Origin of the sequence: Rhodosalinus sediminis (assembly GCF_003385555.1) — a bacterium.
Lineage (GTDB): Bacteria > Pseudomonadota > Alphaproteobacteria > Rhodobacterales > Rhodobacteraceae > Rhodosalinus > Rhodosalinus sediminis.
Window position 1 is genome coordinate 1 of sequence record NZ_QOHR01000018.1, and the last position, 55,752, is coordinate 55,752.

At 72.8% G+C, this 55,752-nt stretch carries 50 protein-coding genes, 1 tRNA gene and 3 pseudogenes (1 of these 54 only partly in view); 15 read left to right on the plus strand and 39 right to left on the minus strand.

The window, feature by feature from the left end; all coding sequences use genetic code 11:
* Positions 1-876: divergent polysaccharide deacetylase family protein (locus DRV84_RS11565; RefSeq protein WP_192881419.1), on the plus strand; the 876-nt coding region annotated here is incomplete at its 5' end.
* Between the two features lie 494 nt (positions 877-1,370).
* On the opposite strand, the gene trpE is transcribed toward DRV84_RS11565, so the two are convergent.
* The 5 genes from trpE to fabI all read right to left on the minus strand — a co-directional run bounded on the left by trpE (position 1,371) and on the right by fabI (position 7,351).
* Positions 1,371-2,876, minus strand: coding sequence for an anthranilate synthase component I (gene trpE / locus DRV84_RS11570; protein WP_115980818.1), 1,506 nt, complete (start codon positions 2,874-2,876; stop codon positions 1,371-1,373).
* Between the two features lie 4 nt (positions 2,877-2,880).
* On the minus strand, positions 2,881-4,725 hold the full coding sequence (locus tag DRV84_RS11575; protein ID WP_115980821.1) for a peptidylprolyl isomerase: 1,845 nt from the start codon (positions 4,723-4,725) through the stop codon (positions 2,881-2,883).
* Positions 4,726-4,755: 30 nt separating this feature from the next.
* Positions 4,756-5,955: an aminotransferase gene (locus tag DRV84_RS11580; protein ID WP_115980824.1), complete on the minus strand. Its 1,200-nt coding sequence runs from the start codon at positions 5,953-5,955 to the stop codon at positions 4,756-4,758.
* A 72-nt stretch (positions 5,956-6,027) separates the two neighbouring features.
* Positions 6,028-6,531, minus strand: a complete 504-nt coding sequence (gpt, locus tag DRV84_RS11585) for a xanthine phosphoribosyltransferase (RefSeq protein ID WP_115980827.1) — start codon at positions 6,529-6,531, stop codon at positions 6,028-6,030.
* Positions 6,532-6,544: 13 nt separating this feature from the next.
* The gene (gene fabI / locus DRV84_RS11590; RefSeq protein ID WP_115980829.1) at positions 6,545-7,351 is read right to left on the minus strand and encodes an enoyl-ACP reductase FabI; all 807 of its coding nucleotides are present in this window, start codon (positions 7,349-7,351) and stop codon (positions 6,545-6,547) included.
* 108 nt (positions 7,352-7,459) lie between these two features.
* On the opposite strand from fabI, the gene pdxH reads away from it, so the two are divergent.
* From pdxH to DRV84_RS11610, 4 genes are all read left to right on the plus strand, one after another.
* Positions 7,460-8,065, plus strand: coding sequence for a pyridoxamine 5'-phosphate oxidase (gene pdxH / locus DRV84_RS11595; RefSeq protein ID WP_115980832.1), 606 nt, complete (start codon positions 7,460-7,462; stop codon positions 8,063-8,065).
* Between the two features lie 53 nt (positions 8,066-8,118).
* Entirely contained in the window at positions 8,119-8,607 is a 489-nt protein-coding gene (locus tag DRV84_RS11600; RefSeq protein WP_115980835.1) for a DUF192 domain-containing protein, read from the plus strand.
* Between the two features lie 40 nt (positions 8,608-8,647).
* Positions 8,648-8,724, plus strand: a tRNA-Pro gene (locus DRV84_RS11605).
* A 362-nt stretch (positions 8,725-9,086) separates the two neighbouring features.
* Positions 9,087-12,734 carry a vitamin B12-dependent ribonucleotide reductase gene (locus DRV84_RS11610; RefSeq protein ID WP_115980838.1) on the plus strand — a complete coding sequence of 1,216 codons (3,648 nt, stop codon included), beginning with the start codon at positions 9,087-9,089 and terminating at the stop codon, positions 12,732-12,734.
* Between the two features lie 136 nt (positions 12,735-12,870).
* On the opposite strand, the pseudogene DRV84_RS16175 reads toward DRV84_RS11610, so the two are convergent.
* A pseudogene (locus DRV84_RS16175) lies at positions 12,871-13,721 on the minus strand (formate/nitrite transporter family protein).
* Between the two features lie 167 nt (positions 13,722-13,888).
* Between DRV84_RS16175 and DRV84_RS11625 the strand changes: the two are divergent.
* The gene (locus DRV84_RS11625; RefSeq protein ID WP_115980846.1) at positions 13,889-14,263 is read left to right on the plus strand and encodes a hypothetical protein; all 375 of its coding nucleotides are present in this window, start codon (positions 13,889-13,891) and stop codon (positions 14,261-14,263) included.
* A gap of 2 nt (positions 14,264-14,265) precedes the next feature.
* Here the strand turns inward: DRV84_RS11625 and DRV84_RS15640 are convergent, their stop codons facing one another.
* Entirely contained in the window at positions 14,266-14,973 is a 708-nt protein-coding gene (locus DRV84_RS15640) for an AI-2E family transporter (protein ID WP_158547802.1), read from the minus strand.
* A gap of 405 nt (positions 14,974-15,378) precedes the next feature.
* Between DRV84_RS15640 and ligD the strand changes: the two genes are divergently transcribed.
* Together ligD and DRV84_RS11640 are read left to right on the plus strand one after the other, a co-directional pair.
* On the plus strand, positions 15,379-17,868 hold the full coding sequence (gene ligD, locus DRV84_RS11635) for a DNA ligase D (RefSeq protein ID WP_115980849.1): 2,490 nt from the start codon (positions 15,379-15,381) through the stop codon (positions 17,866-17,868).
* A 63-nt stretch (positions 17,869-17,931) separates the two neighbouring features.
* The gene (locus tag DRV84_RS11640; protein WP_115980852.1) at positions 17,932-18,234 is read left to right on the plus strand and encodes a hypothetical protein; all 303 of its coding nucleotides are present in this window, start codon (positions 17,932-17,934) and stop codon (positions 18,232-18,234) included.
* Positions 18,235-18,276: 42 nt separating this feature from the next.
* On the opposite strand, the gene DRV84_RS11645 is transcribed toward DRV84_RS11640, so the two are convergent.
* From DRV84_RS11645 to DRV84_RS11655, 3 genes are read right to left on the minus strand one after another with little or no spacing between them, the layout of a single operon-like run.
* Positions 18,277-18,642: a DUF3618 domain-containing protein gene (locus DRV84_RS11645; RefSeq protein WP_115980854.1), complete on the minus strand. Its 366-nt coding sequence runs from the start codon at positions 18,640-18,642 to the stop codon at positions 18,277-18,279.
* Position 18,643: 1 nt separating this feature from the next.
* Complete coding sequence (locus tag DRV84_RS11650) at positions 18,644-19,057, minus strand: phage holin family protein (RefSeq protein WP_115980857.1); 414 nt, start codon at positions 19,055-19,057, stop codon at positions 18,644-18,646.
* Positions 19,054-19,311, minus strand: coding sequence for a hypothetical protein (locus tag DRV84_RS11655; protein WP_115980859.1), 258 nt, complete (start codon positions 19,309-19,311; stop codon positions 19,054-19,056). Before DRV84_RS11655 ends, DRV84_RS11650 begins: the two co-directional genes overlap by 4 nt.
* Positions 19,312-19,466: 155 nt before the next feature.
* On the opposite strand from DRV84_RS11655, the gene DRV84_RS11660 reads away from it, so the two are divergent.
* Entirely contained in the window at positions 19,467-20,393 is a 927-nt protein-coding gene (locus DRV84_RS11660; RefSeq protein ID WP_115980862.1) for a YtxH domain-containing protein, read from the plus strand.
* A 116-nt stretch (positions 20,394-20,509) separates the two neighbouring features.
* Here the strand turns inward: DRV84_RS11660 and DRV84_RS11665 are convergent, their stop codons facing one another.
* Both DRV84_RS11665 and DRV84_RS11670 read right to left on the minus strand, forming a co-directional pair.
* Complete coding sequence (locus DRV84_RS11665) at positions 20,510-21,169, minus strand: potassium channel family protein (RefSeq protein ID WP_115980865.1); 660 nt, start codon at positions 21,167-21,169, stop codon at positions 20,510-20,512.
* 25 nt (positions 21,170-21,194) lie between these two features.
* Positions 21,195-22,649 (minus strand): potassium transporter TrkG, encoded by a 1,455-nt coding sequence (locus DRV84_RS11670; RefSeq protein ID WP_115980868.1) that lies wholly within the window; start codon positions 22,647-22,649, stop codon positions 21,195-21,197.
* Between the two features lie 117 nt (positions 22,650-22,766).
* Here DRV84_RS11670 and DRV84_RS11675 point away from each other — a divergent pair, with 117 nt between their 5' ends.
* Positions 22,767-23,798, plus strand: coding sequence for a sodium:calcium antiporter (locus tag DRV84_RS11675; RefSeq protein WP_115980871.1), 1,032 nt, complete (start codon positions 22,767-22,769; stop codon positions 23,796-23,798).
* 3 nt (positions 23,799-23,801) lie between these two features.
* Here the strand turns inward: DRV84_RS11675 and DRV84_RS11680 are convergent, their stop codons facing one another.
* From DRV84_RS11680 to DRV84_RS11730, 11 genes are all read right to left on the minus strand, one after another.
* Positions 23,802-26,045, minus strand: coding sequence for a xanthine dehydrogenase family protein molybdopterin-binding subunit (locus DRV84_RS11680; RefSeq protein ID WP_115980873.1), 2,244 nt, complete (start codon positions 26,043-26,045; stop codon positions 23,802-23,804).
* Between the two features lie 3 nt (positions 26,046-26,048).
* Positions 26,049-26,510, minus strand: coding sequence for a (2Fe-2S)-binding protein (locus DRV84_RS11685; RefSeq protein ID WP_115980876.1), 462 nt, complete (start codon positions 26,508-26,510; stop codon positions 26,049-26,051).
* Between the two features lie 68 nt (positions 26,511-26,578).
* Positions 26,579-27,199, minus strand: coding sequence for a YitT family protein (locus tag DRV84_RS11690; RefSeq protein ID WP_115980879.1), 621 nt, complete (start codon positions 27,197-27,199; stop codon positions 26,579-26,581).
* Between the two features lie 232 nt (positions 27,200-27,431).
* Entirely contained in the window at positions 27,432-28,646 is a 1,215-nt protein-coding gene (locus DRV84_RS11695; protein ID WP_115980882.1) for an NADP-dependent isocitrate dehydrogenase, read from the minus strand.
* 94 nt (positions 28,647-28,740) lie between these two features.
* Positions 28,741-29,961, minus strand: coding sequence for an MFS transporter (locus tag DRV84_RS11700; protein ID WP_115980885.1), 1,221 nt, complete (start codon positions 29,959-29,961; stop codon positions 28,741-28,743).
* A gap of 58 nt (positions 29,962-30,019) precedes the next feature.
* On the minus strand, positions 30,020-30,361 hold the full coding sequence (locus tag DRV84_RS11705; RefSeq protein WP_115980887.1) for a potassium channel family protein: 342 nt from the start codon (positions 30,359-30,361) through the stop codon (positions 30,020-30,022).
* The gene (locus DRV84_RS11710) at positions 30,358-30,996 is read right to left on the minus strand and encodes a DsbA family oxidoreductase (protein ID WP_115980890.1); all 639 of its coding nucleotides are present in this window, start codon (positions 30,994-30,996) and stop codon (positions 30,358-30,360) included. Before DRV84_RS11710 ends, DRV84_RS11705 begins: the two co-directional genes overlap by 4 nt.
* Positions 30,983-32,512 carry a class I adenylate-forming enzyme family protein gene (locus tag DRV84_RS11715; RefSeq protein ID WP_115980948.1) on the minus strand — a complete coding sequence of 510 codons (1,530 nt, stop codon included), beginning with the start codon at positions 32,510-32,512 and terminating at the stop codon, positions 30,983-30,985. Before DRV84_RS11715 ends, DRV84_RS11710 begins: the two co-directional genes overlap by 14 nt.
* A gap of 107 nt (positions 32,513-32,619) precedes the next feature.
* Positions 32,620-33,228, minus strand: coding sequence for a CsbD family protein (locus DRV84_RS11720; RefSeq protein ID WP_115980893.1), 609 nt, complete (start codon positions 33,226-33,228; stop codon positions 32,620-32,622).
* A 49-nt stretch (positions 33,229-33,277) separates the two neighbouring features.
* A complete protein-coding gene (locus tag DRV84_RS11725; RefSeq protein ID WP_115980896.1) occupies positions 33,278-33,397 on the minus strand; it encodes an entericidin EcnA/B family protein in 120 nt (39 codons plus the stop codon).
* Complete coding sequence (locus tag DRV84_RS11730; protein WP_115980898.1) at positions 33,394-35,220, minus strand: extracellular solute-binding protein; 1,827 nt, start codon at positions 35,218-35,220, stop codon at positions 33,394-33,396. Before DRV84_RS11730 ends, DRV84_RS11725 begins: the two co-directional genes overlap by 4 nt.
* A 278-nt stretch (positions 35,221-35,498) precedes the next feature.
* Here DRV84_RS11730 and DRV84_RS11735 point away from each other — a divergent pair, with 278 nt between their 5' ends.
* Together DRV84_RS11735 and DRV84_RS11740 are read left to right on the plus strand one after the other, a co-directional pair.
* Positions 35,499-36,272 (plus strand): 3-hydroxybutyrate dehydrogenase, encoded by a 774-nt coding sequence (locus DRV84_RS11735; RefSeq protein ID WP_115980901.1) that lies wholly within the window; start codon positions 35,499-35,501, stop codon positions 36,270-36,272.
* Between the two features lie 93 nt (positions 36,273-36,365).
* The gene (locus DRV84_RS11740; RefSeq protein ID WP_115980904.1) at positions 36,366-37,406 is read left to right on the plus strand and encodes a patatin-like phospholipase family protein; all 1,041 of its coding nucleotides are present in this window, start codon (positions 36,366-36,368) and stop codon (positions 37,404-37,406) included.
* Between the two features lie 4 nt (positions 37,407-37,410).
* On the opposite strand, the gene DRV84_RS11745 is transcribed toward DRV84_RS11740, so the two are convergent.
* Entirely contained in the window at positions 37,411-38,145 is a 735-nt protein-coding gene (locus tag DRV84_RS11745; protein WP_115980907.1) for a DUF502 domain-containing protein, read from the minus strand.
* A 54-nt stretch (positions 38,146-38,199) separates the two neighbouring features.
* Positions 38,200-39,144 carry a pseudouridine-5'-phosphate glycosidase gene (locus DRV84_RS11750; RefSeq protein ID WP_115980910.1) on the minus strand — a complete coding sequence of 315 codons (945 nt, stop codon included), beginning with the start codon at positions 39,142-39,144 and terminating at the stop codon, positions 38,200-38,202.
* Positions 39,145-39,401: 257 nt separating this feature from the next.
* On the opposite strand from DRV84_RS11750, the gene rpsB reads away from it, so the two are divergent.
* Together rpsB and tsf are read left to right on the plus strand one after the other, a co-directional pair.
* Positions 39,402-40,193, plus strand: a complete 792-nt coding sequence (rpsB, locus tag DRV84_RS11755; protein WP_115980912.1) for a 30S ribosomal protein S2 — start codon at positions 39,402-39,404, stop codon at positions 40,191-40,193.
* Between the two features lie 106 nt (positions 40,194-40,299).
* Positions 40,300-41,175 (plus strand): translation elongation factor Ts, encoded by an 876-nt coding sequence (gene tsf / locus DRV84_RS11760; RefSeq protein ID WP_115980915.1) that lies wholly within the window; start codon positions 40,300-40,302, stop codon positions 41,173-41,175.
* A gap of 391 nt (positions 41,176-41,566) precedes the next feature.
* On the opposite strand, the gene aroQ is transcribed toward tsf, so the two are convergent.
* The 14 genes and pseudogenes from aroQ to DRV84_RS11825 all read right to left on the minus strand — a co-directional run bounded on the left by aroQ (position 41,567) and on the right by DRV84_RS11825 (position 54,942).
* The gene (aroQ, locus tag DRV84_RS11765) at positions 41,567-42,028 is read right to left on the minus strand and encodes a type II 3-dehydroquinate dehydratase (RefSeq protein ID WP_115980917.1); all 462 of its coding nucleotides are present in this window, start codon (positions 42,026-42,028) and stop codon (positions 41,567-41,569) included.
* A 154-nt stretch (positions 42,029-42,182) separates the two neighbouring features.
* Positions 42,183-43,457, minus strand: coding sequence for an NAD(P)/FAD-dependent oxidoreductase (locus DRV84_RS11770; protein ID WP_115980950.1), 1,275 nt, complete (start codon positions 43,455-43,457; stop codon positions 42,183-42,185).
* A gap of 76 nt (positions 43,458-43,533) precedes the next feature.
* Positions 43,534-44,223 (minus strand): phosphate regulon transcriptional regulator PhoB, encoded by a 690-nt coding sequence (phoB, locus tag DRV84_RS11775; protein ID WP_115980920.1) that lies wholly within the window; start codon positions 44,221-44,223, stop codon positions 43,534-43,536.
* Between the two features lie 4 nt (positions 44,224-44,227).
* Positions 44,228-44,965 (minus strand): phosphate signaling complex protein PhoU, encoded by a 738-nt coding sequence (phoU, locus tag DRV84_RS11780; protein WP_115980922.1) that lies wholly within the window; start codon positions 44,963-44,965, stop codon positions 44,228-44,230.
* A gap of 8 nt (positions 44,966-44,973) precedes the next feature.
* The gene (pstB, locus tag DRV84_RS11785) at positions 44,974-45,732 is read right to left on the minus strand and encodes a phosphate ABC transporter ATP-binding protein PstB (RefSeq protein WP_239995065.1); all 759 of its coding nucleotides are present in this window, start codon (positions 45,730-45,732) and stop codon (positions 44,974-44,976) included.
* A 58-nt stretch (positions 45,733-45,790) separates the two neighbouring features.
* Positions 45,791-46,594: pseudogene (gene pstA, locus DRV84_RS16260) on the minus strand (phosphate ABC transporter permease PstA); the annotation flags it as partial.
* A gap of 507 nt (positions 46,595-47,101) precedes the next feature.
* Positions 47,102-47,581: pseudogene (locus DRV84_RS16265) on the minus strand (DUF3333 domain-containing protein); the annotation flags it as partial.
* Positions 47,582-47,591: 10 nt separating this feature from the next.
* A complete protein-coding gene (pstC, locus tag DRV84_RS11795) occupies positions 47,592-48,968 on the minus strand; it encodes a phosphate ABC transporter permease subunit PstC (protein WP_115980953.1) in 1,377 nt (458 codons plus the stop codon).
* Between the two features lie 91 nt (positions 48,969-49,059).
* Complete coding sequence (locus DRV84_RS11800; protein WP_115980930.1) at positions 49,060-50,046, minus strand: substrate-binding domain-containing protein; 987 nt, start codon at positions 50,044-50,046, stop codon at positions 49,060-49,062.
* A gap of 392 nt (positions 50,047-50,438) precedes the next feature.
* Positions 50,439-51,497, minus strand: a complete 1,059-nt coding sequence (locus DRV84_RS11805) for a sensor histidine kinase (protein ID WP_115980932.1) — start codon at positions 51,495-51,497, stop codon at positions 50,439-50,441.
* An 82-nt stretch (positions 51,498-51,579) separates the two neighbouring features.
* Positions 51,580-52,776 (minus strand): trans-sulfuration enzyme family protein, encoded by a 1,197-nt coding sequence (locus DRV84_RS11810; RefSeq protein WP_115980934.1) that lies wholly within the window; start codon positions 52,774-52,776, stop codon positions 51,580-51,582.
* Positions 52,777-52,890: 114 nt separating this feature from the next.
* Positions 52,891-53,412: a gamma carbonic anhydrase family protein gene (locus DRV84_RS11815; protein ID WP_115980936.1), complete on the minus strand. Its 522-nt coding sequence runs from the start codon at positions 53,410-53,412 to the stop codon at positions 52,891-52,893.
* The gene (gmk, locus tag DRV84_RS11820) at positions 53,409-54,050 is read right to left on the minus strand and encodes a guanylate kinase (protein ID WP_115980938.1); all 642 of its coding nucleotides are present in this window, start codon (positions 54,048-54,050) and stop codon (positions 53,409-53,411) included. Before gmk ends, DRV84_RS11815 begins: the two co-directional genes overlap by 4 nt.
* Before the next feature lie 4 nt (positions 54,051-54,054).
* The gene (locus DRV84_RS11825) at positions 54,055-54,942 is read right to left on the minus strand and encodes a YicC/YloC family endoribonuclease (protein ID WP_115980940.1); all 888 of its coding nucleotides are present in this window, start codon (positions 54,940-54,942) and stop codon (positions 54,055-54,057) included.
* A 264-nt stretch (positions 54,943-55,206) separates the two neighbouring features.
* On the opposite strand from DRV84_RS11825, the gene DRV84_RS11830 reads away from it, so the two are divergent.
* On the plus strand, positions 55,207-55,752 hold the 5' portion of the coding sequence (locus DRV84_RS11830; protein ID WP_115980942.1) for a PAS domain-containing protein. It continues 84 nt past the right edge of the window; the window shows 546 of its 630 coding nt (coding positions 1-546); its start codon is at positions 55,207-55,209; its stop codon lies beyond the right edge, outside the window.

Genomic DNA, 55,752 nt, shown 5'->3' on the forward strand with positions numbered 1-55,752 from the left:
GCGGCGCCCCCCGCCCCGGCGGCCGATCCCGCGCCCGACGCGCCGGAGGCGCCCGCCGACGGCGGCACGCGGCAGGCCGACGTCCCCGGCCGCGGAGCCGGCGATCTCGCGCAGCTCGCGCCGGAGATCCCCACCGACCGTCTGCCGCGCGTCGGCACGGAGGCCGCCCAGTCCGGGCCGGAGGCGGAGGTGCCCGGCGCGCCGCTGCCGCCGATCCGGCGCTACGCCGCGGAGGCCGACCTGCCCGCGGGCGCGCCGCGGCTTGCGATCGTGCTCGTCGATGACGGGACGCTCACCTTCGGCGCCGAGGCGGTGGCGAGCCTCCCCGTCCCGGTGAGCGTGGCGATCGACCCCGCGCGCGAGGGCGCGGCGGCCGCGATGGCGGCCTACCGCACGCGCGGGGTCGAGGTGCTCGCCGCGCCGGATCTGCCCGACGGCGCCGCCCCGCGCGACGCGGAGATCGCGGCGGGCGCATGGTTCGCCACCCTGCCCGAGGCGGTCGCCGTGATCGAAGGGCGCGCGGGCGCCCTTCAACAGGACCGCGCGCTCGCCGAGCAGATCGCCGGCATCCTCGCCGACGAGGGGCGCGGGCTCGTCCTGCACCGTCAGGGCCTCGACACCGGGCTCGCGCTCGCCGCGCGGGCGGGCGTGCCCGCCGCGCCGCTCTTCCGCCGCTTCGGGGAGGCGGGCGAGACGGCGGCGATCCGCCGACAGCTCGAACGCGCCGTGCTCCGCGCGCGGAGCGAGGGCGCGGCGATCGTCGCCGGGCCGCTCCGGGCCGACGTGCTGCCCGTGCTGGTGAGCTGGGGGCTGGCCACGCGCGACGCGGGGATCGCGCTCGCGCCCGCCTCGGCGGTGCTGCTGGGCGAGGAGTAGGCCGGGCCGAGGGCCGCGCGCCGAGGCGGCGCGCCGGGGCCTCGCGGGATCGGGACGGCGCCGGTCCTGAAGCCTGCGGCGCGTGCGGGCGTCGGGCCTCGGCGGGAGTGACACGGTCGGATTGCCACAGGGGATGCGGCAGCTTGCACGCCGCGCGCGTGCGCCGGGCCTTTCGCGACAGCGACACGGGCCGATTGCCGCCCGGAGCGGGGCGGTATGCGCGGCGCTACGGCGGTGGTGGGGCATCTTTTCAGTCGTCAGCGGCGAAGGACCGGTCATCCGCGCGAAAGCGGGCGGCGCGCCTCTGCGGGCGCGACACAGCCCGATCGCCGCATGAGACGCGGAAGCACGCGCGGCTCTATGGCGTCTTTCAGGCGTCAGCGGGGGAGGACCGACCATCCGCGTCGCACGAACCGTGGAAGGGCGCCGGCCCCGGTTTCGTTTGCCGTCGCGCCGCGCTTTCCAGTCGTCGCGGCGCTCCGCCCCCGCCGTCCTCAGCCGTCGGTGTCGAAGCGCGCGGCCTCCTCGGCGGCGCGGCGGATCGCGCGGCTCTTGTTGACGGTCTCCTGCCACTCGGCCTCGGGGTCGGAATCGTGGACCACGCCGCCGCCGGCCTGAATGTAGAGCTTGCCGTCCTTCACCACCGCCGTGCGCAGCGCGATGCACATGTCCATGTCGCCGCCCGCGCTGAAATAGCCGACGCCGCCGGCATAGACGCCGCGCTTCTCGGGCTCGAGCTCGTCGATGATCTCCATCGCGCGCACCTTGGGCGCGCCCGAGACCGTCCCCGCGGGCAGCCCCGCGAGCAGCGCCGAGAGCGCGTCCTGCCCCTCGGCCAGCTCGCCCACCACGTTCGAGACGAGGTGCATGACGTGGCTGTAGCGCTCGACGGTGTAGGTCTCGGTCGGGTGCACCGTGCCGATCTTGGCCACGCGGCCCACGTCGTTGCGCCCGAGGTCGAGAAGCATCAGGTGCTCGGCCCGCTCCTTCGGGTCGGCGCGCAGGTCCTCCTCCAGCGCGCGGTCCTCCTCCGGCGTGGCGCCGCGCGGCCGCGTGCCGGCGATCGGGCGGATCGTGACCTCCCGCCCGAAGACGCGGACAAGGATTTCCGGGCTCGCGCCGACCACGTGGAAGCCGCCCATGTCGAAATGGAACATGAAGGGCGAGGGGTTCGTGCGCCGGAGCGCGCGGTAGAGCGCGAAGGGCGGGCGCGGGAAATCCTGCGTCCAGCGCTGCGAGGGCACCACCTGAAAGACGTCGCCGGCGCGAATGTAGTCCTTCGCGCGGTCGACGGCGGCGAGGTAGTCGTCCTTCGCCACGTTCGAGACCGCCTCGCCGAGAGGCGCGGGCGCGCCGATCTCGCGCCCGGCGCCGGGCAGCGCGCGGTCGAGGTCGCGCACCGCGTCCATCACCCGCTCGGCCGCCTGCGCGTAGGCGGCGCGCGCAGGCACCCCCGCCTCGACCCAGGCGGGCGCGACGAGGGTCACCTCGCTTTTCGCGGCGTCGAGCACGGCGACGAGCGAGGGCCGCGTCAGCAGCGCGTCGGGCAGACCGACCGGGTCCGGGTTCGGCGCGCCGAGGTTTTCCACGAGGCGGATCATGTCGTAGCCGAGATAGCCGAAGAGCCCGGCCGCCGCGGGCGGCATGTCCGCGGGCATCTCGATCCGGCTTTCGGCGGTCAGCGCGCGCAGCGAGTCGAGCGCGGGCCGGTCGTCGGGCGCGAAGCTCTCCGGGTCGAACCGCGCGGTGCGGTTGATCTCGGCCCGCCCGTCGCGGCAGCGCCAGACGAGATCGGGCTTCATGCCGATGATCGAGTAGCGCCCGCGCTGCTCGCCCCCGGTCACCGATTCCAGAAGGAAGCTCAGCGGCTGCGGCCCGGCGAGCTTGAGCATCAGCGAGACGGGCGTGTCGAGGTCCGCGGCGAGGCGGGTCCAGACGAGCTGGTTCTCGCCCGCCTCGTAGCGGGCGGCGAAGCTGTCGAAATCCGGGGTCAGCGTCATCGGCTCACTGGAAGTTCGCGTGCACGGCGTTGATCGCCGCCTGATCGAGCGTGACGCCCGCGCGGGACTGCACGTCGCGGACATAGGCCTCGAGCAGATCGTCGGCGAGGCCGGCGGCGCCCTGCTGCGCGATCTGCGCGCGCAGGTCGGCGATGTCCTCGGCCTGCGGGTCGGGCGCGGCGACCGCGTCGAGGCGCAGGATCGCGACCGACGCGCCGTCCGCCACGATGCGCACATCGCCGCGCTCCATCTCGAAGACGGTCTCGAGCGCGGCGCGCGACAGACCTTCCACGAAGCCGTCGCGGGTCACCCCCTCCACCTCGGTGGCGTCCTCGAGACCGGCGCCGGCGAAGCTGCGCCCGGCGCGCAGGCCGGTGGCGATCTCCTCGGCCTGATCGGTGAGGCGCGCGCGGGTCTCGCGCTCCTCCCAGAGAAGGGTGGCGCGGCCCGCAACCTCCTCGAAGGGGGCCGGGGCGGGGGGCACGACCTCGTCGAGGCGGAGCGCGAAGACCCCGCCGTCGAGCGCCTCGATCTCGGGGAAATCGTCGAGGGTGACGGCGCGCGCGGCCTCGCGGAAGGCCTCGTAGGCGGCGATGCCCTCGGACATGCCGGAATGCCAGTCGATCTCGCCGAGCCGCATATCGGTCTCGTCGGCGAGTTCCTCGAGCGTGGCGCCGCCGGCGAGCAGGTCGTCGAAGCTCTCGGCCTGATTGGCGATGACGCGGCGCGCGCGGTCGGCGGCCAGCTCGTCGCGCAGCTCCGGCTCGGCCTCCTCGAAGGTGGTCTCCTGCGCGACGAGGCGGCCGTTCACGCGGTAGAGCGCCGGCCCGAGGGAGGAGGGCAGGGGCCCGACGACCGCGCCCGTCCCGGCGGCGAAGACGGGATCGGCCGCCTCGCCCAGATCGCGGCGCGTCGCGTCGCCGAGATCGACGTCGGACAGCGACAGGTCGCGCGCCTCGACCTCCGCCTCGAAGCTGCTCTCGCCGGCCTCGATCGCCTGACGCGCCGCGCGCGCGGCGGCCTCGTCCGGGTAGGCGAGGCGCTCGACGAGGCGGCGTTCCGGCTGGCGATACTGCGCCGCGCGGTCCTCGTAGAGATCGCGCAGCGCGGCCTCGTCCACCTCCACCTCGTCGATGATCATCTCGGGCGTGAGCCAGGTGTAGGTGATGCGCTTCGTCTCGGGGCGCATGAAGCGGTCGGTGTTTTCCTCGTAGAAGGCGCGGAGCTCCGCGTCGGAGGGCGCGGGCACCGGCGTCTCGAGCGCCTCCGGCCCGAGCCGCGCCCAGGTGAAGCTCCGCCGCTCGCCCACGAACTCGGTCAGCGTCTCGACGTAGGGCTCGGGCGCCGGTGTCGCCGCGCGCACCGCGCCCTGCAGGATGCCGCGCGTGGTCTCGGCGCGCAGGTCGGCCTCGAACTCCGCCTCCGTGAGCCCCGCGTTCTCGAGCGCGAAGCGATAGGCCTCCCGGTCGAGCTCGCCGTCGGGGCCCTGAAACGCGGAAATCTCGGCCAGTTGCCGCGCCACGACGGCGTCGCCCACCGAGATGCCGAGGCGCGCGGCCTCGTCGTCGAGCGCGGCCTGCAGGATCAGCCGGGCCAGCACCCGCTGATCGACGCCCGCCTCGCGCGCCTCCTGAAAGGTGACGGCCGCGCCCCGCTGCCGGGTGAGCGCGTTGAGCTCGTTCTGCAGCGCGCGGGCGTAATCCTCGGCGGCGATGTCCTGATCGCCGACCTGCCCGACGGTGCGCACGGTCCCCGTGAGATTGGTCGCCCCGAAGCCCGCGAGGCCCACGATCAGCAGGCCGAGCAGGATCCAGACGAAGATTCGCGATGTGCCGCTGCGCGCCGCCATGCCGCCTCCCGCCGATGCCTGCGCGCGTTCCTAGCCGCGCGCCCCCGTCTCGGCAAGCGGATAGGCGAGCCGGGCGAGGCGCGCGTAGAGCTCCGCGATGCCGGCGCGGTCCACGTTGGCGAAGGCGATGCGCAGGTGGCGCGCGCCGTTTGGGTCGCCGTCCGGCACGAACATGGTGCCGGGCAGCGCGAGCACGCCGATCTCGGAGATCATGCGCCGCGCGAGCGTGTCGGAGGGCAGATCGAAGGGATGCTCCAGATAGGCGAAATAGGCGCCCACGCCCTTCAGCCGCCAGCCGGCCTCGGCGAGGCCGCCCGCGCCCGCCTCGATCGCCGCGCGGCGGTCGAGGATCTCGGCCCGCTCGCCCGAAAGCCATTGTGAGAGGGTCCGCAGCCCGAAGAGCGCCGCGTGCTGGCCGAGCTGCGGCGGGCAGATCGCCACCGTGTCGAGGAATTTCTCCGCCTCGGCGAGCGTCGCGGCGTCCGCGATCATCGCGCCCGTGCGGTGGCCCGTCAGCCGGTAGGCCTTGGAGAAGGAATAGAGAAGGACGAGGTGGCGCGGCCAGTCGGCATCGGCGAAGAGATCGTGCGGCGCGCCGGGCCGCGCGTCGAAGTCGCGATACGTCTCGTCGAGGATCAGCGTCAGCCCGCGCGCCTGCGCGAGCCGGTGAAAGGCGCGCACCACCTCCGCCGGATACTCGACGCCGCCGGGATTGTTCGGCGTCACCAGAACGATCGCCCGGGTGCGGGGCGTGATCAGCGCCGCGGCGCGCTCGGGATCGGGCAGAAGGTCGTCGCCGCAGGGCAGGGGCACGGTGCGCACCCCCGCCATGTCGAGCCACATCTTGTGATTGAAATACCAGGGGGTCGGCAGGATCACCTCGTCGCCCTCGGTGGTGAGCGCGGCGATCGCGGCGCAGAACGCCTGATTGCAGCCGGCGGTGACGGCGACCTGATCGGCGCCGATGGTGCCGCCGTAGGCCGCGGACCACTGCGCGGCGATCACCGCGCGGAGCTCCGGCAGCCCGAGGACGGGGCCGTAGAGATGCACCTCGGGCACCTCCGCGACGAGGCGGGCCATCTCGGCGCGCAGCGGCTCGGGCGGGGGATCGACCGGCGCGGCCTGGCTGACGTTCAGAAGCGGCAGGCCCTCGGGCGGCGTCGCGGCGTCGCGCCAGCGCCGCGCCTCCATCACCGGCGGGCGGAAGGTGGCGGCGGCGCGCGACGTCATGCGCCGCTCATCGCGCCCGTCCGGGCGCGCTTCGCGAGAAGGGACCGCAGGGACCGCCGAGCGCGCCGCATCTCACTCGGTGCCGCGGTAGGGTTCGACATACTGCAGCGCCATGTCCCACGGGAAGAAGATCCAGGTGTCCTGGCTCACCTCGGTGATGAAGGTCTCCACCTGCTCGCGGCCCATGGGCTTGGCGTAGACGGTGGCGACATGCGCCTTCGGCATCGTCGCGCGCACGACTTCGAGCGTGCGGCCCGTGTCCACCAGATCGTCGATGATCAGGACGCCGGTGCCGTCGCCCACGAGGTCCATGTTGGGCGCCTTGATGATCTGCGGCTCGGCGCGCGTCTGGAAGTTGTAGCTCTTGACGCTGATCGTATCGACCGTGCGGATGTCGAGCTCGCGCGAGACGATCATCGCCGGCGCCATGCCGCCGCGGGTGATCGCCACCACCATGCGCCAGCCGCCGTCGTCCGGCCCGTGGCCGTCGAGCCGCCAGGCGAGCGCGCGCGCGTCGCGGTGCAGCTGATCCCAGCTGACGTGAAAGCCCTTCTCGTGCGGCAGGCGGTCGGTCATGGCGCTCCCCCGGTCAGCTCTTGGTGATGTCCGGCGCGTCCACCGCCTTCATGCCGACGACGTGGTAGCCGGCGTCGACGTGATGCGTCTCGCCCGTGACGCCGGAGGCGAGATCGGAGATCAGGTAGAGCGCGGAATTGCCCACGTCGTCGATGGTCACGTTGCGCCGGAGCGGCGAGTTGTACTCGTTCCACTTCATGATGTAGCGGAAATCGCCGATGCCCGAGGCCGCGAGCGTCTTGATCGGCCCGGCGCTGATCGCGTTGACGCGGATGCCGTCCTTGCCGAGATCCTCGGCGAGATAGCGCACCGAGGCCTCGAGCGCGGCCTTGGCCACGCCCATGACGTTGTAATGCGGCATCACGCGCTCGGCGCCGTAATAGGTGAGCGTCACGCAGGAGCCGCCCGGCCCCATGAGCTTTTCCGCGCGCTGCACGGCGGCGGTGAAGGAATAGACGGAGATGTCCATCGACATGGCGAAATTGCCGCGCGAGGTGTCGACGTAGCGCCCGCGCAGTTCGCCCTTGTCGGAAAAGCCGATGGCGTGGACGAGGAAATCGAGCCGGCCCCAGCGCTCGCGGAGCTCGGCGAAGAGCCGGTCGAGGGACTCCTCGTCCGCGACGTCGCACTCCACGAGGAAATCGCTGCCGAGCTGCGCCGCGAGCGGCCCGACGCGCTTTTTCAGCGCGTCGCCCTGATAGGAAAAGGCGAGCTCCGCGCCCGCCTCGGCGCAGGCGCGTGCGACACCCCAGGCGATGGACTTTTCGTTCGCCAGCCCCATGATCAGCCCGCGCTTGCCGGCGAGTAGGGTGTTTGACATGGGGGATCTCCGAGCGATGTCCGCGATGCGCGCTCCTTTAGACAATCGGCCGAGAGGCATCAAGAGCGGCCGGCCTGCCCGGCCGGCGCGCCCGGGAAAGGATGACAGATGACAGACCGCAGCGGCATCTTCGCCGGCGACGACCCCTTCACCATCGCGCGCGCGTGGCTCGCGGAGGCGGAGAAGAGCGAGCCCAACGATCCGAACGCCATCGCGCTCTCCACCGTGGACGCGGACGGCCTGCCGAACGCGCGCATGGTGCTTCTGAAGGAGGTCGAGGCGGAGGCCTTCGTCTTCTATACCAACTACGAGAGCGCCAAGGCGCGCGAGATCGAGAGCGCCGGCAAGGCGGCCTTCGTGATGCACTGGAAGTCCCTGCGCCGCCAGATCCGCGTGCGCGGCCTGACCGAGCGCGAGGACGGGCCGGCCGCGGACGCCTATTTCGCCTCCCGCTCGCTCAAGAGCCGGCTTGGCGCCTGGGCCTCGCGGCAGTCGCGCCCGCTCGAGAGCCGCGCGGCGCTCATGGCAGAGGTGGCGCGCGTGACGGCGCGCTACGGCAACACCCCGCCGCGCCCGCCGTTCTGGGGCGGCATCCGCATCCGGCCCGTCGAGATCGAGTTCTGGGCCGACGGCGCCTTTCGCCTGCACGACCGTTTCGTCTGGCGCCGCACCGCGCCGGGGGAGGTGTGGGAGATCACGCGGCTGAACCCGTGACTCTTGCCGGGCCAGGGCCAACGCGGCAGGGTGATCCGGGAGGGAGACACCACATGTCGCACAGCCTCCGCAGATCGGCCCGGACCGCCGCGGCGCTCGCCGCGCTGGCGCTCGCGCCCGTGGCGGCCGTCGCCGAGCCGGCCTGCCGCGACGACACCGTCTGGCTGCGCGGCGACTGGGGCGAGGCGCGCTTTCGCGTGGAGGTCGCCGACACGCCCGAGGCGCGCGCGCAGGGGCTCATGTTCGTCGATGAGATGCCGCGCTCGGAGGGCATGCTCTTCGTCTACGAGCGCCCGCAGCGGGTCTCCTTCTGGATGAAGAACACGCTGATTCCCCTCGACATGATCTTCGCGGACCGCGCGGGCGTCGTGCGCCGCGTCCACGCCGAGGCGGTGCCCGGCGACACCACGCCGATCCCGGGCGGCGACGGCATCTTCGTCGTGCTCGAGATCAACGGCGGGCTGGCGGAGCGCTTCGGCATCGCGCCGGGGACCGAGCTGCGCCACCCGTCGCTCGGCGAGGAAGCCGCCTGGCCCTGCTGAGGCTTCCCAAGCGCGGGCACTGGATGTAGAGGGGGCGCGTCGGGGCGTAGCGCAGCCTGGTAGCGCGTCTGTTTTGGGTACAGAAGGTCGTGAGTTCGAATCTCGCCGCCCCGACCACCACCCCGCCGCGCAGGCCCCGCACCGGGCGCTGACGGCGCGCGGCATCGATAGCCCTCATGATAAAATGCGGCCCCGGCGTATCTTTTGCGCAGGCGCGCGCCGAGTCGTCCGAGGCGGCCCCTGCGCCGAGCGCACCGGTCAAGCGGAAAAACCGCGCCGATCCGCAAAATTCGCGTTGACGATATCGGGCTCCCTACGTCAGATTGTGGGGGCAGCGTCGATGGCCACCACATATAGAGCGACCAGCGCGCTGCCGCAGGACACACGCCGACCCCTGAGCCCGTGACCGGGCGCCCTTGGCCGCGCGCCGGGGCAGATGAGTGTCGGCCGACGAAACCAGAAGGCGGGGACACCGAGAGATGCGGATCGAGAGAAAATTCACCGAGGCAGGCAAGGACGCCTACGCGGGCATCGAGTTCGTCACCACGAGCTCCGAGATCCGCAACCCCGACGGCACGGTGGTCTTCCGCCTCGAGGAGGTCGAGGTCCCCGCGCGCTGGAGCCAGGTCGCCTCCGACGTCATCGCGCAGAAGTACTTCCGCAAGGCCGGCGTGCCCAACAAGCTCGCCCGCGTAGCGGAAGAGGGCGTGCCGGAATTCCTGTGGCGCGCCGCGCCGGCCGAGGACAACGACGGCTTCGGCGGCGAGACGAGCGCGCGGCAGGTCTTCGACCGCATGGCCGGCGCCTGGACCTACTGGGGCTGGAAGGGCGGCTATTTCTCCACCGAGGAGGACGCGCGCGCCTACTTCGACGAGATGCGCCACATGCTCGCCACGCAGCGCGCCGCGCCGAACTCGCCGCAGTGGTTCAACACGGGCCTGCACTGGGCCTACGGCATCGACGGCCCGAGCCAGGGCCACTACTACGTCGACTACCAGAGCTGCGAGCTGACCAAGGCGACCTCGGCCTACGAGCACCCGCAGCCGCACGCCTGCTTCATCCAGTCGGTGCAGGACGACCTCGTGAACGAGGGCGGCATCATGGACCTCTGGGTGCGCGAGGCGCGCCTCTTCAAGTACGGCTCGGGCACCGGCACCAACTTCAGCCACCTGCGCGGCGAGGGCGAGAGCCTCTCGGGCGGGGGCAAGTCCTCGGGCCTGATGGGGTTCCTCAAGATCGGAGACCGCGCCGCCGGCGCGATCAAGTCGGGCGGCACCACGCGCCGCGCGGCCAAGATGGTGATCGCCGACGTGGATCACCCCGACATCGAGGAATTCATCAACTGGAAGGTGGTCGAGGAGCAGAAGGTAGCGAGCCTCGTCGCCGGCTCCAAGGCGCACGAGGCGCGGCTCAACGACATCTTCGCCGCCATCGGCGCCTGGGGCGGCGCGGCCGAGGACGCGGCCGACCCGGCGAAGAACCCGCAGCTCAAGACGGCGCTGCGCGCCGCCAAGCGCGACCGCATCCCCGAGACCTACACCAAGCGGGTGCTCGACTACGCAAAGCAGGGCTTCACCTCGATCGAGTTCCCGACCTACGACACCGACTGGGACAGCGAGGCCTACGCCTCCGTCTCGGGGCAGAACTCCAACAACTCGGTGCGCGTGACCGACGCCTTCCTGCAGGCGGTGCGCGATGACGCCGACTGGGAGCTCTACCGCCGCACCGACGGCTCGGTGGCCCGGACCATCAAGGCGCGCGATCTATGGGAGCAGATCGGCCACGCCGCCTGGGCCTGCGCCGATCCGGGCATCCAGTTCCACGACACCGTGAACGCCTGGCACACCTGCCCCGAGGACGGCCCGATCCGCGGCTCGAACCCGTGTTCGGAGTACATGTTCCTCGACGACACGGCCTGCAACCTCGCCTCGCTCAACCTGCTGACCTTCCTCGAGAACGGGGAGTTTCAGGCCGAGGACTACATGCACGCCACCCGCCTCTGGACGCTCACGCTCGAGATCAGCGTGCTGATGGCGCAGTTCCCCTCGAAGGAGATCGCGCAGCTCTCCTACGAGTTCCGGACGCTTGGCCTCGGCTACGCAAACATCGGCGGGCTGCTGATGAACCTCGGCTACGGCTACGATTCGGAAGAGGGCCGCGCGCTCTGCGGCGCGCTGACGGCGATCATGACCGGCGTGGCCTACGCCACCTCGGCCGAGATCGCGGGCGAACTCGGCCCCTTCGCCGGCTACGAGCGCAACCGCGAGCACATGCTGCGCGTGATCCGCAACCACCGCAACGCCGCGCACGGCAACGGGCACGGCTACGAGGGCCTCGACGTGGCGCCGGTGCCGCTCGACCACGCCAACTGCCCCGACGCGCGGCTCGTCGAGCTCGCAGAGGCGAGCTGGGACGAGGCGCTGCGCCTCGGCGAGGTGAACGGCTACCGCAACGCGCAGGCCACCGTGATCGCGCCCACGGGCACGATCGGCCTCGTCATGGACTGCGACACCACCGGGATCGAGCCCGACTTCGCGCTGGTGAAGTTCAAGAAGCTCGCCGGCGGCGGCTACTTCAAGATCATCAACCAGAGCGTCCCGGCCGCGCTCGAGAAACTCGGCTACGCCGGCCCGCAGATCGACGAGATGGTGAAATACGCCGTCGGCCACGGCTCCATCGCCGAGGCGCCGGCGATCAACCCGGCGACGCTGCGCGACAAGGGCTTCGACGAGGCGGCGCTCGGCCGGGTCGAGGCCGCGCTCGGGCAGGCCTTCGACATCCGCTTCGTGTTCAACCAGTGGACGCTGGGCGAGACCTTCTGCCGCGAGACGCTCGGCATCCCGGCGGCGAAGCTCGTCGATCCGACCTTCGACCTGCTGCGTCACCTGGGCTTCACCAAGGCCGAGATCGAGGCGGCGAACGACCACGTCTGCGGGACCATGACGCTCGAGGGCGCGCCGCACCTGAAGGAAGAGCACTACCCGGTCTTCGACTGCGCCAACCCCTGCGGCAAGAAGGGCAAGCGCTATCTCTCGGTCGAGAGCCACATCAAGATGATGGCGGCGGCGCAGAGCTTCATCTCGGGCGCGATCTCCAAGACGATCAACATGCCCAACGACGCCACCATCGCGGACTGCCAGAGCGCCTACGAACTCTCGTGGTCGCTCGGCTGCAAGGCCAACGCGCTCTACCGCGACGGCTCCAAGCTGAGCCAGCCGCTGGCCTCCGCGCTCGTCGAGGACGACGAGGAGGCGGCCGAGACGCTGGAGACCGGCAGCCAGCAGGAGAAAGCGCAGGTGCTGGCCGAGAAGGTCGTCGAGAAGGTGGTCATCAAGGAGGTCGCCCGCGCGGCGCGCTCCAAGCTGCCGGAACGCCGCCGGGGCTACACGCAGAAGGCCATCGTCGGCGGGCACAAGGTCTACCTGCGCACGGGCGAGTACGAGGACGGCAAGCTCGGCGAGATCTTCATCGACATGCACAAGGAAGGCGCCGGCTTCCGCGCGATGATGAACAACTTCGCCATCGCGGTCTCGGTCGGGCTGCAGTACGGCGTGCCGCTGGAGGAGTTCGTGGACGCCTTCACATTCACCCGCTTCGAACCCGCGGGCATGGTGCAGGGCAACGACTCGATCAAGAACGCCACCTCGATCCTCGACTACATCTTCCGCGAGCTGGCGGTGAGCTACCTCGACCGGACCGACCTCGCCCACGTCAAGCCCGACGGCATGACCTTCGACGAGCTCGGCCGCGGCGAGGAGGAGGGCAAGCGCAACTTCGACGAGGTGCCCGACACGGCCGCTTCCTCGCCCTTCGACGTGCTGCGCAAGGTGGCCTCCACGGGCTACACCCGGGGCCGCGTGCCGCAGGAACTCGTGGTGCTGCAGGGCGGCGGCGAAACGGCCTTCGCCGGCTTCTCCGAACCCGCCGCCGCCCTCGAGGCGATGGTCGCGGAGAAGGTCGAGACCGTGGAGACGACCGAGCGCGCCGCCGCGCCCGACCTGCGCACCCGCGCCCGCATGCAGGGCTACGAGGGCGACCCGTGCAGCGAGTGCGGCAACTACACCCTCGTGCGCAACGGCACCTGCATGAAGTGCAACACCTGCGGCGCGACGAGCGGCTGCAGCTGACGAGACCAGAGGGCGGGCCGCGCGTCGGCCCGCCCCCCTGCGTTCAGGCGACAGGCGGTGAAACCAGCGAGCGGTGGACGACAAAGCCTGAACGGCGAGACTTCGGGGGGCCTCGGCCCCCCGTTTTTCGTGCCCCTCAGCCTTCGCCCGTGCGGCGGCGGTGCAGCTCCGCGCGGATCTGCGCCCAGGCGAGCAGCGTGAAAAGCACCGTGCCGCCGAGGATGTTGCCCGCGAGCGTGGGCAGAATGCTGTCCGTGAGCGCGGCCCACGGCCCCATGTGCCCGGCGAGCACCACCGCCGTCGCCTCCACCGTGCCGGCCACGACATGCGTGAACCCGGCGAGTGCGATGACGTAGGTGAAGAGCACGATCAGCGCGAGATGCGCGCGCTCGGTCGTGGACATGGTCCAGACCAGCGCCGCGATCAGCCAGCCCCCCCGACGCCGCGAAAGAGCGATTCCGCCGCCCCGTGACCCGTGGCGTGATGCGCGATCGCCTCCGACGCGCGCCAGAGCGCCGGGTCGTAGGTCTGCGCGGCCCAGAGCGCCGTGCCGAAGGCCGCCGCGCCGACCAGATTGGCGAAGAGCACCAGCGCCCAGAGCCGCAGGAGCCGGCGCAGCGCACGGGCGAGGCGCGCCTCCAGCACCGGCATCACGGCGGTGATCGTGTTCTCGGTGAAAAGCTGGAGCCGCCCCATGATCACGATCACGAAGCCTACCGTGTAGCCGAGGTTCTCCACCAGCGGGCGCCAGTCCGCGGCGGGCAGATGCGCGCGCAGGAGCGCCTCGGTCAAGAGCGAGAAGCCGAGCGCGACCCCCGCGACGAGCCCCGCGGCGAGGAGCGCGCTCGCCGGGCGCATCAGCTCGCGCCGCCCGGCGCGGCGGATCACCTCGAAAACCGCGGGCGGGGAGATCGGCGTCTTGCTCTCGATCTCCTCCTGCTCGCGCGGCCCGAGCGGGGCGTGGCTGCGCTCGTCGGTCTGGGTCATGGGCGGACGGCTCCGGACATGGCGGGGGGCCAACACCGCCCGAGCGGGCGGCGTTCCGCGCGGGACCTCCTGCGGCCCGCGCGCGCAGGCGGAAACACGCGCCGGCGCCCGGGCGTTGGTCTTTCGGCGTGCGCTCCGGCACGCCGTCCGACCGAGAGGAGCCCCGAGTGACCGCCGACCGTTCCCGCCCCGAGCGCGCCGAGCCCCCCGAGCCGCGCACCCATCCCGCCGGGACGCGCCGCCGTCTCGTGGAGCCGCACCGCCGCCGCCGCGCGGAGGAGCCGGCCGCCGCCCCGATCGAGACCGACGGCGAGGCGGGCGACGCGCGCCCCCGCGACGGCGCCGTGCCCGTCGATCCGGTGGAAGCGGCGCCGCGCGATCCGGCCGACCTGCGCGCGGGGCCGGGCGACGCGGGCGCGCAGGGCAAGCCCCGCGTCCTGCCCGAGCGCCGCGCGGCGCGCGACCGCGACGGCTGGCGCCGGGTGGTCGTGATCACGCTGATCGGGGCGGCGCTCCTCCTCGGGCTGCGCCTTCTTCTCTGAGCTCAGCGCGCGAGCGGCGCCATCAGCCGGCGCTCGTCGGGCTGGTCCGAAAGCAAGAGCGCGAGCGGGCGCAGCGCCGGCCACTGTGCGCAGATCACCATCACGGCGAGCGTCATCGGCACGGCCAGAAGCGCCCCCGTCACGCCCCAGATCCAGCCCCACGCGAGGATCGCCGTCAGCACGACGAGCGGCGAGAGCGCGACCTGCCGCCCCTGAAGCCGCGGGTCGACGAAGTTGCCCACCACCTGCTCGATCGCGAAGAGCCCCGCGCCGATCGCCACCGCCGTCTGCGGGTCGTGCGTGACGAAGACGTAGAGCGTCGGCAGCACGCCCGAGATCACCGAGCCGAGGTTGGGCACGAAGCTCAGCAACAGCGTCAGCAGCGCCCAGACCGTCAGCAGCCGCACGTCGAAGAGCCAGAGCCAGCCGACGTAGAGCGCCGCCGACAGCGCGCCCATCGCGAGCCACATCAGGAGGAACCGGCGCAGCTTGACCGAGAGCGTCTCGATCGCCGCGGTCCAGCCGCTGCCGCCGTCGCCGGGCCAGAGCGCGGCGAGCTTGCGGCGCCAGAGCGCGCCCTCGCCGAGCGACATTAGCACGATGAAGACCACGATGATCGTCGCCGCGACGAAGCTGCCGACGGCCCCCGCGATGCGCTGCGCGAGCGCGGTCGCCGCCTCGACGATCCAGCCGCCGGCGACCGAGCCCACCTGTTCCAGGAGATCGCGCAGCGCCGGCGGCGCCCCGTCGCCGGGCGCGAGCGCCTCGGGCGGCGGCGCGCCGCCACCGCCCGGTCGAGCGGCGCGAGCGTGACCGCGATGAAGAGCGCGCTTACGAGCGGCACGACGACCACCGCCGTCGCCCGCAGCGCCCAGCCCGCGAGCAGGACGAGTATCCCGGCGAGGAGCGCGGTGCGCAGGCGCGCCGCCTCGCGCGGCCCTGCGGCGCGCGGCGGCGCGCGGCGATCCTGCGGCGTGTCGTCCATCGGGGTCTCCGGCGGCCGGGGTGTCGGGCGCAGGGAACCCCGGCTTTCCCGCGATGGTTCCCGCCACGATCCGCGACGCCTCGCCGGGTCTGTGGCAGACTGGCCGGGGCAGGGCGGCAGGAGGGCGACGATGTCGGAGACCGAAGACGGCCCGCCGGTGCGACGGCGTCTCGACGCCTACGCGGCGCGGCGCGCCTCGGCCCGCGGCGGCGAGCCCGCGGCGCTGCCCGGCGGGCGGAGCGAGGGCGCGCGCCGCTTCGTGGTGCAGAAGCACGCCGCCTCCAGCCTGCACTACGATTTCCGCATCGCGTGGCAGGGCGCGCTCCTCAGCTGGGCGGTCACCAAGGGGCCGAGCCGCGACCCCGCCGAGCGCCGCCTCGCCGTGCGCACCGAGGATCACCCGCTCGCCTACGCGGAGTTCGAGGGCACCATCCCCGAGGGCGACTACGGCGCGGGCACCGTCATGCTCTGGGACGAGGGCACCTGGACGCCGCGCGGCGACGTGGCCGAGGGGCTCGCCGCGGGCGAGATCAAGATGACGCTCGAGGGTCACCGGATGCGCGGCGACTGGGTGCTGATCCGGATGGCCGAGGAGGAGGACCGGGAAAACTGGCTCCTCATCAAGGAGAGGGACAATTTCACCGACAACCCCGACACGCTGACGGAGGAGAGCACCACCTCCGTCCGCAGCGGGCGCAGCATGGAGGAGATCGCCGCGGGCGCGCCGCCGAAGGGCGGCCCGAAGCGGCGCGAGGGCGCGGCGCCCGCGTTCCGCGCGCCGCAGCTCGCCACGCTGGTGGAGGCCGCGCCCGAGGGCGACGACTGGTGGCACGAGACGAAGTTCGACGGCTACCGCGCGCTGGTGGCGCTCGGCGCGGAGGGCGCGACGCTCTACAGCCGGTCCGGGCAGGACTGGACCGAGCGGTTCGCGGCGCTCGAGGGGGCCTTCGACGCGCTCGCCTGCGACACGGCGCTGATCGACGGCGAGGTGACGGCGGCGGAGTCGGGGGCGGAATCCGGCGCGCGCTCGGCCTTCTCGGCGCTGCAGACCGCGCTCTCCGAAGGCGGCGCGCTGATCTTTCATGCCTTCGATCTGCTCTCCCGCGACGGCGAGGATCTGACCGACGCGCCGCTCCGCGACCGCCGCGCCGCGCTCGAGGCGCTCTTCGCGCATGTGCCCGGCGCGGGCGGGCCGGTGCGGCTGACGCCCGTGACGGTCGGGCAGGGGCCAGCGGCGCATGCCGCGGCCTGCGCCGCGGGGACCGAGGGCATCGTCTCCAAGCGGATCGACGCGCCCTACCGCGGGACGCGCACGAAAGCGTGGCTCAAGGTGAAATGCGCCCATCAGCGCGAGTTCGTCGTGGGCGGCTACGCGCCCTCCGACAAGGCGGGGCGCCCCTTCGCCTCGCTGCTCCTCGGCGCCTACCGCGACGGCGCGCTCGTCTACCGCGGGCGCGTCGGCACCGGCTTTTCCGACGATGATCTCGAGCGCCTCGCGGCGCGGTTCCGCCCGCGCAAGACCTCGCCCTTCGACGAGGTGCCGCAGGACGTGCGCCGCGACGCGCGCTGGATCACGCCGGAGCTCGTGGCCGAGGTGCGTTTCACCGAGATCACCCACGAGGGCCACCTGCGCCACCCGAGTTTCCTCGGCCTGCGGGCGGACAAGCCGGCCGAGGCGGTGCAGGACGAGACCCCGCAGGCGCCGCCCGGCATGGACGAGCGGGAGATCGCGGGCGTCACCGTCACCCACGCCACGCGGGAGCTTTTTCCCGACGCGGGCTGCACCAAGGCCGACGTGGCGCGCCACTACGCCCGCGTCGGGCCGCGCATGGCGCCGCTCGTCGCCCGCCACCCCCTCTCGCTCGTGCGCTGCCCGGAGGGGATCGGCGCGGACTGCTTCTATCAGAAGCACGCGCGCAAGGGCGTGCCCGAGGCGCTCGGCCGCGTCGAGATCGCGGAGAAGGGCGGCGAGCGGGCCACCTACATTACGGCCGACGACACCGGAGCGCTCGTCGCCGCGGCGCAGTTCGGCGCCGTCGAGGTGCACATCTGGAACGCGCGCACCGACCGGCTGGAGCGGCCCGACCGCATGGTCCTCGACCTCGATCCGGGGCCGGGCGTCGATTGGGCGGCGGTCGTGCGCGCGGCGCGCGACATCCGCGGGCACCTCGACGCGCTCGGCCTCGACTGCGGCGCGCTGGTGACGGGGGGCAAGGGCATCCACGTCTGGATGGCGCTGCGCCGCATCTCGGGCTGGGACCGGGTGAAGCGCTTCGCCGAGACCTTCGCGCGTACGCTCGCCGCGCGCGAGCCGGAGCGCTTCACCGCGACCGCGTCGAAATCCGAACGCGAGGGCCGCATCTTCATCGACTGGCTCAGGAACGAGCGCGGCGCGACGGCGATCGCCCCCTATGCCCTGCGCGCGCGCGCCGGCGCCCCGGTCGCCGTGCCGGTCACATGGGAGGAGCTCGCCGATCTCGAGGGCGCGAACACCTTCCAAATGGCCGACATGGAGGCGCGGCTCGCGCAGGAGTGCCCCTACGCGGCACAGCGCGCCCGGCTGCAATCGATCGGCAAGGAGGCGCTCGCGCGGCTCGACGCCTGGGCCGAGGGGGCATGAGCGCCGGAACCGCGCGGCGGTCGGGGGGTTGAAGACCGAGAGACCGGCGAGCGGAGGCGCCCCATGACCCGCGACACCTCGATGCGCGAGCACGCCGCGCACCCGCATGCCCCCGTGCACGATCCGCGCGACACCCCGCAGCCCCGCCCCCGGCCCGCCGATCCGCGCACCGGCGTGCTGCCGGGCGATCCGGGCCGCGGCCCGACGGTCGCGGGCACCGACGCCGCGCCGCAGACGGCCGTCGGGACCGAGCGCCCGCCCGAGGCCCGCGAGACGCCCGAGGCGACGCCGGGCGGCCGCGCGCTGCGCTACGCGGCGACCGCGCTCCTGGTGGTGATGGCCGCGCTCGCGCTCGCGGCGCTCTGACCGCTCAGGCGGCGCGGGTCGCGGCGGCAGGCGGGCAACGCTTTACGGGCCGATCCTGCTCCCCGCAGTTGCCGTCGTGATCAAAGCGCTCAGGCGGCGCCATCCACGCGGGCGGCGCGCGCCCGCCGTCGCCGGGCGCTCGGCGCTCTCGCCCGGCTGCCCGCGCGCGGCGCCCAGGGCGAGCCACGCCAGCCCGCCGAGGACTGCGGCGGTGGCGAGCGGGTTCGCCGCCATCTCGCGCCCGGCCCGTCGGCCGAGCGCGCCGCCCTCGGCCGCGAGGCGCGCGCCCGTCTCACGCAGGAGCCGCTCGGGCGTCGCGCGCGCCTCGAGCGCGGCGATGCGCCGGCCGAGCGCGGCCCGGCGCGCGGCGATGTCGGTGGCGATCTCCTCGGGCGTCTCCGGTTCCATCTCAGTCTCGCGCGTCGGCACCGGCGGCCTCCCGCACTTCGCGCGCGTCCGCGCGCAGGGATCGCGCAACACGCTCGGGCGCGAGACGCGCGCGCTCCAGATCGCGCAGCCCCCACCAGGCGACGAGCGCGGCGAGGACGGCGAGGCCCGCGCCCACGACCATCGCGGCGAGGCCCGCGCCGAGCCCGAGGCCCGCGAGCGCCCCGATCGCCGCCCCGGCCAGCGCGTCGAGCGCCGTCATGGCGAGGATCAGCGCGAGCGCCAGCAGGACGAGCCCGGCCCGCGCGCGGCGCAGGCTCCGGTCGGTCTCCGCCCGCGCGAGGTCGAGCTCGCGCCTCAGAAGCCCCCGCGCGGCGTCGAAGGTCTCGAGCAGCAGCGCGGCGGTCGGCCCCGGGCTGTCGCCGCGCGCGCTCATGACCGGCGGTCCGTAGCGTCACGAGGGCCGCCGGCGCGCGCGATCCGCGCCACGGCGAAGCCTGCGGCGGCCGCCCCGGCGAGGGTGAGCGCCGGATGGCGCCGCGCCAGATGCGCGGCCTCGCGGATGTCCTCGGCCGCCTGCGCGCGCGCTTCCCGGGCCGTGCGCTCGGCCGCCGCGCTCAGACGGTGCACCTCTCCGGCGATGTCGCGGGCGGTCGTCCGGGCCTCCTCCGTCAGGTCGGGTCGCGTCATGGGTCGTCCTCCATCCTCGGCGCCTGCGGCGCGTCGTGAGGGAAACCCCGTCGCGCCCCAAGGGTTCCGCGCGGCGGGAACCCTGCCCCTCAGCGGGCGTTTCGCCGGTGACCGCGGGACCGCCCCGCACCCGAGACCCTGAGGAGGATGCGCCGATGACCGAAGGCAATGACCCCGACGCGCGCCCCGAGGCGGGCATCACCGCCGCGCCCGTGCAGCCGGGCCACGCCGCCGCCCCGGACACGCCCGACCGCTACGCGGGCTTCGTCGAGCGCGTGGGCGAGCGCCCCGACGGCCGGGCGGAGGCGCCCGCGCGCGGCCTCGGCGGTGCGATCATGGATACCGCGCGGCGCAATCCCGTGGGCACGGCGCTCACCGCCGCCGGGGTCGCGCTCCTTTTCGCGCCGCGGGTGGAGCGCGATGACGCCGCCCGCGCCTACGGCCGGGCGCGGGACAGGGTGCGCGACATGGCGGACCGGGCGACGCCGGAGGCGGAGGCCTTGACGGCACAGGCGAAGAAGCGAGTGGACGCGGCCGAGCAGGCCGCCGAGGACCGGATCGAGGCCTTCCGCGACCGGATCGAGGCGGGCACCGAGGAGCTCGGCGAGGCCGCACGCGCCCGCGTCGTCGCCGCGCGCCGCCGGGCGATCGAGGCGCGCGACCGCGCCGCCGACGCCGCCGGGCACGCCGGTCACCGCGCCGAGGAGACGGCTCGCGCGGGCGCCTCGGACCTGCGGGCCGCCTACCGGGAGCATCCGCTGATGGCCGGCGCGCTCGCCGTGGCGGCCGGCGCGGCGCTCGGCGCGGCGCTGCCGCGCACGCGTGCGGAGGACGCCCACCTCGGCGAGATGGCGCAGCGGCTGACCACGGAGGCGGAAGAGCTCGTGCGGCGGGAACGCGACCGCGCCCTCGGCAAGGCGGACGGCGCGCTACAGGAGACGCGGGAGATGACCGGCGAGGCGGCCGAGGCGCTGCGCGCGCGGATGCCCCGCGGCGACGAGGCCGTCGAAGCGGCCGAGGAGGCCCTCCGCGAAAGCGCCGACCGCGTGGCCGAGCGCGCCCGCCGGGGCGCGCGAGGCTGAGAGGTGAGCCTTGCCGCACGACCGAGCGCGCCCTGAGGGGCGCGCTGGGCTAGGCGGTAAGACCCGCCGCTCAGCCGGAAGCACGGTCGTATCGCCCGTGCGCGGCGGCGGAGCGCTCAGCGCCCGCGCTCGGTCGGGAAGCGCGCCGCCATTTCTTCCTGCGCGTCGGGGGAGACGGCGGCGATCAGCGTGTCGCCCTCCGCGAGGCGCGTCGTCTCCGTCAGCAGGATATTCTCCTCCTCGCGCGTGACCGCGATGGCGCGCGCGCCCGCGGGCAGCTTCAGCTCGCCGACGGTGCAGCCGTCCTGCTCGGCGCCCACGCGGTAGCCCAGCACGTCGAAGCCCGAATGCGTGCGCAGGTCGAGCGCGGAGGAGCGCCCCTCCTCCAGCGAGCGCACGATGGCGCGCGCGACCGTCGCGTGCGGGGTGATGAGGTTCTCGAGCCCGAGCTCCTCGCAGACGGCGAGGAGCTGCCGGCGCACGATCTGCGGCACGACGCGCGGGAAGCCCACCGAGCGGCCGACCAGCGCGGCGAGGATGTTGACGTCGTCCACGTTGGTCAGCGCGAGGAGCGCGTCGGCCCCGTCGCCGTAGGCGTCGCGCTGCACCGAGGGCAGGGAGCCGTCGCCCTCCAGCATGCCGCAGTCCAGCGTCTCGGCGAGGCGTTCGAGCTTCTCGCCGTCCGCGTCCACCAGCACGACCTCGTGGCCGGCCTCGCCGAGCTGTTCGGCCGTGGCGATCCCGAAGCGCGAGGCGCCGACGATCACGATCCGCATGGGGTCTCCTCCCTCAGGTGTGGCCTCAGGTGTGGCGCGGCGCCCATGTCGCGGGCGAGAGCACCGCGATCAGCGCCAGGAACTCGAGCCGCCCGAGCAGCATCGCCGCGATCAGCACCCCCTTGAGCGGCGCGGCGAGCGCGGGGTCCACCGCGCCGGCCGAGAGCCCCACCGTCGAGAGCGCCGAGATCGTGTCGAAGAGCGCGGGCAGCGCCGGCACGCCGCCGGCGAGCATCGCGCCCCAGGCGAGCGCCGCCGAGACGACGTAGAGCACGGTGACGGCGACGCTCGCCACGAGCCGCCGCTCGGGGAGCGGGCGGCCGGGGCGGCCGAGCGGCAGCACCGCCTCGGGCGGGACGCGCAGCCGCAGGAGCGCGAGGCGCACGATGCGCGCGTAGGTGAGCGCGCGCTCGATCTTGAGCCCGCCCGCGGTGGAGCCCGCGCCGCCGCCCACCGCCATCGCCACGAGCACCACGGCGAGCAACACCGGCGGCCCGCCCGCGACCGGCGCGACGGAGAAGCCCGCCGTCGTCGCCGCGCTCAGCGTGTTCAGGAGGGCGTCGGCAGCGGCGGCGGCGTCGCCGCCGAGCGCGAGGTGCAGGAGCGCGGCGAGCAGCGCCGCGCCCGTCGCCGCGGTCGTCACCGCCGCGGCGTTGGTGCCGAGGAAGGCCGCGCGCAGCCCGTCCCGCCGGGCGCGCACGTAGAAAAGGAGCGAGACCGCCGTGGCGAGGCTCGCCAGCATCACCGCCGCCTGCGCCGCGCGCGAATAGCTCGCAAGGCTGTCGGGACGCGGCGCGAACCCGCCCGTCGAGACCGCGCTCAGGGCGAGGACGACGCCCTCCCACCAGGTCGGGAAGAGCGGCAGGAAGGCGAGCACCGCGACGAGCGTCAGCGCGCCGTAGGCCGTGAGCAGCGCCCGCGCCTGCGCGCGGGTCGAGGAGAGGATATCGCGCTCGCCGATGCTCGCGCGGCCGAGCGCGCGCGCCGCGCCCTGAGACGCCCCCGGCCCGAGGATCAGCACCACTCCGGCGAGCGCGATGGCGAAGCCGCCGCACCACTGCATCCACGCGCGCAGGACGTGCCCCGCGAGCGGCCAGTCCATCGTGCCCCGCGCCAGCGTCAGCCCGGTCGAGGTGATGCCCGAGACGCTTTCGAAGAGCGCGTCGAGCGGCGCGAGGCCGAGCACCACGAAGGCCGGCGCGCCGAGCGCCGAGACGCCGAGGAAGAGCGCGACGAGCACCGCGACCGCCTCGATCTGGCGCAGGTCGCGCCGGACGGGGTAGCGCCGCGCGAAGAGCGCCGCGACCGCCGGCGGCACGAGCGCCGCGCCGAGCGCGGCGGCCAGCCGCCACGCCCCCTCGGCGAGCGCGAGGGCGAAGGGCGGCGCGAAAACGAGCGCCACGGCATGTGCCTCGCCGAGCGCGGCGCGCAGCACGCGGCCGGGCCGCGCGCGCCATGCGACGGCGGTCTCGCCCCTCACGCTCGCTCTTCCTCTGCGATCGGCCTGCCTTTCTCTCGGGGCGCCCGGGCCGCGTGGCGCGGGCGCGAGCTCGGGGGCGCGGTTGAACTCGGGCGCCGCCCGTGAGTTGGATAGCGCATGTTCGCCGCGCTCGCCACTCCGGCGCTTCTCGCGCTCTTCACGCTCGCCGCCGCGGCGATCCTCGTGGGCGGCACGCGGCTCACGGGCATGGCCGACCGGCTCGCCGACCGCACCGGCCTCGGCGAGGCGCTGGTGGGCGGCGTGGCACTGGGGGCGGCGACCTCGCTCTCGGGCTCGGTGGTCTCGGTCACCGCGGCGCTCGAGGGGCGCGCGTCGCTCGCCTTCGCCAACGGGATCGGGGGCATCGCGGCGCAGACGGCCTTCCTCGCGCTCGCCGATCTCATCCACCGCAAGGCCAACCTGGAGCACGCGGCGGCCGATCTCGCCAACGTCTTTCAGGGCACGACGCTGATGCTGCTGCTGTCGCTGCCGCTCGTCGCCTGGACGCTGCCGGAGGTGGCGCTCTTCGGGGTGCATCCCGTCTCGATCGTGCTCGCCGGGGTCTACGGCCTCGGCGTCTATGCCGCGGGCCGGGTGCGCGCGGCGCCGATGTGGCGGCCGGTGCACACCGGCGCGACCCAGCCGGACGAGCCCGCCGAGCCGGCGGCGCGCGACGCCTCGACCGCCGCGCTCGCGGCGCGGTTCCTCGCCCTGATGCTCGCCATGGGGGCGGCGGGCCTCCTGCTCGCGCGGACCGCCGGGGTGCTGATCGACCGGCTGGAGCTGTCCGCGACGCTGGTCGGCGCGCTGGCGACAGCGGTGGTCACCTCGCTGCCCGAGCTCGTCACGACGCTCGCCGCCGTGCGCCGGGGCGCGCTGCAGCTCGCCGTGGGCGGCATCATCGGCGGCAACACCTTCGACACGCTGTTCCTGACCGTCTCGGACGTGGCCTACCGCGACGGGTCGCTCTACCACGCGGTGGGGCGGGCGGACCTCTTCTGGCTCGTCGTGGGGCTGGTGCTGACGGCGATCCTGACGCTGGGACAGCTCTACCGGCAGCGCCACGGCCCCGCCGGCATCGGGCTCGAGAGCCTCGTCCTGCTCGGCGTCTACGCCGGCGCGGTGGCGGCGCAGACGCTGCTTCTCTGAGCGTCAGGCGAAGCGCACCGACTTCGCGAAGGGCATCTCGCGCAGGCGCCGCCCCGTCGCGGCGAAGATCGCGTTGGCGAGCGCGGGCGCGGCGGGCGGCACGGGCGGCTCGCCGATGCCGCGGATCTCGTCGGTGGTCTCGAGCGCGCGGGTCTCCACGATCCGCGGGGTCTGCGGCAGGCGGAGCGTCCGGTAGCCGTCGTAATTGCGCTGCTCCACCCGGTGGCCGGCGAAGGTCAGCTCGGAAAACATCGCGTGGCCCAGCCCGAAGAGCGCGCCGCCGGTCATCTGCGCCTCGAGGTTGACCGGGTCGAGCACGCGCCCCACCTCCGCCGCGACGTAGATCGCGTCGATGCGCAGGCCCTCTTCGGTCTCGGTCACCTCGACGATCTCGGCGGTGGGCACGCCGAAGGACAAACAGTAGGCGACGCCGCGCCCGCGCCCCTCCGCCGGGCGGGGACCGTCCCAGCCCGCCATCTCGCCCACCGCCTCGAGCACGCGGCGCGAGGGCTCGTGGCGGCAAAGGCGCAGGCGCTCCTCGAGCGGGTCGGCGCCCGCGGCGTGGATCAGCTCGTCGAGGAAGCCGTCGTGCAGGAAGGCGTTGCCCGAGGCGCCCACCGAGCGCCACGACGAGACGGGCACCCCCTCGGGCACGCGGTAGCCCGTCACGCGGTAGTGCGGGATGGCGAAGGGCTGATCCCAGGCGCCGGCGACGATGGCGACGTCCGGGCCCGAGGCCGGAACGCCCCAGCGCGGCCCCTGGCTCGCGAAGGTGGAGTGCGCAGCGATGGAAAGATCGAAGGCCTCGACCCGGCCCGCGCGCACCGCGCCCCGCATCCGGGCGAGCTGCATGGTGCGGGGGTAGTCGTGGGCCATGTCCTCCTCGCGGGTCCAGGTCATCTTGACCGGCCGACCCGGCACGCGCATCGCGAGTTCCGTCGCCTGCCGGACGTGCAGATCCTCGAGCCGGTGGCCGAAGCTGCCGCCGATCATCGCGTTGTGGACATGCACCCGGTCCGCGGCGATGCCGACGATCCCGGCCACGTGATCCTGCACGAAGCGCGGGATCTGCGTGCCGGTCCAGATGTCCGCCCGGTCGCCCGTGACCTGCACGGTGGCGTTCATCGGCTCGAGCGGCGCATGGGCGAGGAAGGGGACGCGATACTCCGCCTCGAGCACCTCCGCGCCCGCGAGCGCGCCATCCACGTCGCCCTCGTCCTTGAAGCGGCTGTCGTGGCGGTCCTCGGTGAAGGAGGCGGCGAAGTCGTCCCACATCGCCTCCGTGCTCTCGGCGATCGGCGATGGGCCCCAGTCGATCTCGACGGCCTCCGCCGCCTGCATGGCGCGCCAGGTGTTGTCGGCGATCACGCCGACGCCGCCGGTGATCTCCACCACCCGCTCGACGCCGCGCATGCGCTCGGCCGCGCGGCTCTCGACGGAGACCGCGCCCGCGCCCCAGCCCGGGTGAGTGCGCACCGTGGCGTGGAGCATCCCCGGCTGCCGGTGGTCGATGCCGAAGGTCTGCGTGCCGGTGCATTTCGCCGCCATGTCGAGACGCTCCACCGGCTGGCCGAGGATGCGCCAGGCCGACGGCGCGCGCAGGGGCACGAAATCGGGCGCCTCGACCTCCGCCGCCTCGGCGGCGAGCTCGGTGTAGGGCAGGGCGGCGCCGTCGGGCAGGATCACCTGTCCGTCCTCGGTGCGCAGATCCGCCATCGCCGTGCCGGTGCGCGCGGCGGCGGCGCGCTTCAGCGTCTCGCGCGCAACTGCGCCCGCGCGGCGGAGCGTCTCGTAGGCGTCGGGCACCGTCGTCGAGCCGCCGGTGACGTGCATGCCGAAGACCTTTCCGGCCGCCGCGCTCACCTCCTCGCGCAGGAGGCGGGCGATCACGCCGTCGTCGGTGGCGGCGACCGGCATCCCGTCGGCGACCACGACCGAGTTGTAGTACGCGGGCGCCGCCGGGCCGAAGGCGGTGCGCACCGCCTTCGGCTCAACGTCCAGCTCCTCAGCGAGGAGCGCCGCCTGCACCTGCACCGCGCCCTGTCCCTTGTCGGCGCGCGGGGTGATCAGCGTCACGCCCGCGCCGTCGACGACGACCCACGGGTTGAGGACCGCCGCGCCGTCGCCCGGCGCCAGCGGGTTGGGATAGGGCGTGCGCAGCCGCCATGTGCCGAAGGCCACGCCGCCGGCGACGGCCGCGGCGCCCACGAGGAAACCGCGCCGCGCGATCTTGCCGAGGCTCGCCATCGCTCAGCCCTCCCGCAGCCGCGCCGCGGCATCGCGCACCGCCGCGCGCAGGCGCGGATAGGTGGCGCAGCGGCAGAGGTTGCCGCCCATCGCGGCGTCGATGTCGTCGTCCGTGGGCTCCGGCGTTCCGGCGAGGAAGCTCGCCGCCTGCATGATCTGGCCCGGCTGGCAATAGCCGCATTGCGCGACCTGCGTCTCGATCCATGCGGCCTGCACGGGATGCGGCGCCTCCGGCGTGCCGAGCCCCTCGATCGTGGTGATCTCGGCCCCTTCGGCGTCGCCCGCGCGGGTCTGACACGATCGCACCGCCACGCCGTCGAGATGCACGGTGCAGGCGCCGCACTGCGCGATGCCGCAGCCGTATTTCGTCCCCGTGAGGCCCAGCTCGTCGCGCAGGACCCAGAGAAGGGGCATCTCCGCCTCCACGTCCAGCTCGTGGGCGGTGCCGTTGACCGTCAGCCGCATGCCGTCTCCCTCGCGTGATCCGTGGGCAGGATAGCGCGGCCGGCGGCGGGGCCAAACCCCGCGCCGGCTCAGGACCGCGCGATGTAGCGGTCGCGGCGGTGATTGACCGTGATGATGAGGTTGAGCACCGCCGCCCCCGCGAGCGACCAGAGCACCACGGGCCAGGGAAAGAGCGCGAGCGCGGCGGCGAAGACGCCGAGGTCGAAGATCAGCTGCACGTGCCCGGCCTTCATCGTGCCGCGGTCCTGCAGCCAGAGCGCGACGATGCCCACGCCGCCGAGCGTCGCGCCGTGGCGGAAGAGCGTCAGCAGCCCGGAGCCCGCGAGCACCCCGGCCAGCACCGCCGCGACCGGCGCGGGCACCGGGCCGAGCGGCACGGCGAGCGGCAGCGCCTCCGCGAGCGCGCTCATCAGCGCGACGGCGGCGAAGGTCTTGATCGTGAAGCGCCAGCCGAGCTGATGCACGGCGAGCAGGTAGAACGGGAGGTTCGCCACGAAGAACACCGCGCCGAAGGACCAGCCCGTCGGATAGCTCACCACGAGCGCGAGGCCCGCGATCTGCCCGGTGACGAGATCGGCGGCGCGCAGGACGTTCACCGAAAGCGCGACCATGAGCGCGCCGACGAAGAGGCCCTGCGCGTCCTCGAGCGGCGTGTGCCGCTCCGGCGGCGCGGAAGAGAGAAACTGCATGCCGCCGCGCTAGGCCCCGGGGCCGGGCGCGTCAAGCCGGACGGCAGGGCAGCGCGGCCGCGGGCGGCGGGGTTGCACAGCGGGGCGGCAGAGAGGGCGCTCGCCCGGTGCCGCGCCGCGCAGGTGACGCGGAGCGTTCGCCCGTCTCTCGAAGGGGCCGGGGGCCGAGGCTCCGGCTCCTCTTGTCGGGGACCGGCGGCGCGCAGCGCCCCGCCGGTCCCCTGCGCGGGTCTCAGCCGCCGAGCGCCTTGTTCAGGTTCTCGTCCACCTTCTCGAGGAAGCCCATGGTCGTGAGCCAGCCCTGATCCGGGCCGACGAGCAGGGCGAGGTCCTTGGTCATGTGGCCCGACTCCACGGTCTCGACCACCACGCGCTCCAGCGTCTCGGCGAAGTGGCGCAGCTCGGCGTTGCCGTCGAGCTTGGCGCGGTGCTTGAGCCCGCCGGTCCAGGCGAAGATCGAGGCGATCGAGTTGGTCGAGGTCTCCTCGCCCTTCTGGTGCTGGCGGTAGTGGCGGGTGACCGTGCCGTGGGCGGCCTCGGCCTCCACGATCTTGCCGTCCGGCGTCATCAGCTGGCTCGTCATCAGCCCGAGCGAGCCGAAGCCCTGCGCCACGGTGTCGGACTGCACGTCGCCGTCGTAGTTCTTGCAGGCCCAGACGAAGCCGCCGTTCCACTTCATCGCGCAGGCGACCATGTCGTCGATCAGGCGATGCTCGTAGGTGATGCCCTTTTCCTTGAACTTCGCCTCGAACTCGGCCTCGTAGACCTCCTGGAACAGGTCCTTGAAGCGGCCGTCGTAGGCCTTCAGGATCGTGTTCTTCGTGGACATGTAGAGCGGCCAGCCCATGTCCAGCGCGTAGTTCATCGAGGCGCGGGCGAAGTCGCGGATCGACTCGTCGAGGTTGTACATCGACATGGCCACGCCGGCGCCGGGCGCTTGATAGACCTCCTTCTCGATGACCTGACCGTCCTCGCCCTCGAACTTGATCGTCAGCGTGCCGGGCCCGGGCATCAGGAAATCGGTGGCGCGGTACTGGTCGCCGAAGGCGTGACGCCCGATCACGATGGGCTGCGTCCAGCCGGGCACGAGGCGCGGCACGTTGCGGCAGATGATCGGCGCGCGGAAGACCACGCCGCCGAGGATGTTGCGGATCGTGCCGTTGGGCGAGCGATACATGCGCTTCAGCCCGAACTCCTCGACGCGCGCCTCGTCGGGCGTGATCGTAGCGCATTTGACGGCCGCGCCGACCTCCTTGGTCTTCTCGGCGGCGTCCACGGTGATCTGGTCGTCGGTCGCGTCGCGCGACTGGATCGACAGATCGTAGTAGAGCAGGTCGATGTCGAGATAGGGCAGGATCAGCTTCTGCTTGATGAAATCCCAGATGATCCGGGTCATCTCGTCGCCGTCCATCTCGACGATGGGGTTCTCGACTTTGATCTTGGCCATGGGCGCGGTCCTCTCGTGCGGGTGTCGTCGCGCGCCTTCTAGCGGAGGATCGCGGCGCTGAAAAGATCGTATGCGACAGTATACACGCAGGCGCTCACGCTTCGGCGGCCGCCGCGCGCGCCTCCACCCGGCGCAGGTAGAGCATCAGGGCGAGCGCCGCGCTCGCCATGGTGAAGATCCCCACGGCCAGCGGCAGCGGCGTGCCGTCGAACATCAGCCCCACCGGCACCGCCAGGAGGACCGCCATGACCGTCGCCAGCGCCCCCACGATGGACGACGCGAAGCCCGCGATATGGCCCATGGGCTCGAGCGCCATGGCGTTGATGTTGCCGAGCGTCAGCCCGACCTGGAAGAAGAGCGAGGCCTGCCAGACCACGAAGAGCGCGAAGAACACGGGCTCGGGCGGGGCGGCGAGGCTGACGGCGATCATGGCGCCGGCGATCAGGCATTGCCCGGCGAGCGCCGCGGTGATCAGGAACCGCATGCCGAGCCGCATGACCAGAAGCGCGTTCAGCAGCGTCGCGCTGCCGGCCGCCACCGCGATGGCCCCGAACCAGAAGGGGAAGCTCTCGGCCCGGCCGAAGGTCACGTCGTAGACGGGCTGAACGCTGACGAGCATGGAAAACATCTGTCCGAAGGCGAGGCCCTGCACCACGATGGCGAGGCGCACCATCGGATGCAGCGCCACCTCGGCCAGCGCGGCGGCGAGCGCGCCGGGGCGGAAGGGCCGGCGCATCTCCGGCGCGAGCGGCTCGGCGAGGCGCAGCGACATCCAGAGCGGCGCGGCGAGGCCGAAGGCCATGAAGGCCACGAAGATCGCCCGCCAGCCGCCCACGGCGATCATCCCCGCGCCGACCAGCGGCGCGATCGCGGGGATCAGCGTGAAGACCATCATCACGAAGGACATGATCTGCGCCATGCGCCGCCCGGCGAAGAGGTCGCGCACCACCGCCAGCGTGACGACCCGCGGCGCCGCCGCGCCGAGGCCCATGACGAAGCGCGCGGCAAGCAGCATCTCGAGCGAGACCGCGACCGCCGCGAGCCCCGCCGCCGCGACGTAGAGCGTGAAACCGCCCAGGATCACAGGCTTGCGGCCGAGCGCGTCCGAGAGCGGGCCGGTGAAGAAGGTGCCCACCCCCATGCCGAGCACGAAGCTCGTCACAACGAGTTGCGCGCGGTTGGGGTCGGCGGGCGTCAGCGTCTCGGCGATTTCCGGCAGCGCGGGCAGCATCGCGTCGATGGAAAAGGCGACGATGGCGAACATCATCGCCATCAGCGCGATGAACTCGGGCAGCGACAGGCGGGCAGGGGGCATGAATATCCTCGGGGTGCCCTAGGGCGCTAGCACAGCCCCCGGCGAAGGGCCAGCGGGCTCAGCCCTCGGGGCCGTCCCCGTCGTCGCGGCCGTTCCGGTGGCGCCAGTGGTCGACCAGCCATTCGGTGTGCGTCCGGCGCTTCTCGATCACGACGCGGCCGAACTGCTGCACGGCGACGACGAAGACGCCGAGCCCGAGGAAGATCATCACCGTCGTGCCGATCTTGCCGAGCGCCGTCGCCGGCACGAGGGAGCCGTAGCCCACCGTCGAAAGCGTCACGACCGTGAAGAAATAGGCGTCGAGCCAGCTCCAGCCCTCGACCACGCGGAAGAACACCGTGCCGCCGACGACGATCGCGGCGAGCGTGCCGAGGAGCGAAGCGAGGCCGCCCGGTTTCATTCGTGGCCCTTCTCCCGGATCTCGCCGATCACCTTGCGCCAGAGCTCGGGCGGCTGCGCGCCGGGCACCGCGTGCTGACGCGCGACGATGAAGGTGGGCACGCCGGTCACGCCCATCTCGCGCGCGGCGGCGTCGCGGCCCGCGATCTCCTCGCGGTCCTCGTCGGTGGCCAGCAGCCGCAGCACGACAGAGGCGTCCATCCCCCGCGCGTCGGCGATGTCGGCGAGCACCTCGTGGCGGCCGATGTCGCGCCCCTCCTGGAAGTAGGCGCGGAAGAGCGCCGAGACGATCGCCGTCTGACACCCCTCGATCCCGGCCCAGTGGATCAGGCGGTGCGCGTCGAGGGTCGAGGGCGTGCGGTCGATCCGCGACCAGTCGATCTCGAGCCCCGCGGCCCGCGCGTGCGCGTCGATCTCGGCGTAGGTCTCGGCGGCCGCTTCCTTGCCGCCGAACTTCGCCTCGAGGTAGCTCCGCCGGTCCATGCCCTCGGCGGGCATGTCGGGGTTCAGCTGGAAGGGGTGCCATTCCACCGCGAAGGGGTGGTCGGGTTCGGCCTCCAGCGCGCGGTCGAGCTGCGCCTTGCCGATGTAGCACCACGGGCAGATCGGGTCGGAAAGGATATCAAGCTTGACCATCGGCGGCCTCCCAGTCGTCGCGCAGCCGCCGGCGCGCGAGTTTGCCGTTGGGACCGGTGGGCAGCGCCTCGGTCCGGATGTAGAGGCGCGGCTGCTTCCAGCGCGCCAGCCGTTCGGCGGCGAAGGCCTCGAGGCGGTCGGCCTCGATCTCGGCCTCGGCGGTGTAGAAACAGGCGATCACGCGGACCTGATCCTTGAGCGCCACGTCCGTCACCGCGACCGCCCCGATCCCCGGGAAGGCGCCCAGCGCCGCCTCCACCTCGGCCGGGGAGACGCGCACGCCGCCCGCGTTCATCAGGTCGTCGGCGCGGCCGTGGTAGGCGATCGCGCCGCTCTCGTCCATCGCGCCCAGATCGCCGGTCAGGAACCAGTCGCCCTCGAGCCGCGCCTCGCCCGCCTCCGGCGCGCCCATGTAGCCGAGCATCAGCCCCGGATCGCGCCGGTCGATCGCGATGGTGCCGACCTCGCCCGGCGGCACCGGTGCGCCGTCCTCGCCGAGGATCGCCACCCGCCGCCCCGGCTGCGGGCGGCCGAGGGTGCCGGGCGGCGCGGGCGCCTGCGGTGAGGCCGAGACGAAGGTGGAGCACTCCGACATGCCGTAGGCCTCGTGGATCGTCGTGCCGGTGGCGGCCTCCCAGGCGGCGCGCGTCGCCTCCGTCAGCTTCTCGCCCGCCGACAGCCCGTGGCGGAGGGACCGGGCGCGCGTCGCGCCCCAGCCCTTCAGGAGCTTGCGATAGACACCCGGCGCGGCGGCGAAGATCGTCGCGTCGTGGCGCGCCATCAGGAGCGGTAGCGCCTCGGCCCGCGTGCCGGGCGCGGGGATCAGCGCCGTCGCCCCCGCGCTCCACGGGTCGAGGAGCCCGGTGCCCAGCGTATAGGTCCAGTTGAAGGCGCCCGCATGCATCAGCCGGTCACCCTCGGTCAGCCCGTACCAGCCCGCGTGCATCATGCGCCGCGCCCAGACGGCGCGATGCGCGTGCATCACCGCCCGCGGCGTGCCCGAGGTGCCGGAGGTGAAGACGACATAGGCGAGCCGGTCGGGATCGCCGAGGTCGTAATCCGCCGGCGGGAGGTTGCGCATGCCGCGCAGCTGCGAAAGATCGATGCGCGGGACGTCGTCCTCCGGCGCGGGCAGCGCCGGGTCGTGCAGCATCCCCACCGGGGCGAGCGCCGCGGCCATGCGCGCGACCTCCCCCTCGGTCAGAGCGGCCGAGAGCGGCACGGGCACCAGCCCCGCCGCCACCGCGCCCAGAAAGGCGAGCGGGAAATCCACCGTGTTGTCGAGCCGGAGAAGCACCAGATCGCCCGGCGCGAAGCCCGCGCGCAGAAGCCCCGTCGCCGTGCCGAGCACCGCCGCCTCCAGCCGCGCGAAGCTCCAGCGCTCGGCCCTGGCGGGACCGAGGACGGCGAGCGCGACCTTGTCCGGCACGCGCGCCGCGGGGGCGAGGACATGCGCGGCGAGGTTGAAGGGCGCGGGGCAGGGCGCGGGCGGCCCCTGATCGAAAACCGAGATCATCGCGCCCCGCTTACGGAGCGTGCCCGCGCGGTGCAAGGGTGGGGCGGTCGGTGCGCCGGGGGACCCCTTCCCCCGCGCGCGGGCCAGAAGGCCCGGCTTCCGGGCACTCAGCCGAAGTTTATGCAGGTCCGAGGCGCACGTGCGGCGCGCCTAGGGGCAATGCCGCAGCACTCCGCGCACCGCGGCCACGTCGAGAGGCGCTCAGCCGACACCGGATCAGCTCCAAGGCCCCCCGGCCGGAGCGCGCCGGCGCGCCCGCCGCCGCGGCGCAAAAGCGACACGCTGCGCGCGACGCCTCTCCTTCCGCCATCGACGCGGCCCGGCGCCACGCGCGGCGGATTTGGACGCCGGAGCACAGGCGCCCCGGCCTCAGTCGGTGCGCCCCATCGGGCGGTCGGGCTGATCCTCGTCGCCGAAGGCCGCGTCGTCGGCGAGCGGGTCCTCGCCCTCGGGGACGACGCGGCGCTCTTGGCGATATTGGCGTCGTCGCGCGTCTCGTCCATCAGCGCGTCCACCGGCCGCTCGCCCATCTGCCAGTCGGCGAGTTCGGCGCCCGCCACCGTCCGGTCGAGGCCCGTGGCCCGCGCGATCAGGTCGACGACGCCCTCGCGCTCGCCCTCGAGGGCGAGGAGATCGGCCTCCCGTACCTTGGGCCAGCGCTCCGAGATGATGCGCGCGTAGGCGGGCCAGTCGGCCCGGATGTCGCTCCAGTCCATGGGGCATCCCTCCTTTCGGGGGACAACGCCCATGGCGCGGGCGCGTTCCCTACCGGAACCACCCCTCCACCGTGCGCGCCGCGCCTGAGATGTCCTGCCCTATTCCGTCCACGGTGCCGCAGCCGGCGAGCGCCGCCGCGAGCGTGAGCGTCGCAAGTGCCCGGATCATTCCCCTGTCTCCTCGTACCACCACACGTCCGGCAGGAAGCCGGCCCAGTCGCCGTAGACCGGCAGCTTCTCGGGATAACGCAGCGCGGCGTCGTGCGCGATGTAGCTCGCCGTCCACTGATAGAAGGGAATCACGTAGCGCCCCGCGGTCAGCACACGGTCGAGCGCGCGGGTCGCGGCGACGAAATCCTCCCGGCTTTCGGCGGCGAGCATGGCGTCGATCATCGCCTCGGCGGCCTCCGAGCGCATGCCCATCCAGTTGCGCGAGCCCGGCGTCCCGGCGGCCTCGGCCGACCAGTAGAGCCGCTGCTCGGTCCCCGGCGAGAGCGACAGCCCGACGCGGTAGGGCGTCATGTCGAAGTCGAAGCCGGTCGTGCGCTCGGTGTACTGCGCGTCGTCCACCGTCGCGATCGTCATGTCGATGCCGAGCCGCTCCAGCGCGCGGGCGTAGATGTCGGCGATGGCCTGATGCTCCTGCGCGCCCTGCCGGATCAGGAGCTCGAAGGCGAAGGGCGCGCCCGCGCCGTTCACGAGGCGCCCGTCCTCCACCCGCCAGCCCGCCTCGCGCAGGAGGCGCATCGCGCGGCGCAGCCCCGCGCGGTTGCGCGCGGTGCCGTCGCTTTCGGGGAGCGCATAGCCCTCGAGCGTGCCGGGCGGCAGGTCCTCGGCGAAGGGCGCGAGCAGGTCGCGCACGCGCCCCTCGGCCGGCCCCGCGCGCATGCCGAGCACGGAGTTCGAGAAATACGAGGTGATGCGCGGCTGCCGCCCGCCGGTGAGCGTGTCGTTGATCGCCTCGAAGTTGAAGGCGGCGAGCAGCGCCTCGCGCACGCGCCAGTCGGCGAAGAGATCGCGGCGCGTGTTCATCACGAAGCCGGTCATGCCCGAGGGCCGGCCGTGCGGGATCACCGATTTCTCGATCTCGCCCCGGCGCACCGCCGGGAAGTCGTAGCGCGTCTCCCAGGCGTCGAGGTTGCGCTCGCGGTGCGCGGTGAGCGTGCCGGCCTTGAACGCTTCGAAGAGCGCGGTGGCGTCGCCGAAATACTCGTAGCGGATGGTGTCGAAGTTGTGCGTCCCCGCCCGGAAGGGCAGATCGGCGCCCCAGTAGTCGGGATCGCGCTCGAGCTCGAGGAAGCGGCCGGGTTCGTGGTCGCCCACGACGTAGGGCGCGGTGCCGATGGGCGGCTCGGAGAGCCGCGCCTCGGCGAAGTCGCGCCCCTCGAACTGCGCCTTCTTCAGGATCGGGCGCAGCCCGGCGAGGAGCGCGAGCTCGGGATTGTCCTCGGAGAAGGTGAAGCGCACCGTGCGCTCGCCCACCGCCTCGGCCGTCTCGATCGCGGACCAGAGCGCGCGGTAGCGCGGGTGCCCCTCGGTGCCGAGCACCTCGTAGGACCAGAGCACGTCCTCGACGGTGACCGGCGTGCCGTCGGAGAACCGCGCCTCGGGCCGGAGCCTGAACTCAACCCAGCGGCGGTCCGGCCCGGTCTCGACCGATTCGGCCAGAAGCCCGTAGAGCGTGAACGGCTCGTCCCAGCTGCGGCCCATGAGCGACTCGTAGGCCAGGAACCTGAGCTGCCACGGCGCCGTCCCCGCGAGGGTGAAGGGATTGAGCGTGTCGAAGCCCCCGGTCTCGCCGAAGACGATCCGCCCGCCCTTCGGCGCGTCGGGGTTGGCGTAGGGCAGCGACACAAAATCCGGTGGCAGCGCGGGCGCGCCATACATAGCGATGCCATGCTCGGGCTCCGCCGCGCCCGGCAGAGGCGCGAGGCCGAGCGCCACGGCGACCGCCGCGAGGGCGACGCGCGGCCGGAAAATCACTGATCCCATTTCGGCAACACTGCTCGTGACGGCTTGTTTCGTTGGCCGCAGGGTACCCCCATCGGGACGCCTTTTCAAACTTTTGGCTTGGCGCCCGGCGCCGGATTGCTTATAAGGATCTTACTGCTCGATAGGTTTCTTGCCTGTATGAAACCTGCCTCAACAACTGAACGCCGGCCTCGTGCCGGCGTTTTTTTTTGTGTGCCTCCGCCGCGCCCCGGGGGTTGTCACCGCAGCGCGAGACGCCGATCTATGCCGCGACGCAGCACGGCGACGGGAGCAGTTTCATGGATCTTTCGGGCAAGACGGCGGTGATCACCGGCTCCACCTCGGGCATCGGGCTCGGCGTGGCGCATGAACTCGCCCGGGCGGGTGCGAACGTGGTGATCAATTCCTTCACCGACCGCGACGCGGACCACGCCGTCGCGCGCGAGATCGCCGAGACCCACGGCGTCGCGGCGCGCTACGTGCAGGCGGACATGTCCGACCCGGCGGCCTGCGCCGCGCTGATCGAGGCCGCCGGCGCCTGCGACATCCTCGTGAACAACGCCGGCATCCAGCACGTCGCGCCGATCGAGGCGTTCCCGCGCGAGAAATGGGACGCGATCCTCGCCATCATGCTGTCGAGCGCCTTCCACTGCACGGCGGCCGCGTTGCCGAAGATGCGCGCGGCCGGCTGGGGGCGGGTGGTCAACATCGCCTCGGCGCACGGGCTCACCGGCTCGCCCTACAAGGCGGCCTACGTCGCGGCCAAGCACGGGCTCGTGGGGCTGACCAAGGTCGCGGCGCTCGAGACCGCGCGCGAGCCGATCACCGCCAACGCGATCTGCCCGGGCTACGTGCTGACGCCCCTCGTCGAGGACCAGATCCCCGACACGATGGAGAAATACGGCATGGAGCGCCAGGAGGTGATCGAGAAGGTCATGCTGGAGCGCCAGCCGTCGAAGGAATTCGCCAGCACGGAGCAGATCGGGCAGACGGCGGTCTTCCTCTGCTCGCCCGGCGCGGACCAGATCACGGGCACGACGATCAGCGTGGACGGCGGCTGGACGGCGCTCTGAGGCGGGCCGCGGCAGGGGGGCCGTCTGCCCCCCTCGGCGGCTGGCGCCGCCTCACCCCCCGAGGATATTTTCCCCAAGAAGAAGGATCCGCGCATGGCCGAGGTCCGGCGCATCAATCTCGCGCTGCAGGGCGGGGGCGCGCATGGCGCCTTCACCTGGGGCGTGCTCGACCGGCTTCTGGAGGAAGAGGATCTCGAGATCGCGGGAATCTCGGGCACCTCGGCGGGCGCGCTGAACGGCGCGGCGCTGAAATCGGGGCTGATCGAGGGCGGCGCGCCGCGGGCGCGCGAGGTGCTCGGCGAGCTCTGGGCGCGGATCGGCGCGGTGGGCGACATGCGGATGCCGGCCTGGATGGCGGGCTTCGCGCCGGATCCGGGGATCCTCGCCAAGGCGCTCGCCTATTCGCCGGGCTTCTCGGCGGCCGACGCGCTGTCGCGGACGGTGTCGCCCTATGTCTACGGGCCGTTCTACCGCAATCCGCTGGCTCCGATCGCGGAGGGCTTCAACTACGGCGAGGTCTGCGCCGAGGCGGGGCCGGCGCTTTTCGTGGGGGCGACCAACGTGCGCACGGGCAAGGTGCGCGTCTTTTCCGGCGCCGACATCGGGCCGGAGGCGATCCTCGCTTCGGCCTGCCTGCCGACGCTCTTTCAGGCGGTGCCGGTGCGCGACCCGCAGACCGGCGAGACGGAGCATTTCTGGGACGGCGGCTATACGGGCAACCCGGCGCTCTTTCCGCTCTTCGCGCCGGAGTTGCCCGACGACATCGTGGTGGTCAACATCAACCCGCTCGAGCGTGACGGGCTGCCGGTGACGCCGCAGGAGATCCAGAACCGGATCAACGAGATCAGCTTCAACTCCTCGCTGCTGCGCGAGCTGCGCGCGATCGCCTTCGTGCAGCGGCTCGTCGATTCGGGGCGGATGCCGGCGGGCGCGATGAAACGGGTGCGGATGCACATGATCGCCGACGACGACCTGATGAACCGGCTCTCGGTGGCCACGAAGCTCGTGCCGCTGCCCGGTGTGATCGCCGAGCTCTTCGAGGCCGGGCGCGGGGCCTGCGACGGGTTTCTCGCGGCGCACGGGGGCGATCTGACCCGGCGGCAGACGCTCGACCTCGCCGCGCTTTACGACTGAGCGCTCACTCGGCGGCGCGCGGGGGCGCGGCGGGCACGGGCGGCGCGGACGGGTCGCGCGGGTTCGGATAGACGAGGCCCGCCGAGATCACGAGCTTGGCCGCGTCCTCGATCGACATATCGAGCTCGATCACGTCCTCGCGCGGGAAGAACAGCAGGAACCCGGAGGTCGGGTTGGGCGTGGTGGGCACGAAGACCGACAAGAGGTCGCCCGCCGTCTCGGCCTTGTCGGCCACCTCGCCGCGGGTCTCGGTGGAGATGAAGCCGATCGCCCAGATGTCCTTGCGCGGATACTGAATCAGGCAGGCCTTCTCGAAGCTGCGCTCGGACTGGGCGAAAACCGTCTCGGCGATCTGCTTCACGCCGGAGTAGATCGAGCGGACCACCGGCATGCGCTCGACGAGGCGCTCGGCCCAGCGAATCAGCCCGCGGCCGATCACGCCCTTGGCGATCCAGCCGACGAGCACCGTGAAGAGCAGGAAGACCACGACGCCGAGGCCGCGCACGTTGACCTGCGTCTCGGGACCGAAGACGCGCTGAAAGAGGCGCTCGGGCTGATAGGGGCCGGGCACGAAGGGCAGGACGAAGCTGTCCACCCAGCCGATCGCCGTCCAGATCAGCCAGACGGTGAGGCCCACCGGCGCGATCACGACGATGCCGGTGATGAAGCTCGACCGCAGGCCGGCCAGAAGGCCGGGCTTGCGCGGGGGCGGGGTCTCGTCGGGCTGGGGTGTGCTCATCGGTCCGTGCCGCCGTTCGCGGTCATGGCTCAAGGTAGAGGGCGGCGCGCGCTTCTACAATGGCGCGGCGGGGGCCTTGGCGCCGCCGGCGCGCGCGGCGGCGATTTCCTGTGCGATCGCGGCGCCGAGACGGGCGTTGGCGCGCACGAGCGCGGCGTTGGCGTCGAGCGTGCGCCCCTCCGTGAGCGCGCGCAGCCGGTCGAGGAGGGCGGGCGTCACCGCCTTGCCGGTCACGCCCTCGGCGGCGACCTCGGCCTCGGCGCGGGCGATGAGCGGCGCGAGCTCGGCGAGGGGGATCTCCGCCTCCGCCGGGATCGGGTTGGCGACGAGCTGCCCGCCGGCGAGGCCGAGCGCGCCGCGCGAGAGATGCGCCCGCGCGATCGCCGCCGGGTCGTCCATCCGGAGCGGCGCGGGAAGGCCGCTGTCGCGCGCCCAGAAGGCGGGGAAAGCGTCCTGTCCGACGGCGAGGACCGGCACGCCCAGCGTCTCGAGCACTTCCAGCGTCTTGGGCAGGTCGAGGATCGCCTTGGCGCCCGAGGCGACGACCGTCACCGGGCTCTGCGCGAGTTCCCGGAGGTCGGCGGAGACGTCGAAGCTCGTCTCCGCGCCGCGGTGCACCCCGCCGATGCCGCCCGTGGAGAAGACGTCGATCCCGGCGCGCGCGGCGGCGATCATCGTGGCGGCGACGGTGGTCGCGCCGGTGCGCCCCTCGGCCATGCAGACGGCGAGATCGGCGCGCGAGAGCTTGGCGACGCCTACGCCACGGGCCAGCCGCTCGAGCGCGGGGGCGTCGAGCCCGGCGCGGAGGCGCCCGTCGATGACGGCGACGGTGGCGGGCACCGCGCCGCCCGCGCGCACCTCCCCCGCCACCTCCTGCGCGAGCTCGAGGTTGCGCGGCCAGGGCAGGCCGTGGCTGACGATCGTGCTTTCAAGCGCGACGACCGGGCGGCCGGCGGCGAGCGCCCCGGCCACCTCGTCGGAGAGATCGGGGCGGATCATGCGGCGGCCTGCCGGCGATATGCGGCGGCGCGGCGGCGGGCGGGCGTCTCGGGGGCGCGTGTCATGCGCCCTGCATGGCCCGCCCGCCCGCGCGAGGCAAGGCGCCCCCTCTTGCGCGGGTCGCGCGAAGGGGCTATCTGCGCCGCATTCATCCCGCAGGCAGGGGCCGGGCGGGCAGGGGAGACATCCCTGCACGTCCACCGGTGGGGCCAGACCCTGACCCCCTGCCGAGGCGCAAACCGGAAAGGATACGCGACATGGCTCTTCCCGAGTTCAATCTGCGTCAGCTTCTCGAAGCCGGCGTGCACTTCGGTCACCAGACGCAGCGCTGGAACCCGCAGATGAAGCCCTTCATCTACGGCCAGCGCAACGGCATCCACATCGTCGACCTGACGCAGACGGTGCCGATGCTCGACGCCGCGCTCAACGCCGTCCGCGAGACGGTCGCCAAGGGCGGCCGCGTGCTCTTCGTCGGCACCAAGCGGCAGGCGCAGCGCCCCGTGGCCGATGCCGCCGAGAAATGCGCGCAGTACTACATGAACCACCGCTGGCTCGGCGGCACGCTCACCAACTGGCGCACGGTCAGCCGCTCCATCCAGCGGCTCAAGGACATCGACGAGATGGCCGAGCAGGGCTTCCACGGCCTGACCAAGAAAGAGCGCCTCGGCATGGAGCGCGAGCAGACGAAGCTTCAGGATTCGCTCGGCGGCATCCGCGAGATGGGCGGCGTGCCGGACATGCTCTTCGTCATCGACGTCAAGAAGGAGGCGCTCGCCGTCACCGAGGCCAACAAGCTCGGCATCCCGGTCGTCGCGGTCGTCGACACCAACTGCTCGCCGCAGGGCGTGGACTACGTGATCCCCGGCAACGACGACGCGGCGCGCGCCATCGCGCTCTACTGCGACCTCGTGAGCCGCGCGGCGCTCGACGGCATGTCGGCGCAGCTCGGCGCGGCGGGCGTCGACCTCGGCGCGCTGGCCGAGACCGAGGGCGAAGAGGTGGCCGAGGCGCCGACCGAAGAGGCCGCGCAGGAAAGCGCCGGAAGCTGAGGCCGGGCCGGGCGCGCGGGCGCCCGCCCCCTTATCCGTCCCCTGACACATGTCTGATACGCGACGCGGGCAGACCGGCGTCGCACCATCCGAAGGAGAGCCCGACATGGCAATCACCGCTCAACAGGTGAAGGAGCTGCGCGAGACGACCGGCGCCGGCATGATGGACGCCAAGAAGGCGCTGACCGAAACCGACGGCGACATGCAGGCGGCCATCGACTGGCTGCGCACCAAAGGCCTCGCCAAGGCGGCCAAGAAATCCGACCGCACCGCGGCCGAGGGCCTCGTCGCCGTGCGCGTCGAGGGCGGCACCGGCGTTGCGGTCGAGGTCAACTCCGAGACCGACTTCGTCGCCAAGAACGCCGAGTTCCAGGAGTTCGTGACGCAGGTCGCCGAAAAGGCGCTCACGCTCGACGACGTCGAGGCGCTCAAGGCGGCCGATCTCGGCGGCAAGTCGGTGGCCGACACGCTGACCGACAAGATCGCCACCATCGGCGAGAACATGATGCTGCGCCGCATGGCCAAGGTCGAGGGGCCGACCGTCGTCTCCTACGTCCACAACGCCGCCGCGCCCGGCATGGGCCAGATCGGCGTGCTCGTGGCGATGAAGGGCGGCGACGAGGACTTCGGCCGCAAGGTCGCCATGCACATCGCCGCCGCCTCGCCACAGGCCCTGAACGAGGCCGCGCTCGACCCGGAGGTGCTGGAACGCGAGCGCCGCGTGCTCACCGACCAGGCGCGCGACTCCGGCAAGCCCGAGCAGGTCATCGAGAAGATGATCGAGGGCCGCATGAAGAAGTACCTCGGCGAGGTCACGCTCCTCGGGCAGGCCTTCGTGATCGACCCGGACAAGACCGTGGCGCAGGCGGCCGAGGAGGCCGGCGCGGAAATCCTCGGCTACGTCCGCATGGCCGTCGGCGAGGGTGTCGAGCGCGAGGAAGAGGACTTCGCCGCCGAGGTGGCCAAGGCCGCGCAGGGCTGAGCCACGCTCCGGTCAGTAGGACGGGCCGTGCCACGATCGGTGGCGCGGCCTTTTTCGTGTGTGGGGGCGATCCGATCGCTGAAACGTGGAAACGGCGCCGCGGCAGGGCGACGCCGTTTCCGGTGCCCCGTCCAGCTTGGGGATTGGGCGGAACGAGGCGCAAGGAGCAGCAAGGGCAGGGACGATCCCACCCCCGCGAACGGGGACCGCAGCGCCCCGAAATTGCGAGGATGCGGCCCCCTGGCGTTCCCGGCTGTCGTAATTCCAGCCACCACTCACGGAACGCCGCCAAGGTTCCATACAACCCGCCCTTGTGAAAAGACCTTACCGGCAGCTGTCGCGTCGGAAAATCGAATATGGTTTTTATATCAACGGCTTCTCGTGCATGATTTCAGCCGCTGTCGGCCGCGCGCGACCGCTCCGACCAATGCGCCCGCAGCGCGTCGAGCGCCAAGAGATAGCCCTGCGCGCCGAATCCCGCGATCTGGCCGAGCGCGACCGGCGCGATGAAGGACTGGTGCCGGAACGCCTCGCGCGCGTGGATGTTCGAGAGATGCACCTCGACCACCGGCACGGCGACCGAGGCGATCGCGTCGCGCAGCGCCACCGAGGTGTGCGTGTAGGCGCCGGCGTTCAGCACGATGCCGGCGGCGGTCTCGGCGGCGGCGTGGATCGCGTCGATCAGCGCGCCTTCGTGGTTGCTCTGCAACGTATCGACCTCGATCCCGTGGCGCGCGCCGTGTGCGCGCACCTGCGCCTCGATCTCGGCGAGCGTGACGCGCCCGTAGATACCGGGCTCGCGCAGGCCGAGGCGGTTGAGGTTCGGGCCGTTGAGGACGAGCGCACGGGGCATCCGGGATCTCCTGACTGATAGCGCAGGGTTAGCCACGCGGGCGCGCGACTGTCCAGCCGCGCGGCGCCATTCGCGCCGGGGGTGCGTCGCCGGCGGCACATCCAAAATTTAACATAATATTGATTATGCGATTATTGCTGCCGGCACCGCAGCCTCAACCGCGCCCCCGCGCGGCCGCACTGTGCCAGGCGAGCGCCCCGGCCTCGTAGATCGCGCTCCTGAGCCGCGGCGCCGGATCGGCGTAGGCCTCGCGCGGCTGGAGCGGCAGCGCGCCCTCCCGGTCTTCGAGCAGCGCCTCGGCCGCCGCGCGGCCCATCACGGTGCCCGGCGCGATGCCGCGGCCCGAATAGCCGAAGACCGCGAGCGCGCCGCGCCCGAGGCGCAGAACCTTCGGCAGATGATCGCCCGTCACGGCGATGCGCCCGCTCCAGGCGTGCTCGAACGGCACACGGCCGAGCCCCGGGAACAGCCGCGCGAGCTTGCGCCGCGCCCAGCCGTGATGCAGCGCGCGCGCCAGCCCCTCGGGCCGGCCCATGCCGCCGAGGATCACGCGCCCGGAGGCGTCGCGGCGCAGCGACGTCATCACCGTGCCGGTGTCCCATGCGCCTTCGCCGCCCGGCAGCACCTCGGCGACCCAATCAGGCTCCAGCGGCGCGGTGGCGAGCTGGAAGAAATGCAGAGCCGCCGTCCGCGGCTGCGCGGCGCCGCGCGGCGGGCGGTGATAGGCGTTCGTCGCCATCAGGAGCCGGCGCGCCGTGACCCGGCCGCCCTGCCCCGTCCGCAGCCGCCAGACGCCGTTTTCGTATTCCGTTTCCGTGACTTGCGAGGCTTCGTTGATCTGCGCACCCGCATCCGCGGCCGCTCGTGCCAACCCGCGCGCATAGGCCAGCGGCTGGATCGTGCCCGCCCGCGCGTCATGGAGCGCGCCGTGCACCGCGGGACTGCCGCTGCGCGCCTGCGCCTCGCGCGCGTCGAGCAGCGTGACCGGCGCGCCCGCGGCGGCGGCCTGCGCGTGGCGGCGGCGCAGGTCCGCCATCGCCGAGGGCGCATGCGCGAGGTGCAGCGTCCCTGCGCGCACCGGTTCGCAGGCGATGGCGTGGCGCTGGATCAGGCCGAAGACCTCCTCCGGCCCGGCGGCGAGCGCGGCGTTGAGCGCGGGGCCCTCCTCGGGGCCGAGCGCGGCGGCCACGTCGTCGGGCGGCAGCCAGAGCCCCGCGTTGACCAGCCCGACGTTGCGCCCCGAGCCGCCCGCGCCGACGCGCCCGGCCTCCAGCACGACGACGCGCGCCCCGGCCCGGGCCGCGTGCAGCGCCGCCGACAGGCCGGTGTAGCCCCCGCCGATCACCGCGAGGTCGGCCTGCACGTCGCCCGAGAGCGGCGGTGCCTCGAAGGTCTCGGCCGCGCTCGTCTCCCAGAGGTTTTCCACGATCGCCCCCGCCTGATCCCGGCGGCGATAGAAGCAGGCGCACCCCCGCCGGCGCAAGCCCGCCGCGCGCCGCGGGAGATCAGCCGAGGGCGTAACCCGCCCCGCGCACCGTGCGCACCGGGTCGTCGCCGCCGTGCTGGCAGAGCGCCTTGCGCAGGCGGCCGATGTGGACGTCCACCGTGCGCGTGTCCACGTAGATGTCGCGGCCCCAGACGCGGTCCAGCAACTGCTCGCGCGTCCAGACGCGGCCCGGCTTCTCCATGAAGGTCGCCAGCAGGCGGAACTCCGTCGGGCCGAGCTTCAGCGTGTTCTCGCCCCGGAACACCTTGTGCGTCTCGGGATCGAGGAGGATGTCGTCGTAGACCAGTTGCTGGCCCACCGCGGCGGGCCGCGTGCGGCGGAGCTGCGCGCGCACGCGCGCCATGAGCTCGACCACCGAATAGGGCTTGACCACGTAGTCGTCGGCCCCGGTCTCGAGGCCGCGCACGCGGTCGACCTCCTCCGAGCGGGCCGAGAGCATGATGACCGGCACGCCGCGCGTCTCGGGGCGCAGCTTTATGCGCCGGCAGACCTCGATCCCGGAGACGTTGGGCAGCATCCAGTCGAGGACGACGATATCCGGCGCTTCCTCTTCCAGCAGCAGCAGCGCCTCCTCGCCGTTGATCGCCTTGGCGACGCGGAAGCCTTCGGCCTCCAGGTTGTAGGAGAGGACCTCCCGCTGGGCGTGTTCATCCTCGACCACCAGAACGACGGGCTGTTCCGCGGACATGGCGTCAATCCCCGGCCTCGTCGGCGCCGGGCGCGAGATCCGGGTCGTAGGAGGTCTTGTCCGCCTTCGGCCGGCGCTCGCGCGGGGCCTCCCCCGAGACGAGGAAGATCACCTGCTCGGCGATCGAGGTGACGTGGTCGCCCATGCGCTCGATGTTCTTGGCGATGAAATGCAGATGCATGCAGGCCGTGATGTTGCGCGGGTCCTCCATCATGAAGGTGAGGAACTCGCGGAAGATGGCGTTGTACATCTGGTCGAGATCGGCGTCGCGGTTGATGACGTCGTGCGCCAGATCCTCGTCGCGCTGGATGTAGGCGTCGAGCGCGTCCTTGAGCATGAGCTCGACCTCGCGCGCCATGCGCCGCAGCGCCGCCGGCGCGCCGGGGATCGTCTGCATTTGGATCAGCACGCCGGTGCGCTTGGCCATGTTCTTCGAGAGATCGCCGATCCGCTCGAGGTTGGCCGCGATCTTCATCACCGAGAGCACGACTCGCAAATCGACGGCCGTCGGCGCGCGCAGCGCGATCACGCGCGCGGCCTCGTCGTTGACCTGTTCCTCGAGGGTGTCGATGGCGAGGTCGCCCTGCCGGACCTCCTCTGCGAGCGCCTCGTCGCGCGTCTCGAGCGATTTGGCGGCCTTCAGGATCGCGGCCTCGACGAGGCCGCCCATCTTCATGATGCTGGCCTGAATGGCTTCGAGGTCGCGGTCGTAGACCGAACTGATGTGCGGGCTTTCCTGCATGATGCGCCTTATCCGATCCGGCCGGTGATGTAGCTCTCGGTCCGGGGGTCTTCGGGGTTGGTGAAGATCTTCGAGGTGTCGTCGTATTCGACGAGATTTCCGAGATGGAAGAAGGCCGTCTTCTGGCTGACGCGGGCGGCCTGCTGCATGGAGTGGGTGACGATCACCACCGCGTAGTTCTGCCGGAGCTCGTCGATCAGCTCCTCGATCTGGCTGGTCGCGATCGGGTCGAGCGCCGAGGCGGGCTCGTCCATCAGGAGCACCTCGGGCTCGGTGGCCACGGCGCGCGCGATGCAGAGGCGCTGCTGCTGCCCGCCCGAGAGCCCCGTGCCGGTCGCGTCGAGCCGGTCCTTGACCTCGTCCCAGAGCGCGGCGCGGCGCAGCGCGCGCTCCACCAGTTCGTCGAGATCGCCCTTGGTCCGCGCCATGCCGTGGATCTTGGGGCCGTAGGCGACGTTCTCGTAGATTGACTTCGGGAAGGGGTTGGGCTTCTGAAAAACCATGCCCACCTTCGCGCGCAGCTGCACCGGGTCGACGCGGGCGTCGTAGACGTCCTCCCCGTCGAGCAGGATCGTGCCCTCGACGCGCGCGACGTCGATCGTGTCGTTCATCCGGTTCAGGCAGCGCAGGAAGGTGGACTTGCCGCAGCCCGAGGGGCCGATGAAGGCGGTCACCGTCTTGTCCTGAATGTCGACGTTGACGTCCTTGATCGCGTGGGTCGCGCCGTAGAACACCTGCACGTCCGCGCAGTGGAACTTGGTCGCCATCTGCTCGGTCGCGCCGTCGGCGGTCTTGGAGGTATCGTACATCGCTTCGTCCATTCTGTTACCAGCGCCGCTCGAAGCGCTTGCGGAGGAAGATCGCCAGGGCGTTCATCGCGACGAGGAAGGTCAGCAGAACGCAGATCGCCGCCGCCGCGCGCGCCTCGAAGCCCGGCTCGGGGAAATCGTACCACCGGAAGATCTGCACCGGGAGCACCGTCGCGCTGTCGGTGATGCTGCCGGGCGTCTCGACGATGAAGGCGACCATGCCGATCATGATGAGCGGCGCGGTCTCGCCGAGGGCCGCGGCCATGCCGATGATCGTGCCGGTCAGGATACCCGGCATCGCCAGCGGCAGGACGTGGTGAAAGCTCGCCTGCATCTTCGAGGCGCCGACGCCGAGCGCGGCCTCGCGGATCGAGGGCGGCACCGCCTTGATCGCGGCGCGCGCGGCGATGATGATCGTGGGCAGCGTCATCAGCGTCAGCACCAGACCGCCGGCGAGCGGCGCGGAGCGCGGCACGCCGAAGACGTTGAGGAAGACCGCCAGCCCCAGCAGGCCGTAGACGATCGACGGCACCGCGGCGAGGTTGTTGATGTTGACCTCGATGAAATTGGTGAAGCGGTTCTTCGGCGCGAATTCCTCCAGGTAGATCGCCGAGAGCACCCCGATCGGGAAGGCGAGCGCGAAGGTCACCATCATCGTCCAGAAGGAGCCGACGAGCGCGCCGCGGATCCCGGCGAGCTCCGGCGCGCGGCTGTCGGCGGCGGTGAAGAAGCGCGTGTTGAAGCCGCGCTCGACCGCGCCCTCGGCCGCCAGCGTCTCGAGCCAGGCGATCTGGTGGTCGCTCACGGCGCGGCGCGCCTCCGAGAGCTCGGTTGTGTGAAAGCGCCAGTCGCCGGTCCCCTCGATCGGCAGGTCCACCTCGGTGAGCGCCTCGCCCAGCCCGCCGGAGCGCGAGACCTCCGTCATGCGGATCCAGCCGCCGCCGGCCTCGATCAGGAGCGAGATGTTCTCGTCGTCGAGCGGCTCGGTGCCGCCCGCCGTCTCGGCCCGCGCCTCGAGCGCCTCGGCCTCCGCCAGCAGCGCGTCGCGCTTTTCCTCGGCGGCGGCCTGCCGCTCCAGTTGCGCCGCGCGCGCCTCCTCGGCCTCCGCGGCCGCCGCGCGCTCGCCGTAGACGCGCACGGCGTTTTGCTGGCGCGCGGCCTGCTCGCGCAGCCGGTCGGCGTCGCCGTAAAGGCTCTGCTTCACGACCTGCAGCACCTCGCCGAAGTCCTCGGCCGTCGAGTCGATCACCAGCGCGCCGTCGGCGCCCTCGCGCACGGAAAGCCGCCCCGCGACCTCCCGCGTCTCGAGCTCGCCGTAGCCGCCCTGAAAATAGTAATCCGTCAGATCCGCGGCGATCAGCGGATAGCTCACCGTCTGCCCGATGAGCTCCGGGTTGGCCACGACATGCTTGGCCAGGTCGAACTGCGCGCCGCCCGAGACCAGCGCGTCGAGCGCGCGGCGCTCGGTGCGGCCCGAGGCGAGCGGGAAGCGCGCCTCGAGCGTCTCGTCGATCAGGTCGCCGAAGGGCGCGCGCCGGATCTCCTCCTCGGGGCTGTCGGGCGTGACGCCGAGCGCCTCGGACGAAAGGGTCACCTCGTAGGTGAAATGCGTGTTGGTGAAGGCGCCCGTCGCCTTCGTCACCACCGAGCCCACGAGCGTCGCGAGCGCGAGCAGCGCAAAGGCGATGGCGGCGATACCGTAGGCCTTGAGCCGGCTCTGCGCGCGGCGGCGCTGGCGCAGGCGGCTGCTGCCGGCGGCGAGGCTGCCGTGCGCGGAGGCGGCGGGCTGTGCTGCGGTGTCGGTCATGCGGCGGGCCTCACTCGTAGGCTTCGCGGAAGCGGCGCACGAGGCGCTGCGCGAGGATGTTCATCACCAGCGTCATCACGAAGAGCGTGAAGCCGAGGGTGAAGGCGGGGCCGGCGGCCGTCTCGGCGTCGGTGTCGCCGGTGATCAGCGCGACGATCTGCACGGTCACGGTCGTCGTCGCCTCGAGCGGGTTCGCGGTCAGGTTGGCCCCCTGCCCCGCGGCCATCACCACGATCATCGTCTCGCCGATGGCCTTGCTCACCCCGAGGATCGCCGCCGAGACGATCCCGGGCAGCGCCGCGGGCAGCACGACGAGGCGCATGGTCTCCGCCTCCGTCGCGCCCACGCCGAGCGAGCCGTCGCGCAGGCTCTGCGGCACGGCGTTGATCACGTCGTCGGAGAGCGAGGAGATGAAGGGGATGATCATGATCCCCATGGTCAGCCCCGCGGCGAGCGCCGATTCGGAGGAGATCCGCACCCCGATCATCTCGCCGAAATCGCGCAGCGCCGGCGCGAGCGTGATCGCCGCGAAGAAGCCGTAGACCACCGTCGGCACCCCGGCGAGGATCTCCAGAAGCGGCTTCGCGACCGCGCGCACCCGCTTCGGCGCGAAATCCGACAGGTAGATCGCCGAGAAGAGCCCGATCGGCACCGCCACCAGCATGGCGATCGCCGTGATCAGCAGCGTGCCCGCGAAAAGCGGCAGCGCGCCCACCTTGTCGGGGTCCATCTGCCCCTCGAAGACGCCCGACAGCGGGCTCCAGGTCGCGCCGAGGATGAACTTGTCGATGCGCCAGTCGATCATCCCGAAGAAGCGCACCGTCTCGAAAATGAGCGACAGGACGATGCCGACGGTCGTCAGGATGGCGATGGTCGCCATGGCGAGCAGGATGTTCAGCATGATCCGCTCGGCCCGGTTGCGCGCCCGCCAGCCGGCCGACACCCGCCCGTAGGTGATGCGCGCCGCCACCGCCGCGCCGCCGACGCTCAGCGCGATCACGACCCAGTTGCGCGTCGCGCTCATCCAGTCGTAGGCGGCCGCGATCTGGTCGCGCAGCACACCCCCGCGCGAAGACATGCGCCCCTCGGCGAGCGCCTTGGCGTCCGACAGCAGGAGCTGACGTTCGAGCGGCGCCATACTCGGGCGCGCCGCCTCGATCCGGCCCATGAGCACGCGGTCGATCAGCCAGTCGCCGAGCGTCGCGCTCACCAGAAGCGCCCCGATCCCCGCGAGCGCCACCCAGAGCAGGCTGTAGAGCCCGTGAAACACGGGCCGCGAGTGCAGGACGCCCGCGCGGCCGCCCGCGATGGCGAGGGCCTTGCGCTGCGCCATGAAATGGGACGCGAGCGCGATCAGAAGGACGACGGCGAAGAGGGTCAGGGACATCAGCGGCACCGGTGAAACAATCGCGCCGGACCCTGCTTCGGTCCGGCGAAACCGGGGGCGTCGCCGCCCCCGGCCGCATCGCGCATGGCGATCAGTAGGTCTCGGGCGTCAGGCCCGGAAGCGTCTCGATGGCCTCGAGGTTGGCCTCCTGCCCGTCCTCGGAGACCGGGATCATGCCGAGATCGACGAGGTAGCCGTCCGGCCCCTGCGCCGCGACGAACTCGCGGGCGTACTCCTTGACGCCCGGGATCACGCCGACGTGGTCGTGCTTGATGTAGAAGAACATCGAGCGCGACACTTCGTATTCGCCGCTTGCGATGGCGTCGAAGGTCGGCATGACGCCGTTGATCTCCACGCCCTTCAGGCTGTCGCGGTTCTGGTCGAGGAAGGAGAAGCCGAAGACGCCCACCGCGCGGTCGTTCGCTTCCAGCTTCGAGACGATCAGGTTGTCGTTCTCGCCGGCCTCGACGTAGGGGCCGTCCTCGCGGATCTCCATGCCGGCGCCTTCGCAGTCCTCGCCGCCTGCCTGCTCACAGCCCTTCTCCATGACCAGTTCCTCGAACGAGTCACGGGTGCCGGAGGTCGGCGGCGGGCCCAGAACCTCGATCTCGACGGCGGGCAGCGCCGGGTCGACCTCGTCCCAGGTGGTGGGCCGCGGGCCCTCGGCGGCCAGGGCCTGCCAGACCTGCGCCTTGGTCAGTTGCAGGTCCGGGCCGGAGGCGGCGTTCGCCATCACGAGGCCGTCGTAGCCCGCGAGGACCTCGGTGAACTCGACACCGTTCTCGAGGCAGGTCTCGACCTCGGACATCTTCACCCGGCGCGAGGCGTTGGTGACGTCCGGATGCTCGACGCCGACGCCGGCGCAGAACAGCTTCAGGCCGCCGCCCGACCCGGTCGATTCGATGATCGGCGTGGCGAAATCGGTCGTGTTGCCGAACTCCTCGGCCACGGCCGTGGCGAAGGGGAACACGGTGGACGAGCCGACGATGCGGATCTGCGTACGATCCTGCGCGGCGACCGCGGTGGCCGACACGGCGGCCAGCGCCAGCGCGGAGGCGGACAGTTTCACGAAACTCATGGATTACTCCCAGGTTCTGTTGAGGACCGCGGCAGCGCGATCTCGTGACGCCGCCTAGGCCGCGCACGCTATGCTTTTGTGACGGCGATGTAACAGTTTTACGACATGTCTAGTTTCCGGGCGCGGCGCACCGCCCTTCCGTGGCGTAAGATCGCCGCTGCACCGCCGCGCCACGGCGGTGTCCCGCCCGCACCGCCGCGCTCGGGCGCCCTCCGGTCCTTCTTCTTGGCGAAAATATCCCGGGGGTGAGGCCCGCAAGGGCCGAGGGGGCAGCGCCCCCTTCGCACCGACGACGCCGGGCACCCGGCCCGGCCGCGCACCGCGCGGCCATGCATCGCCGAAACACCGCAGCCTGCGCCCCTCGCAGCGCGCGGCGCCGCGCGCCGCCCGGCTCAGTCCACCGGCAGCACGACGCTGAAGGTGCTCCCCTCGCCCGGCGTGCTGTCGATTCGCATGCGCCCGCGGTGGCGGTTCACGATGTGCTTGACGATGGCGAGGCCGAGCCCGGTGCCCCCCATCTCGCGCGAGCGGTGGCTGTCCACCCGGTAGAATCGCTCCGTCAGCCGCGGCAGGTGAATCTCCGGGATGCCGGGCCCGGTATCGGCGACGCGCACCCGCACGCCGGTCGCGCGCAGCCGCGGCTCGTAGGCCGGCGCGTCCATCGCCACGCGCACCTCCGCGCCCGCGCCGCCGTATTTGATCGCGTTCTCGACGAGGTTTGAAAACACCTGCCGGAGCTGGTCCGCGTCGCCCGGCACCAGCGGGCCGTCGGTCTCCTCGGGCAGCGCGTCGATCAGCGTCACGCCGGCCTCGGAGGCCAGCGGCGCGAGGCCCGCGACGCTCGCCCTGAGGAGCGCGCCGAGCTCCACCCGCTCGGCCGGGCGCATGCGCTCGTCCGCCTCGACCCGGCTCAGCGACAGGAGATCGCCCACCAGCCGGTTCATCCGGCTCGCCTCCGCCTCCATGATCGAGAGGAACCGCTCGGCCGCCGCCGGATCCTCGCGCGCCGGCCCCTTCAGCGTCTCGATGAAGCCCATGAGCGCGGTGAGCGGCGTGCGCAGCTCGTGGCTGACGTTGGCCACGAAATCGCGCCGCATCTGCCCGGCCTTCTCCACCGGCGTGACGTCCTCGAAGACGACGAGCACGCCGCGCCCATGCAAGGCCCCGTCGCGCAGCCGCGCCGGCCCGATCGAGACCCGGAAGGCGAGGTCCTGCCCCCGGTCGTGGGTCAGGAAATCCGCCGTGCGGCGCTCCCCGTCGCGCAGGCTCGCCTCGATCGCGTCGAGAAGCGCGGGCTGGCGCAGCGCGGTGATGAAATGCCGCCCCTCGGTGCCCTCGCCGAAGAGGCGCACCGCGTCGGCGTTCGCCGCCTCGATACGCTCGTTCGGCCCGACGGCGAGCGCGGGCATCGGCAGGGCGGCGACCAGAGAGGCGACGACGGGGTGCGACATGATGCGGGACGGGGTCCTCCGGCGGGCCGGCGGCCCGGGCGGCGCGACAGTTCCAGAGCGCCGCGCAGTTGTAAAGCCGCGCTCAGCCGGCGGCGGCCCGCGCCGCCTCCGCCCCCGCCGCGAGCGCCGCGAAGAGCGCCTCCTCCGGCTCGAGCCCGACCGACAGCCGGAAGGTGCCCTCGCCGATGCCGAGCGCCGCGCGCGCGGCCGCGTCGAGCCCGCGGTGCGAGGAACTCGCCGGGTGCGAGAGCGTGCTGCCCGCGTCCCCGAGCGTGGGCGCCATCGGCAGCCCCGCCTCGCCCGCCGCGCGCGCGAAGGCGTCCGCGCCCGCGCGCCCGCCGGCCACCTCGAAGGTGACCATGTTGCAGCCCCGCGCGCCCAGAAGCGCCGCGGCCCGCGCCCGGTCCGGGTGATCGGCGCTGAGCGGATAGCGCAGCCCGCCGACCCCCGGCAGATCGCCCAGCCGCTCCGCGAGCGCCGCCGCCGTCGCCTCCGCCCGGTCGTAGCGCAGCTCGAAGGTCAGGAGCCCGCGCTCGGCGAGCCAGCAGTCGAAGGGGCTCGCCGTCAGGCCCATCGTCACCGCGAAGCTCTCCATCCGCGCGAGGAGCGCCGCGTCGCGCGCGCCCACCCAGCCGAGGGTCGCGTCGGCATGCCCCGACAGAAGCTTCGTCACCGAATGGATCACGATGTCCGCGCCGTGCTCGACGGCCCGGAGCGCCCGCGGCGTGGTGAAGGTCCCGTCCACGGCGAGCAGGATCCCCCGCGCCTGCGCGAGTTCCGCGATCCCCTCCAGATCCGCCACCCGCAGCATCGGGTTGGAGACCGTCTCGATCAGGATCATGCGCGTCTCGGGGCGCAGCGCCGCCGCGACCGCACCGGCCTCCGTCGCGTCGGCGAGGCTCGTGGCGATCCCGAGCCGCGGCAACTCCTCGCGCATCAGGCGCAGCGAGCGACCGTAAAGCTGATCGCCCCCCACCACGTGATCGCCCGCACGGAGAAGCCCCATCAGCGCCGAGGCCACCGCCGCCATGCCCGAGCCGGTGACGAGCCCGCCCGCGCAGCCTTCCATCGTCGCGATCCGCGCGGCGAGCGCCGCGGCGTTCGGATGCCCCTCGCGCGCATAGGTGTGCCCCGCGGCCCGCCCCTCGTACTGCGCGTCGAGCGCCGAGGGGCTCTCGGCGGCATAGACCACCGAGGGCTGGATCGGCGCCGCCACCGGCGCGCTCACGCCCGTCGTCACCGCCTCGGGCCGCATCAGGCTCGGTTTCTGTTCCGCCATCGCCGCACGCACCGGGGCGCGCCCCGGCCCTTCTTCTTGGTCCAAATATCCTCGGGGGGTGAGGCGGCGAAAGCCGCCGAGGGGGGCCGACGGCCCCCCTGCCCCGTGAGCCGCTCAGAGCGGCGCGAGCCCGTCCCGGAACCGCCGCATGTTCGCCTGGTAGCTCTCGGCGGAGGCGCGCAGCCCCGCGATCGCCGCCGCGTCGAGCGCGCGCACCACCTTGCCCGGCGCGCCCATCACGAGGCTCCCGTCGGGGATCTCCTTGCCCTCCGTGACCAGCGCGCCCGCGCCGATCAGGCAGTTCCTGCCGATCTTCGCGCCGTTCAGAACGATCGCGCCCATGCCGATGAGCGTGTTCTCCCCGATCGTGCAGCCGTGCAGCATCACCTTGTGCCCGATGGTGCAGCCCGCGCCGATGGTCAGCGGATAGCCCATGTCGGTGTGGGCGACGCAGTTCTCCTGAACGTTGGCGCCGGCGCCCACGGTGATCGGCTCGTTGTCGCCCCGGAGCGTGCAGCCGAACCAGACCGAGGCGGCCTCTTCCACGATCACGCGGCCGATCACGTTGGCGTCGGGCGCGATCCAGCTGTCGTCGGCGATCTCGGGGCGGACCCCGTCGAGGGCGTAGAGGGTCATGGCATCTCCTCGAATTCGGCCTGCAGGTGGCGGACGTGGTCGGTCAGCCCCGGCTGCTGCAGCCGGCGCAGCCGGGTGGCGGTGACGATCACGCGCAGCTTCTCCTCGGTCGCGTCGAGATCGTCGTTGACGAGGACGAAGTCGTAGCCGTCCCAATGGCTGATCTCGTCCCAGCTCTTCTGCATGCGCCGGGCGATGGTCTCCGGCGTGTCCTTGGCGCGCGTCTCGAGCCGGCGGCGCAGCTCGAGGATCGAGGGCGGCAGCAGGAAGATCGAGAGCGTGTGCAGCCCCAGCGCCGAGTTGCGGATCTGCTGCGCGCCCTGCCAGTCGATGTCGAAGAGCACGTCGCGCCCGCTCTCGATCGCCTCCTCCACGGCGCCGCGCGGCGAGCCGTAGAAATGACCGAAGACATGCGCGTGCTCCAGCATCTCTCCGGCCGCGACCTGCGCCTTGAAGCCGGCCTCGTCGAGGAAGTGATAATCCGCGCCGTCCACCTCGCCCGGGCGCGGCGGGCGCGTGGTCGCCGAGACCGAGAAGACGATCGACGGGTCCCAGGCGCGCAGGCGCTGCGCCAGCGTCGATTTCCCCGCGCCCGAGGGCGAGGAGAGGATAATCAGAAGGCCGCGCCGCGTCGCCATGTCGTCACTCCACGTTCTGCACCTGCTCGCGCATCCGGTCCACCGCGGCCTTCATCTCGAGGCCGATCCGCGTGAGCGCGGTGTCGCCGGATTTGGAACAGAGGGTGTTCGCTTCACGGGTGAATTCCTGCGTCAGGAAGTCGAGCCGCCGGCCGACCGCGCCGCCCTCGTCCAGAAGCGCGCGCGCCTGCGCCACATGCGCGGCGAGCCGGTCGAGCTCCTCAGCGACGTCGGCCTTCACCGCGATCAGCGCGAGCTCCTGCGCGAGCCGGGCCGCGTCCACCTCGACCGCCGCGCGCACGCGGTCGAGCGCGGCGCGCAGCGCCTCCGCCGCGGCGGCCTCGCGGTCGCCGGCGGCCGCCGCGGCCGCACCCGTCAGCCGCTCGATCGTGTCGATCTCGCGCCGGAGCGCCGGGGCGAGCGCCCGGCCCTCGGCCTCCCGGCTCTCGAGGAAGGCGGCGAGCACCGGCTCGAAATCGGCGAGAAGCGCCGCGCGGAGCGCCTCCGGCACCGCCTCGGCGGCCGCGTCGGACAGCACGCCGCCCATCGAAAGGAGATCCGTCGCCCGCACCGGCGCGAGCGCCACGCCGGCCACCGCCGCGCGCGCCTCGACCTCGGCCACCGCGCCGAGCGCGGCGTCGAGCCGGGTCGCGTCGATCGCCGGCCCGGCGGCCGCGCCGTCCGGCACGAGGCGCAGCGAGAGCGTCACGCTCCCCCGCGCGAGGGCCGCGCCGAGCCGCGCGCGCAGCGCCGCCTCGAGGCCGGGCACGCCCTCGGGCAGCCGCATCCGCAGGTCGAGCCCGCGCGCGTTCACGGCGCGCAGCTCCCAGCTCCACCCGTGGCCCTCAGCGGCCCCGCGCCCCGTGGCGATCCCCGTCATGGAGCGGATCACGCGCTCTCCTCCCCCGGTCTCGGCCGCGTCAGCTACGCCAACGGAGGCGGCCGGGGCAACCCCGGTTAACCAGAGCTTCCGATTTCCGCTCCAATTTCCCGAAAACCGTGCGAAGTTAAGGTTCGGGTAACCGAACTGAACATAGGCTTGCCACGCGGGCGCGGCGGCGCGCCGGAGGGACAGGATCGAGAGCGTGCGCCACCGGACGCCCGCGGGCCGGCCCGCGGAGCGCCAGGCGCGTCCATCGCGAGCAGGGTGATCGACATGGCGGATTTCACGGCGGCGCGCCGCTTCCGCGCCGGGGGACTGGTGGAAAGCTACTGGGAGGCGCTGCGCGCCGGCCGCCCCGCCCCCGCGCGCGCCGAACTCGACCCGCGCGGCATGGAGGAGGCGCTCGAATACGCCTTCTTGCTCGAGCGCGACGCGCCCCGCACGAGCCGCCTCCGGATCGCGGGGCGCCATCTCTGCGACCTCGCCGGCGACGAAATGCGCGGCGCGCCGCTCTCGCTGCTCTTTCGCCTCGAAAGCCGGGCGGCGCTCGGCGCGGCCCTCGCCGGGACATGCGACGGCCCGGCGGTGGCGACGGCGACGCTCGCGGCGGCGGCGAGCTTCGAGCGCCCCGCGCTGGAGGGGCGGCTCCTGCTGCTGCCGCTCGCCGACGCGGCGGGCTGCCTGACCCGGGTCCTCGGCTGCCTCGAGACGATTGGGCCGCTCGGCCGCGCGCCGCGCCAGCTGTCGATCGCGGAGGTCCGCACGCGCCCGATCCGCACCAGCGCCGGGGCGGCACAGGCCGTCCCGGCGCCCGGCTTC

Coding starts and splice junctions, on each gene's coding strand:
- trpE (WP_115980818.1), bottom strand. CDS start 2,876: ATGACGCTGACCCCGGATTTCGACAGCTTCGCCGCCCGCTACGAGGCG.
- DRV84_RS11575 (WP_115980821.1), bottom strand. CDS start 4,725: ATGGCGGCGCGCAGCGGCACATCGCGAATCTTCGTCTGGATCCTGCTC.
- DRV84_RS11580 (WP_115980824.1), bottom strand. CDS start 5,955: ATGACGTCGCGCGCCGCCGCCACCTTCCGCCCGCCGGTGATGGAGGCG.
- gpt (WP_115980827.1), bottom strand. CDS start 6,531: ATGACCGACCGCCTGCCGCACGAGAAGGGCTTTCACGTCAGCTGGGAT.
- fabI (WP_115980829.1), bottom strand. CDS start 7,351: ATGTCAAACACCCTACTCGCCGGCAAGCGCGGGCTGATCATGGGGCTG.
- pdxH (WP_115980832.1), top strand. CDS start 7,460: ATGACAGACCGCAGCGGCATCTTCGCCGGCGACGACCCCTTCACCATC.
- DRV84_RS11600 (WP_115980835.1), top strand. CDS start 8,119: ATGTCGCACAGCCTCCGCAGATCGGCCCGGACCGCCGCGGCGCTCGCC.
- DRV84_RS11610 (WP_115980838.1), top strand. CDS start 9,087: ATGCGGATCGAGAGAAAATTCACCGAGGCAGGCAAGGACGCCTACGCG.
- ligD (WP_115980849.1), top strand. CDS start 15,379: ATGTCGGAGACCGAAGACGGCCCGCCGGTGCGACGGCGTCTCGACGCC.
- DRV84_RS11640 (WP_115980852.1), top strand. CDS start 17,932: ATGACCCGCGACACCTCGATGCGCGAGCACGCCGCGCACCCGCATGCC.
- DRV84_RS11645 (WP_115980854.1), bottom strand. CDS start 18,642: ATGGAACCGGAGACGCCCGAGGAGATCGCCACCGACATCGCCGCGCGC.
- DRV84_RS11650 (WP_115980857.1), bottom strand. CDS start 19,057: ATGAGCGCGCGCGGCGACAGCCCGGGGCCGACCGCCGCGCTGCTGCTC.
- DRV84_RS11655 (WP_115980859.1), bottom strand. CDS start 19,311: ATGACGCGACCCGACCTGACGGAGGAGGCCCGGACGACCGCCCGCGAC.
- DRV84_RS11660 (WP_115980862.1), top strand. CDS start 19,467: ATGACCGAAGGCAATGACCCCGACGCGCGCCCCGAGGCGGGCATCACC.
- DRV84_RS11665 (WP_115980865.1), bottom strand. CDS start 21,169: ATGCGGATCGTGATCGTCGGCGCCTCGCGCTTCGGGATCGCCACGGCC.
- DRV84_RS11675 (WP_115980871.1), top strand. CDS start 22,767: ATGTTCGCCGCGCTCGCCACTCCGGCGCTTCTCGCGCTCTTCACGCTC.
- DRV84_RS11680 (WP_115980873.1), bottom strand. CDS start 26,045: ATGGCGAGCCTCGGCAAGATCGCGCGGCGCGGTTTCCTCGTGGGCGCC.
- DRV84_RS11685 (WP_115980876.1), bottom strand. CDS start 26,510: ATGCGGCTGACGGTCAACGGCACCGCCCACGAGCTGGACGTGGAGGCG.
- DRV84_RS11690 (WP_115980879.1), bottom strand. CDS start 27,199: ATGCAGTTTCTCTCTTCCGCGCCGCCGGAGCGGCACACGCCGCTCGAG.
- DRV84_RS11695 (WP_115980882.1), bottom strand. CDS start 28,646: ATGGCCAAGATCAAAGTCGAGAACCCCATCGTCGAGATGGACGGCGAC.
- DRV84_RS11700 (WP_115980885.1), bottom strand. CDS start 29,961: ATGCCCCCTGCCCGCCTGTCGCTGCCCGAGTTCATCGCGCTGATGGCG.
- DRV84_RS11705 (WP_115980887.1), bottom strand. CDS start 30,361: ATGAAACCGGGCGGCCTCGCTTCGCTCCTCGGCACGCTCGCCGCGATC.
- DRV84_RS11710 (WP_115980890.1), bottom strand. CDS start 30,996: ATGGTCAAGCTTGATATCCTTTCCGACCCGATCTGCCCGTGGTGCTAC.
- DRV84_RS11715 (WP_115980948.1), bottom strand. CDS start 32,512: ATGATCTCGGTTTTCGATCAGGGGCCGCCCGCGCCCTGCCCCGCGCCC.
- DRV84_RS11720 (WP_115980893.1), bottom strand. CDS start 33,228: ATGGACTGGAGCGACATCCGGGCCGACTGGCCCGCCTACGCGCGCATC.
- DRV84_RS11725 (WP_115980896.1), bottom strand. CDS start 33,397: ATGATCCGGGCACTTGCGACGCTCACGCTCGCGGCGGCGCTCGCCGGC.
- DRV84_RS11730 (WP_115980898.1), bottom strand. CDS start 35,220: ATGGGATCAGTGATTTTCCGGCCGCGCGTCGCCCTCGCGGCGGTCGCC.
- DRV84_RS11735 (WP_115980901.1), top strand. CDS start 35,499: ATGGATCTTTCGGGCAAGACGGCGGTGATCACCGGCTCCACCTCGGGC.
- DRV84_RS11740 (WP_115980904.1), top strand. CDS start 36,366: ATGGCCGAGGTCCGGCGCATCAATCTCGCGCTGCAGGGCGGGGGCGCG.
- DRV84_RS11745 (WP_115980907.1), bottom strand. CDS start 38,145: ATGAGCACACCCCAGCCCGACGAGACCCCGCCCCCGCGCAAGCCCGGC.
- DRV84_RS11750 (WP_115980910.1), bottom strand. CDS start 39,144: ATGATCCGCCCCGATCTCTCCGACGAGGTGGCCGGGGCGCTCGCCGCC.
- rpsB (WP_115980912.1), top strand. CDS start 39,402: ATGGCTCTTCCCGAGTTCAATCTGCGTCAGCTTCTCGAAGCCGGCGTG.
- tsf (WP_115980915.1), top strand. CDS start 40,300: ATGGCAATCACCGCTCAACAGGTGAAGGAGCTGCGCGAGACGACCGGC.
- aroQ (WP_115980917.1), bottom strand. CDS start 42,028: ATGCCCCGTGCGCTCGTCCTCAACGGCCCGAACCTCAACCGCCTCGGC.
- phoB (WP_115980920.1), bottom strand. CDS start 44,223: ATGTCCGCGGAACAGCCCGTCGTTCTGGTGGTCGAGGATGAACACGCC.
- phoU (WP_115980922.1), bottom strand. CDS start 44,965: ATGCAGGAAAGCCCGCACATCAGTTCGGTCTACGACCGCGACCTCGAA.
- pstB (WP_239995065.1), bottom strand. CDS start 45,732: ATGGCGACCAAGTTCCACTGCGCGGACGTGCAGGTGTTCTACGGCGCG.
- pstC (WP_115980953.1), bottom strand. CDS start 48,968: ATGTCCCTGACCCTCTTCGCCGTCGTCCTTCTGATCGCGCTCGCGTCC.
- DRV84_RS11800 (WP_115980930.1), bottom strand. CDS start 50,046: ATGAGTTTCGTGAAACTGTCCGCCTCCGCGCTGGCGCTGGCCGCCGTG.
- DRV84_RS11805 (WP_115980932.1), bottom strand. CDS start 51,497: ATGTCGCACCCCGTCGTCGCCTCTCTGGTCGCCGCCCTGCCGATGCCC.
- DRV84_RS11810 (WP_115980934.1), bottom strand. CDS start 52,776: ATGGCGGAACAGAAACCGAGCCTGATGCGGCCCGAGGCGGTGACGACG.
- DRV84_RS11815 (WP_115980936.1), bottom strand. CDS start 53,412: ATGACCCTCTACGCCCTCGACGGGGTCCGCCCCGAGATCGCCGACGAC.
- gmk (WP_115980938.1), bottom strand. CDS start 54,050: ATGGCGACGCGGCGCGGCCTTCTGATTATCCTCTCCTCGCCCTCGGGC.